Source organism: Streptacidiphilus carbonis (assembly GCF_000787775.1).
Taxonomy (GTDB): domain Bacteria; phylum Actinomycetota; class Actinomycetes; order Streptomycetales; family Streptomycetaceae; genus Streptacidiphilus; species Streptacidiphilus carbonis.
In genome coordinates this window covers 4,304-61,753 of the sequence record NZ_BBPM01000029.1, presented here as the reverse complement: position 1 = coordinate 61,753, position 57,450 = coordinate 4,304, and the positions used below count along the sequence as shown (strand labels likewise).

Genomic DNA, 57,450 nt, shown 5'->3' with positions numbered 1-57,450 from the left:
TCGATCGCGGCCCGCCGCCAGGCGACGGAGGCCGCGATGCGGGCGCAGCAGGCGCAGGCTCAGCAGGCCCAGGCCGCCGCGCAGGCCGCCCAGGCTGCGCCGGTGGCGTCGCAGGGCTGATTCGGCCAGGTGCTACAGCAAGCGGACCGGTGCGGGTTCCCCGCACCGGTCCGCTGCCGTCGTGCCGAACGGTCAGCCGTTGCCGGCCAGGGTGCGCAGTTGGGCTGCCTCGGCGGGGGCGGCGCCCAGGGCGTCGGCGGTCGCGTAGAGGTCCGGGATGTCCTTCTGCCGGCCCCACTGGCGCAGGAACTCCGCGTAGGCGAGCAGCGCCTGCAGGTCGCCGGCCTCGATGCCGCTGCGGTAGCAGTCCTCCGCCGTGCGGCGGTCCTTGCGGTCCTCGTAGATCAGGGCCAGGTTGAGCCAGGCGTTGGACTCGCCCTCAGCGGCCGCCGCCTCGTACTCCTTGACCGCCTCGTCCATCCGGCCCTGCTCGGCCAGGAAGATGGCGTAGTCGAAGTGCGCACCGTACTCGTCCTGCTGAAGCGCCGTCAGGAACTCGCCCTCGGCGGAGGACTTCTCGTCCGCGGTGCCGTGCTCGGCGCAGAAGTTGGCCCAGGCCAGCTGGGCGCCCTCGATCTCCTCGTCCAGCGCCGCGGCGAGGTGCGCGCGGGCCTGGTCGAAGCGGCCGAGCTGCTGCTCGGCCTCGGCCATCGGCACCAGCACCGAGCGCACCCCGGCGTCCAGGCCGCGGCCCAGCCACTCCAGCGCCTGCTCGGCGCGGTCGGCCTCCAGGTGCATCCGGCCCAGGTTCCCCAGCGCCATCGGGTCGCCGTGCTCGACCGCCAGCGTCAGCACCTCCTCGGCCTCGACCAGCCGGTCCTGGTCGTCGCTGAGGAAGACGCCGAAGTCGTTGAGCGCCCCGGGCTCCTCCGCCGCGATGGCCTTGCGGTACCACTCCTCGGCGCGCTCGCGCTCCCCCAACTCGTCCGCGTACACCGCGGCCGTCCACAGGGTGACCTCGCGGCCGGCGTCGTGGGCCAGGGTGAGCGCCTCCAGCGCCTCCTCCGGCTCCTCGATCTCGATGAGCAGCGCGGCGAGCGCCTCGTAGGCCCCGGAGACACCGTTCTCGGCGGTGCCCCGCAGCACCTCCAGGGAGGCCTCGACGTCGCCCCACTCCTCGACCAGGTCGAGCAGCTTGTCGGCGGTCTCGTCGTGCCGGCTCTCCCATGCCCTCGCGTACAACTCCAGTGCGGCGGCGTGGCGGCCCTGGGCCGCTTCCTGGTCCGCGCGCTGCACGAGAACCTCTTCGGGCATGGTGGCTTCCTTCCTCGGATCCGACGTGGTCCAGTATCGCCGTCCCCGGGGGCCGCCCGCCCACCAGCCCGGACGCGCGTCGCGCAAACCGCGTGCGCGGGGCCGCCGGGGGCTGGCATGATCACCGCATGCCGGACTCCACCTGGCGCGAGGTCGCCGACCGCGTCTTCCAGCGCCGCTACGACCCCTACGACGTCACGGTAGCCGTCATCGCCGGCGCCGACGGGCTGGCGGTGGTGGACACCCGCACCGACCTGGCCGAGGCCGCGGAGCTGCGCGAGCACCTGCGGCAGCTCTCCCCCGCGCCGGTGCGCTGGGTCGTCAACACCCATGTCCACTTCGACCACGTCGGCGGCAACGCCGAGTTCGTCGCGCCGCGGCAGCTGCCGCCCGCCGAGCTGTGGGGCCACCGCGCGATGGCCGCCGCGCTCCGCGCCGGGGAGACCGACCCGGACTGGACCCGGGCAGGGTACGAACTGCCGCCCCGGGTGGTCCCGGAGCGGCTGGTGGACCGCAGCAGCAGCCTGGACCTGGGCGACCGCACCGTCGAGCTGTTCCACCCCGGCCGCGGCCACACCGACGGCGACCTGGTCGTGCTGGTCCCCGACGCGGATGTACTGCTGGCCGGGGACCTGGTCGAGGAGTCGGGGCCGCCCGCGCTCGGCCCGGACAGCCACCCGCTCGACTGGGCCGGCACCCTGGACACCCTGCTGACCCGGACCACCCCGGACACGGTCGTCGTCCCCGGCCACGGGGCGCCGGTGGGTGCGGCGTTCGTCCGGGCCCAGCGCGATGCGCTCGGCCTGCTGGCCGAGCGCATCTCCGCGTTGCACCGCGGTGGGGTACCCCTTGAGGCCGCGTTGGCGGAGGGTGGGTGGCCGTACCCGGCAAGCGGGTTGGCTGACGCCGTCGCCCGTGGGTACGCGGCGCTGGGGTAAGGCAGGGGTCTTCGGCTGCGGACCGTAGACGGCTGGTCGCGCAGTTCCCCGCGCCCCTAGGTAGATGCAACTTGCCCACAGCGATTCAGTTGCACCCACATAGGGGCGCGGGGAACTGCGCGACCGGCCAGGCACAAGCCGCAGCCAGGGTCGGACCTCAGCCGAGAACTACCGGCAGGCTCGCGTACCCGCGCAGCAGCAGCCGGTCCTGCCGTACCGGCTCCGCACCCTTGGCCGCGTCGATCGCGGGGTAGCGCCGCAGCAGCGCGGCGAAGGCGGTCCTGGCCTCCAGGCGGGCCAGCATCGCGCCCAGGCAGTAGTGCATCCCGGCGCCGAAGCTCAGCGGCTGGTTGTCGGCCCGCCAGGGGTCGAAGCGGTCCGGGTCGTGGAAGCGGGCCGGATCGCGGTTGGCGGCGCCCAGCATCAGGATGACCTCGCCGTGCTGGGGCAGCGGCACGCCGTCGACGTCCAGGCCGCGGAAGAGCGCGACCCTGGAGGTGAGCTGGACCGGGGAGTCGAAGCGCAGCACCTCCTCGACGAAGTCGCCGACCGGAAGCGCCTGCCGGATCAGGGCGGCACGGACCGCGGGGTGCTCGAAGAGCAGCGCCAGGCCGTTTCCCAGCAGGTTGGTGGTCGTCTCGAAGCCCGCGACCAGCAGCAGCACCAGGTTGCCGAGCAGTTCGGCCGCGTCCAGCCGGGCGTCCTCGGCGTCGACCAACTGGACCAGGGCGGTGACCAGGTCGTCCCCTGGCGCGGCGCGGCGCAGCTCGGCCAGGGTCGCGAAGTAGCCGCGCAGCTCGCGGGCGGCGGCGTCCGCCGCCGTCAGGTCGGTCTCGCTGCTCATGAACTCGAACACCTGGGTGAGGTCGTGGACCAGCGACCGGAACGGGCCGCGGTCGTCCTCGGGCACGCCCAGCAGCTCGCAGATCACGCTGACCGGCAGTTGGTAGGCGAACTCCTCGATGAAGTCGACGCCCCGGCCGTCACCGGCGTCCAAGCCGGCGCTCAGCCCGCCGATCCGGTCCAGCAGCCGCTCCACGATCCCGGCCACGACCGGCTCCAGCGCGGCGACGCGCCGGGGCGTGAAGACGGACGCGACGGGCGCGCGCATCCGGGTGTGCAACGGTGGATTGCTCTGCAGCATGGAGCGGCCCAGCAGCTCCAGCGAGTCCGGCATCGGCACGTCGCCGAAGCGGGACCGGCGCAGGTCGTTGTCGTCGACGCCGAAGGCCGGATTGCGCAGCACCCGGTTGACGGAGTCGTAACCGCAGGCCAGCACCCATCCCTCGGCCACCGGCGACACCGGTCCCAGCCCGTGCGCGAGCGTGTACAGCGGATAGGGGTCGTTCCGTCCGTCCCTGTGGGCCAGTCGGCCGATGATCTCTGCGGCGTCCATCCCCGGACCCTCCCCGGTGTTGCCCGTCCCTGCTCCCGGACGGAGAACTCCGGGTGAAGCGGGAGCGTTCCCATTGTTCGCATACATGACAACTCTTATCCCGTTCCTACCTGGTGCTCAAGCTGTTGAGCCGCCACATAATGGATGGTGTCAGCTTCTTTGTCGGAAGGGGCACATCGTCATGTCCGAAGTCGATCCGCAGTCAGGACGGGCAACTCCGCCTCCCGCAACCGCATCCGCGATCGCCGACCCCGCCCCACTGGGCCTGGCCGGGTTCGCCATGACCACCGTCGTACTCAGCGTCTTCAACGCCGGACTCCTCGACAAGTCCGTCGAGGCCGTGGTGCTGCCACTCGCCCTGGTCTACGGCGGCCTCGCCCAGCTCCTCGCCGGCATGTGGGAGTTCCGCAGGGGCAACACCTTCGGCGCAACGGCCTTCAGCTCGTTCGGGGCGTTCTGGCTGGCGTACTACTTCCTGGTCAAGGAGGTCGTGCCGGTCACCGCCACCTCATCCGAACTGCACAACGCCACCGGGCTGTTCCTGCTGGTCTGGGGCATCTTCACGCTCTACATGACCGTCGCCGCACTACGGGTGAACCACGCGGTGCTCGCCGTGTTCGTCTTCCTGACCATCACCTTCGTGGTGCTGGCGATCGGCGACTTCGCAAAGAACACCGACATCACCAAGGCCGGCGGATGGCTGGGCCTGGTGACCGGTGTGATCGCCTGGTACACCTCCTTCGCCGGGGTGGTCAGCACCACCTTCAACCGCCAGGTGCTGCCGGTAACGGTGCCCAGGAAGCAGATCTGACGCCTCACCAGCAACTCCGGAAGGCACTCCGCACGTCACCCCGCACGTCGCTCCGAGAGGAATGACGAAGGCGGCCCCGCTCCCCGGGGCCGCCTTCGCCGCAACTGGTGCATGCACGCATCTGGTCCGTACCGACCAGTCGGTACTACCCTCCGTTCACGCCCTCGCCGCTGAGGCGCGTGCCCTTGTGGGCGTGCGCCCCGACGCGACCGCGCGCCGTCCCGTCCGTCCGCATCCCGTACGCACCGGTGCCCCGAGGAGCAGCATGACCACCACCCCCTCCACCGCAGACGCGCCCGTCTCCGGACCGGCTCCCACCCCTGTCGCCCGGCTGTGGCAGCGCGACCTGGCCCACTACCCCGACACCGGCCGCCGCTACGCCTATCTCGCCATCGTGGTGCTGACCACGATCGTTCTGTACTACTCCCTGTACATCCAGTACGCGGTGGCGACCTCGATCATCAACCACTTCCACATGACCTACCGCTACTTCATCTGGGTCTCCGTGGTCGGCAACCTCGTCGGCGCCTTCGCCTCGCTGATCGCGGGTCTGGCCGACCGCTGGGGCCGGGCCAACATGGTGGTGTACGGGCTGCTGGTCACCGGGCTGCTGGTGCTGTTCGGGCTGCCGAACGCCTCCGGTCAGCTCTCCTATCTGATCCTGTTCGCCCTGGTCGGCTTCGTCGAAGGCATCGTGCTGGTGGCGACACCGGCCCTGATAAGGGACTTCTCCCCTCAGCTGGGCCGCGCCACGGCGATGGGCTACTGGACCATGGGCCCGGTGCTGGGCAGCCTGGTGGTCACCACGGTCACCAGCAACACCCTGAACTCCTCCAGCTGGCAGGACGAGCTGCGCTATGCCGGCATCGCCACGCTGATCGTCTTCCTGGTGTCGCTGGTCGCGCTGCGCGAGCTGTCGCCGCGGCTGCGCGACCAGATCATGGTGAGCCTGCGCGACCGGGCCCTGATCGAGGCCCGCGCCAAGGGGATGGACCTCGGCGAGGTGCAGTCGCGCAGCCACTGGCGCCGGATGATGCGCCTGGACGTGGTCGGCTCGGCCGTCGCCATCAGCATCTTCCTGTTGCTGTACTTCGCCGCCGTCGGCAACTTCGTGGTCTTCTTCTCCACCGTCTTCGGCTACTCCGAGCAGCGGGTGAACGCGCTGGCCAACTGGTACTGGGCAGCGAACGCCATCGCCCTGGTGGTGGCCGGACTGGCCTCCGACCGGCTGAAGGTACGCAAACCGTTCATGCTGGTGGGCGCCGTCGGCTCGATCGTGGTGACGCTGCTCTTCGCCCTCAGCGCGACCCACGCCAAGACGGGGTACTACACCTTCGCCTGGATGTTCGTCGGCATCGGCGTGCTCGGCGGCCTCACCTACGCGCCGTGGATGGCGAGCTTCACCGAGACCGTGGAGAAGCACAACCCGGCCGCGACCGCGACCGGCCTGGCGGTCTGGGGCTGGATCATCCGGATCGTGGTCGCGGTGTCCACCGCGTTCATCCCTGTGGTGGTGACCTCGGCGACCCCGCTGGTGGAGCACGGCGCCGCGGTGGCGACCGCGGAGGCGCAGGCCGGTCCCGCGCTGGCCATCGTGAATGCCCATCCGCAGCTGTTCGCCGAGCTGTCGAAGTACCCCCCGACGGCGATCCCGCCGGCCCTGCAGGCCCAGGCGGTGCAGCAGGTCGGCCTGCCCGGGCTGCAGACGGTGCAGAAGGCCCAGCCCCAGCTCGCGGTGCTGCAGCAGTACGGGACCACGGTGCAGAAGGCCGCCAAGGACAACCCGGGCAACTGGCGCACCTGGTGGTTCGTCTGCCTGGCCGGACAGGTGCTGTTCCTGCCCTTCCTGTTCGTGATGGCGGGGCGCTGGAGTCCCAGGAAGGCGCGCGAGGACGCCGAGGAGCACCAGCGGCTGGTCGACCTGGAACTGGCGGCGATGGCCGGCGCGGGCACCCCGGGCGGTTCGGCCGGCGGCCCTGGCGGGGGTTCCGGTGAGGGAGAGACCGGCTCCGGCGGCGGATCGGCTGAGTGAACTCCTCATCATCGGGCCGTGACCGGCCGGTGATCTGAAGGCCGATCTCAACACCGGCTCAGCGGTCTCTCACACCCGGCCGCGACGGTTGCCCCATGTCCGCAACCGTCGCAGCACCCTCGACACCGGCCCAGCGGGTCGCGGCACGGCCACTGCCGCGCCGCGACCCACTGCCCGCCGAGCTGGAAACACCCATGCTCGACGTCGTGGTCCCCGTGTACAACGAGGAACGCGACCTCGCCCCCAGCGTGCACCGGCTGCACGCCTACCTCGACCAGGCGTTCCCGTACGGCTTCCGGATCACCGTCGCGGACAACGCCAGCACCGACTCGACCCCGGCGGTGGCCGCGCGGCTCGCCCGCGAGCTGCCCGCCGTCTGCGTCCGCACGCTGCCGCTCAAGGGCCGGGGCCGGGCCCTGAACAGCGTCTGGGCCTCGTCCGACGCGCCAGTGCTCGCCTACATGGACGTCGACCTCTCCACCGACCTCAGCGCACTGCTGCCGCTGGTCGCCCCACTGATCTCGGGCCACTCCGACGTCGCCATCGGCTCCCGGCTGGCCCGCGGCTCACAGGTGGTGCGCGGGCCCAAGCGCGAGTTCATCTCCCGTGCCTACAACCAGATCCTGCGGCGGACCCTGTCGGTGCGCTTCAGTGACGCCCAGTGCGGGTTCAAGGCGATCCGCGCGGACGTGGCCGAGCGGCTGCTGCCGATGGTGGAGGACACCGGCTGGTTCTTCGACACCGAACTGCTGGTGCTCGCCGAGCGCGCCGGGCTCCGGATCCACGAGGTGCCGGTCGACTGGGTCGACGACCCCGACAGCAGCGTGGACATCGTGGCCACCGCCACCGCCGACCTCAAGGGCTGCTGGCGGGTCGGCCGCGGTCTGGCCACCGGCTCCATCTCGCTCGCCGAACTGCGCCGGCCCGAGCCCGAGCAGCCGGAACTCCCGGGTGTCCCGCACGGGCTGGGCGGGCAGCTGCTGCGCTTCGGTGTGATCGGCGCCGCCAGCACCCTGCTGTACCTGGTGCTGTTCGGCCTGGCCGGAACCCTGATGGGTGCTCAACCCGCCAACTTCACCGCACTGTTGCTCAGCGCGATCGCCAACACCGCGGCCAACCGGCGGCACACCTTCGGCGTCAGCGGCGCCGGCGCGGGCCGGCACCAGGCCCAGGGCCTGGTGGTCTTCCTGCTGAGCCTGGTGCTCACCAGCGGCTCGCTCGCACTGCTGCACGCCCTCTCCCCCGACCCGGGCCACGCGACGGAGCTGGCCGTACTCGTGGCGGCGAACCTCGCCGCCACCCTGGTGCGCTTCGTCCTGCTGCGCACCTGGGTCTTCCGCAAGCACAGCGCCGACAGCAGCAGCGAGCACAGCAACAGCGAGCAGAGGAACTCCGCATGACCGTCCACGCACCCGAGACGACAGCACCGCTCCCGGAGCAGCCGCCCGTACCCCGGTCCCACAGCCGGACCACCCCGGAACCGCTCTTCCCGGCCTGGGATCCGCCGCCGCCCCAACCCCGGCTGCCGCTGGGCGAACGGGTCCGCACCCTGCCCGGCCGGGTCTGGCGCGGTCGGGCCGAGGACGCCCGCTGGGTGCGCCCGGCGCTGCTCGGACTGCTGCTGGCCACCGCCGTGCTCTACCTGTGGAACCTCAGCTCCTCCGGCTACGCCAACTCCTTCTACTCGGCGGCGGCGCAGGCCGGGTCGAAGAACTGGGAGGCGTTCTTCTTCGGCTCCTCGGACGCGGGCAACTCCATCACCGTCGACAAACCGCCCGCGGCGCTATGGGTGATGGGCCTGTCGGTGCGGGTCTTCGGTCTGAGCTCCTGGTCGATCCTGGTCCCGCAGGCGCTGATGGGCGTGGCCACTGTCGGCACCGTCTACGCGGCGGTGCGCCGCCGCTTCAGCGCCATGGCCGGGCTGGTCGCCGGCGCGGTACTGGCGCTGACCCCGGTCGCCGTGCTGATGTTCCGCTTCAACAACCCGGACGCGCTGCTGGCGCTGCTGCTCACGGTCGCCACCTACGCGATGCTGCGGGCCCACGAGGACGGCCGTACCCGCTGGCTGGTACTGACCGGCGCGCTGATCGGCTTCGCCTTCCTGACCAAGACCCTGCAGGCCTTCCTGGTACTGCCGGCCTTCGCCGGCGTCTACCTGGCCTTCGGCCCGCACAAGCTGCTCAGGCGGATCGGCCAACTGGGCTGGGGCACCCTGGCGATGCTGCTGGCCGGCGGCTGGTGGGTCGCGATCGTGCAGCTGGTGCCCGCGGCGAACCGCCCCTACATCGGCGGCTCCACCGACAACTCGTTCCTGTCACTGACGTTCGGCTACAACGGCTTCGGCCGGCTGACGGGCAATGAGACCGGCAGCGTGGGCGGCACCGGCGGCTCCACCGGCCAGTGGGGCGCGACCGGCATCACCCGACTGTTCGGCTCCGAGATCGGCGGCCAGATCTCCTGGCTGATCCCGGCGGCGCTGATCCTGCTGGCGCTCGGCGTCTGGGCCACCCGCAGGGCCGCGCGCGCGGACACCGCGCGGGCCGCGTTCCTGCTCTGGGGCGGCTCGTTCCTCTTCACCGCCCTCACCTTCAGCTATATGAGCGGCATCTTCCACGCCTACTACACCGTGGCGCTGGCCCCCTCCATCGCCGCCCTGGTCGGCATGGGCGCCGAGGCCGTCCGGCGCGGACGCAGGCGTCCGGGCACGGCCTCGGTCGGCGCGGCGGCCATCGCGGTCTCGGCGATCTGGGCCTTCGTGCTGCTGAACCGCAGCGCGGACTTCGTCCCCGCGGTGCGCTGGCTGGTGCTGGTGCTGGGGCTGGCAGCGGCGGCGCTGTTCCTGGGGAACGCCTTCGTACCGGCCGCGGTAGGCATCAAGCGGCTGATGGTGGCCGCCGGGCTGGCCGCGCTGATCTCGATCACCGCAGGTCAGGCCGCGTACGCGGCGGACACCGTGTCCACCGGTCATACCGGTTCCATCCCGTCGGCCGGACCGGCCACCGGGATGGGCGGCATGGGCGGCGGAATGCCCGGCGGCGGCAAGACCGGCGGTTTCGGCGGCGGCGGTACGGGTGGCGGCGGAACGCCCCCGACCGGCACCGGCGGTGGGACCGGTACCGGCACCGGCGCTCCGGGCGGCAGTACCTCGCGGGCGGCCGGCATGCCCGGCGGCAGTACCGGTGGCAGCAGCACCGTCCCCGGCGGCACCGGTACGAGGACCGGCACCGCACCGTCCGGCACGGAACGCGGCTCGATGGGCGGGGGCGGGGGCGGGGGCGGTCTGATCAACGGAACCACCGTCGGCTCCGCGATGACGGCCCTGCTGGAGAAGAACGCCTCCGACTACACCTGGGCCGCCGCGACCGTCGGCTCCCAGAACGCCGCCAGCTACCAACTGGCCACCCAGGACCCGGTGATGGCGATCGGCGGCTTCAACGGGACCGACAACTCGCCGACCCTGGCCCAGTTCGAGCAGTACGCCAAGGAAGGGAAGATCCACTACTTCATCGCCGCCTCCACCGGCGGTCAGGGCGGCAGCGGCGCCACGACCGACGCCGCCTCCCAGATCACCGCCTGGGTGAAGGCCCACTACAAGGCCACCACCGTGGACGGCACCACCGTCTACGACCTGACCCCGGCGACGACCTCCAGCAGCATCTGAGCCGCGCACCGCACCTGACGGAGCCCGGCCCCGGATCAATGGCGATCCGGGGCCGGGCTTCTGACGCGCGGTCACTGCATGACCGCTACTGCTGGACGAAGACCGCCACGGTCCTCGCGGGGATGGTGAAGGTGCCCGTGGCGGGGTCGAAGGCGGACGTCCTGACCACGGCGTCCGAACCGTCGGCCTGGGCCGGGTGGAGCTGCTGGGCGGTGCCGGCCAGGGTGCTGAGGGTCTGCTTCTGGGTGGTCGGGGTCGCGTTGAAGACGACCGTGACGGACGTGTAGGTGTGCAGGCCGCTGCCGTCGAGGTGGAGCGTGATCACACCCGGGGTCTCCCCCGGGGTGCCCGACAGCGGGTAGCTGAGCCGCTGCTGCACCTCGGCCGCGGTGGTCAGCGAGAACAGCGGGGTGGACTTCTTGATCTGCAGGAACTGCTGGTACTGGGCGGACGCCGACTGCTCGGCCGCACAGCCCGGGACCAGGTCCGTCCGCGCCAGCAGCGGCTGGGCGAAGGTCCAGGAGGCCTGGTTGGAGGCCGCGAGCGGCAGGCCGTGGCCGAAGCCGTTGCCCTGGCCGCAGTTCCAGTGGATCGCGTTGAACCAGTCGCCGCTGTCGTAGGAGTTGGCGTCCAGCGACTTGGAGCGGAGCAGGTCGCTGCCGGCGACGGCGAAGCCGGGGCCCTGGGACAGGGCGGTGGTGGCCAGCGCCAGCGACTGCATCCGGGCCCGGTCCGCCATCGAGGTCCCGGCCGGCAGCTTGTAGGTCAGCGCGTCGTAGAGGTCCAGGTTGTCGTGGGCGTCCACATAGGTGACGGCCTCGCCCGGGGCGTCGGTGTATCCGGTCGGCGAGCCGTTGTAGTCGACCTCCGAGCCCTTGACCGTCCTTCCGCCGCTGTCGGTGAAGGAGTACGAGGCCAGGTCGCCGGTCAGGCCGACCTTGAGCTGGTCCATGGCGTGCAGCAGGTTCGCCTTCTGCTGGGCGGCCGTGCCGTTGGCGGCAGCTCCGTTGGGATCGGTGTAGAGGCCGGAGGCGAAGCCCTGGATCCGCGGGTCGGTGTCGAACGGGCCGCCGCCGCGGACCGCGTCGCGCTGGCGGTCGTTGAAGGTGGCGATGCCGGTGCCGGCCATATTGGCCTGGGTGGCCTGGACGAAGCGGGCGTCGTTGGCGACGACGCCGAAGTTCCAGCCCTCGCCGTAGAGGAACTCGGAGCGGCCGGTCTTCTTGAGCGAGGACCGGACGTCCAGCATGGTCTGCTTGGGGTCCAGGCCCATCAGGTCGAACCGGAAGCCGTCGACGTGGTACTCGTCGGCCCAGGTCCTGGTGGAGTCCACGACCAGCTTGTTCATCATGGTGTGCTCGGGCGCGGTGTCCGCGCAGCAGCTGTCGGTGGTCACCGCGCCGGTCGCGGAGAGCCGCTGGTAGTAGCCGGGGACGATCCGGTCCAGCACCGAGGTCGCGGCCTCGCCGGAGGCGGCGGTGTGGTTGTAGACCACGTCCATGACCACCCGCAGCCCGATCCTGTGCAGTGCGGCGACCATCTGCCGGAACTGCACGGTGCGGGCGGTGCCGTCGGCGTCGGTGGCGTAGGAGCCCTCGGGGACGGTGAAGTGGTAGGGATCGTAACCCCAGTTGTAGTCGTCGGTGGCGGCGCTCGCGCTGACGCAGGCCTGCTGCGACTGCGAGTCGGGGGCGTAGGAGGCCAGGTCGCAGGCCGGGGTGGACTGCTCGGACTTGCTCTCGGGGACGGAGGAGAAGTCGAAGGTGGGCAGCAGGTGGACGGTGGTGACCCCGGACCTGGCGAGGGCGGCGAGGTGCTTCATGCCGTCCGAGTTCAGGTCGTTGAAGGCCAGGTAGGTGCCGCGGTCGGCGGCCGGGACAGTGGTGTCGGCCGAGGAGAAGTCGCTGACGTGCAGCTCCTGGATCTCCTGCTGGGTGGAGGTCAGCGCCTTGGGCGAGGTGTCACCGGACCAGCCGGACGGGGCCGTTGACGAGTCGTCGAGGTCCACGATCTCGCTCCGCTCGGAATCCGCGGAGAGGGCCAGCGAGTAGGGGTCGGTGACCTGGTTGGTCACGATCTTCTGCACGCTGGGGGCCCAGACCTTGACCTGGTAGAGGTAGTACTTGCCCTTCCACGAAGCGGGTCCGGTCGCCGACCAGATGCCGGTGCGGTCGTCGCGTCGCATGGCGACGGTGCGGCCGGTGGCGGCGCTGGGGCTGTCGTAGAGCTCCAGGCTGACCGACTGGGCGGTGGGGGCCCAGACCGAGAGCTTGGCCGAGGTGTGCGTGACGACCGGGCCGAGGGTGGCGTCGACCGCCTTGGTCGCGTAGACCGCGTCCAGCACGCCGGGGATCTGCACCCCGGTGGCCGCCAGCAGTGCGCCGTTGGCCTCGCGCTCGGTCATGATCAGCTGTCCGCGCAGAGCCGTCGTGATCCGCCCGGTGTCGCGCGGGTCCACGGTGAAGGCGGCATAGCGCTTCAGCTCGGGGTGGGCGGCCAGTTGGGCCGCCGTCAGCCCGGTGCTGACCGGCAGCAGCCGGAGCCAGTAGCCCGGATCGGTCAGGTCGCCGTCCTTGACCGCCAGCGCGCCGGTAAGGCATCCGGGGGTGCGGGGGTCGCCCCCCGAGGAGTCGCAGTAGACCATCTCTGCGGACGCGCCTGCCGCCAGGTTCTGGCCGAAGCCCCAGGAGGCGGGGACGGCGACGGTGGTGCCGTCGATCCACTGGGCCTTGGACCGGCTCAGGTCCAGATCCGCGGCGGAGGCCGTGGACTGCGGCAGGATGTAGCCGGGGGTGCTGTCGGTGATCCAGACCTCGCGGCCGTCGACCGCGAAGTTGAGCTCCTGGTTGTCCGGCAGGTCCTTGGTGTCGCCGTTGTGGATGATGTAGTCGAGCACGGTCGCCCCGGAGGCCAGCGGCACGGTGAAGACGTCCCCGAAGGCGTCGGTGCCGGACGGGCTCAGCGGGTTGCTCCAGTCGGTGGGCGTGGCCGCACCGGTCCAGTCGTGCAGGCCCCAGCCGGTGTAGTTCCCGTCGGTGCGGTGGTAGTGGATGACCGCGGTGCCGGCCGGGACGGTCGAGGTCGCGCCGGGGTCGGTGGTGTAGGTGGTGGTGTCGCCGGAGTTCACCCACACCTCGCCGGTCGACGACAGGTCGATCGAGCGGTCGGCGGCACCGTCCTTGGTGCCGTTGTCCTCCACGATGAAGCCGACGTTGGAGGCCCCTGCCTTCAGCTTGACGTAGGCGAAGGCGCCGAAGGCGTCACGGCCGATGAAGGGGTGCCCCGCGGGCCAGGTGGTGCTCTCGCCGTCGGCGATGTCCCCCCAGGCGTAGAGGTTCCAGTTGCTGTAGTCCCCGTCCGCGCGGTGGTAGTGCACCACCGCATAGGTGCGCGAGGTGGCCGTGGGCTTGGCCACCGGCGGGACGGTGCCCACGGTGGTCGACCCGGTGGCGTCGGCGAGACGGCCGGCGCTGTCCTCGACCACGGCCTTGTAGCGGACCGTGGTGCCGTTGGCGACGTTCGCCAGGTTCTCGGTGACCTGGTACGGGGCGTGGTCGGCGGTGCCCAGGGTCTGCCACTTGCCGTCGCCCACAGCGGCGGCGAAGGTCACCCGGTCGAAGCCGGTGCCCGGCACGGTCGCGGCGACGGTGACGGTCCTGGTGGAGCCCGCCGCAGGGGCGGTGAGGGTGACCGAGGGTGCGACGGTCGGCGCGGCAAGTCGCTCGGTCGCCTGGTAGACCACGGCCGACTGGGCCGGCACGGTGATCGCCAGCTTGCTGTCGCCGCCGGTGGTGGCCGCGTCGACGGCGCCGCCGTAGATCGGGTCGAAGGTCATCCCTGCCGAGTAGGTGGGGACGCTGACGCTCTGCGCGGTGGTCGCGTTGTTCACCGCCACCAGGTACTCGACCTGCTGCTTCTCGTCGATCCTGGAGAAGGCGTAGACCCCGGGCCCGTCCGCGGCGTAGCGCTCGACCTGGGCGCCGTTCTCCAGCGCCGGGTTGGCCTTGCGCAGCGCGGCGAGGGTGGAGATGGTCGAGTACAGCGGCGTACTGGTGCTGTAGCGGTCGGCGGAGCCCGAGGTACCGCCGATGACCGTGCCCGTGTTGTAGGACGCGGTCTGCGAGGCGAACATGTCCTGCCGCGCGGCCTTGTCCCCGCCGGAGCCGGTGAAGCCCTGCTCGTCGCCGTAGTAGACGACCGGCTGGCCCCGGGTCAGGAACTGGAGCTGCTGCGCCAGCTGGTCCTTCTTCAGCAGTTGGGCGTTGCTGTCGCCGGGGTTCGCCGACTGGATGAAGTAGCCGACCCGGCCCATGTCGTGGTTGCCGAGGAAGGTCGGCAGCTCATAGGCGTTGGTGTCGGCGGTCGTGTACTTGTAGTCGTTCCCGTACACGGCCGAGAGCGCCTTGGCCGAGCCGCCGTCGGCGGCATAGGTCTGCGCGGCCGACTGGAACGGGAAGTCCAGGGTCGCCTGCAGCTTGCCCTGGGTGACATAGGACGAGGTGGTCGAGGTGTCGCTGTCGTAGACCTCGCCGAACATGAAGAAGTTCTTGTTGCCCCGGGCGGCGGCGTACGCCTTCAGCGTGGGCGCCCACTGCTCCCAGAAGGCCATGTCGACATTCTTGACGGTGTCGATGCGGAAGCCGTCGACACCGGTGTTCCTGACCCAGTCCTCGTAGATCTGCTCCATCCCCTTGACGACCTTGGGGTTCTGGGTGTCGAGATCGTCGAGGCCGGAGAAGTCCCCTTCGGTCCCGGACTCGCCGGTGAAGGTCGAGTTGCCCCGGTTGTGGTAGAGCGTCGGATCGTTCAGCCAGGACGGCGACTTGGCGCTGGAGTTGGCCGGCGAGTTGAAGATCGGGGTGTAGGGGAAGGAGCTGGTGGTGAGCTTGGGGTAGAGCGAGGTGCCGTTCAGCGCGTTGGCGTCGGCCATGGCCGTGGTGTCGACCGGTCGGCCGCCGGCGTCCAGGGTCGGGTAGGCGCCGGTGGAGCGGTAGTCGTAGGTCTTCTCGGCATAGTCGATGACATCGGCGGTGTGATTGGTGATGACGTCGAAGAAGACCTTCATGCCCATCGCATGGGCCTTCTGGATCAGCTCCTTGAGCTGCGCATTGGTGCCGAAGTGCGGGTCGACCTGGGTGAAGTCGGTGATCCAGTAGCCGTGGTAGCCGGCCGAGGCGTTGCTGCCGGTGCCCTGCACCGGCATGTTCTTGAAGATCGGCGCCATCCAGATCGCGGTGGTGCCCAGCTTCTTGATGTAGTCGAGCTTGCCGATCAGGCCCTTGAGGTCGCCGCCGTGGTAGAAGCCCGAGTCGGTGGGGTCCAGGCCGTTGTCCATCCGGCTGCCGGTGATGCCGCCGGTGTCGTTGCCGGTGTCCCCGTTGGCGAAGCGGTCGGGGAGGACGAAGTAGTACTGCTCCCTGGTGAGGTCGTGCCGGTCCGGGGCGGCGGCGAGCGACTTGTCGGAGGGGGCGGCGACCAGGGGCTTCGCCAGGGTGGTGGTGGCGGCGGCGGTCGTGGTGGTGGTCGACGCCGTGGCGGTGGTCGTCGCCGTGGTGGCGGTCAGAGGCTGGGCGGCGGCTGCCGGGAGCGGCGCGACCGCAGCGAACGCCGGTGCGAGCAGCGCGGCTGTCGTCACGAAACTGCCGAGCCTGGATCTGCCGAGCCTGGGTCTGTCGGGCTTGGATCTGATGCGGTGGGACCTGGTGGCCACGCGGGCCCTCCCTTGAGACGGCGTCAGCAATGCCAGGACCGTACTGTCCGCAAGATGTTTCAGCAAGATGCAGAAACGATTTCCATCCAGTCACTTCCGATCACCCTGGTCACGGGCGTGCGCTTCGCCCCCAGTAACGCGCCCCTGCCACGCCGGGGATAGGATCGCGTGCGTGTTCGGAGCCGCCGTCCGACTCGTGTGGGTGCGACTCCGCTGAACTGCAGTAGGACTTCAGAGGGATATCGGCGAGCGAATCCCCAACCAGAGGGTGATCGGGTCCCGGGAGGCCGCATGGCAGACTACTGCCCCATGGGGGAACCTGAGCGGGACCAGCAGGGCGGCGCACGCGCCGCCACAGCGGTGCGTCCGTCCGGTTCCGTCGCCCCCGACGGAACCACGGACACTGCCGGAGCAGAGAGCCGCGCGAAGCGTGCCTGGCAGTGGGGCTGGCATCCGCTGCGCGGTCACTTCCGCTCCCCCGGCCACCCCAGACTCTGGTTCGAACTGCTGCTGATCGGCATCAGCTACTGGGTCTACTCACTGGTGCGCAACGCCGTTCCGGAGATGCAGAACCGGGCCGAGCGCAACGCCCACGACGTCTGGCACCTGGAGCAGACGCTGGGCTTCGCCTGGGAGAAGTCGATCAACCATGCCTTCGACTCGGTGGGCTGGCTGATCACCGGGATGAACTACTACTACGCCACGCTGCACTTCATCATGACCATCGGCGTGCTGGTGTGGCTGTTCCGCACCCAGCCGGGACGTTACGCGGCAGCGCGGTTCGCCCTGTTCGTGACCACCGCGATCGCCCTGTTCGGGTACTACTTCTACCCGCTGGCACCGCCCCGGCTGATGGACGGCGGCGGGTTCGTCGACACCGTCGCCAAGCACCACACCTGGGGCTCGATGGCCTCCGGCGACATGGCCACGGTGTCCAACCAGTTCGCCGCGATGCCGTCCATGCACATCGGCTGGTCGCTCTGGTGCGGGCTGACCCTCGCCTTCCTGGCGCGCAGGCGCTGGGTGCGCGTGGTCGCGCTGCTGTACCCGCTGGCCACCCTGCTTGTCATCGTGGCCAGCGCCAACCACTTCTTCATGGACGCGGTGGCCGGGGCCACCTGCACCGGCATAGGGCTGGTGAGCTCGCGGCTGGTGTACCGGCGCTGGGTGTTCGCCTTCCCACGCAGCAACGCCGAGCCGACCACGCTGACCGGCACCGCGCCGGCGAAGGGCGAGGGCGACGAGGACACCGCCGCCGTGGCCGTGGCGGCCACGGCGGGTGACGCCCGCACCGACGCCCGCACCGACGGCCGCACCGGCACCCACTCCGACGGCGACGCCGAAACGGACCAGGACACCGAACGGGCGCCGGTCGCCGCCAACCGCTGAGAGCGGTCGGCCCACCCCGTCCGCAACCCTCAGGCGCCGGCCCTCAGGCCCCCCTCAGCCCGAGTAGAACAGCTCCTCCACCACCATCCGGGCCTGCCGGGCCCGACGCCGATAGTCGTCCACCATCACCCCGGCGTGCCCCTCCCCGTACCCGAGGTAGCGGGCCACGCCCGCCAGCTCGTGCGAGTCGCCCGGGAAGCTGTCCCCGGCCCGGCCGCGCACCAGCATCACCGCGTTGCGGACCAGCGTCGCCTGCACCCAGGCCGCGTCCAGCGCGCTCGCCCGGTCCGGCGCCATCAGCCCGGCCTCCACCGCCGCCGCCAGCGCCTGCCTGGTCCTGGTCGTACGCAGCCCCGGCACCCGGTGCCCGTGCTGCAGCTGCAGCAGCTGCACGGTCCACTCGACGTCGGCCAGGCCGCCCGGGCCCAGCTTGGTGTGGGTGGTCGGGTCGGCGCCGCGCGGCAGCCGCTCCGTCTCCACCCGGGCCTTGATCCGCCGGATCTCCCGCAGCTCGGTGTCGCTGACCCCGGCGGCCGGGTAGCGCAACGGGTCGACCAGCTCGACGAAGGCGGCGCCGAGGTCCGGGTCGCCCGCTATCGGGGCGGCCCGCAGCAGCGCCTGGCTCTCCCAGGTCCGCGACCAGCGCCGGTAGTAGGCGGCGTAGGAGGCCAGGGTGCGCACCAGCGGCCCCTGCCGGCCCTCGGGGCGCAGATCCGCGTCGATCAGCAGCGGCGGCTCGGTCGAGGGCAGCTGCAGCAGCCTGCGGACCTCCTCGAACACCTGACGGGCCGCGTTGGCCGCCTTGCTCTCGTCGGCGCCGGGGACCGGGTCGTGCACCACCATGACGTCGGCGTCGCTGCCGTAGCCCAGCTCACCGCCGCCGTACCGGCCCATGCCGATGACCGCGATCCTGGTCGGCAGCGGCTCGCCGGTCCGGGCCTCCAGGGCCTCGGCGCAGGCGCGCAGGGCGCCGGTGATGGTGGCGGTGGTGATCGCGGTGAGGGCGGTGCCGGACACCTCGACCGCCTCGGCCGGACTGTCACCCAAACGGCCCAGCACATCGGCGGCCGCGGTACGGAAGAGCTCCCGGCGACGCACCGACCGGGCGGCGGCCACGGCGGCGGGCGCGTCGGCCGCACGGCCCGCGGCGGAGTCGATCTCACGCTCCAGCGCCTGCCGGTCGCGCGGCAGCAGTCCGTCCCGGTCGCCGAGCAGGGCGACCGCCTCCGGTGCCCGCAGCAGCAGGTCGGGGGCGAGCCGTCCGGAGGACAGGATCCGGGCCAGGCTCTCGGCCGCCGCTCCCTCGTCCCGCAGCAGCCGCAGGTACCAGGGGGTGGAGCCCAGGCTGTCGGAGACCTTGCGGAAGTTCAGCAGCCCGGCGTCCGGATCGGCGGAGTCGGCGAACCAGCCGAGCATCACCGGCAGCAGGGTGCGCTGCAGCGCGGCCCGCCGGCTGACCCCGCCGGCCAGGGCGCGGAGGTGGCGCAGCGAGTCGGCCGGCTCGCGGTAGCCGAGGGCGGCCAGCCGGGCCTGCGCGGACGCCACGCTGAGCGCGGCGCCGCTGCCCGCGGCGGCCTCGGCGGCCTCCTGGCCTTCCAGGGCCCTCGTCAGACCGGCCTCCACGGCGTCGAGACGGGCCACCGAGTCCAGCAGCGGACGGTAGAACAGCTTCTCGTGCAGCCTGCGCACCTCGCGGGCGTGCCGCCGCCACTCCTGGCGCAGCTCCTGGACCGGGTCGGCCCGCATCCCCAGCGACCGGCCGAGCCGCCGCAGGTCGTCCTCGCCGGTCGGCACCAGATGGGTGCGGCGCAGCTGGTAGAGCTGGATCCGGTGCTCCATCGCCCGCAGGAAGCGGTACGCCGAGTCCAGCGCGGCGGCGTCGGCGCGGCCCACGTAGCCGCCTGCCGAGAGCGCGGCGAGCGCGTCCAGGGTGGTGGCGCTGCGCAGCGTCACATCGGTCCGGCCGTGCACCAGTTGCAGCAGCTGGACCGAGAATTCCACGTCACGCAGCCCACCGGGGCCCAGCTTGAGTTCGCGCTCGACCTCAGCGGCGGGGATGGCGTCGACCACCCGGCGGCGCATCTGCTGCACGTCCGGGACGAAGTTCTCGCGTTCGGCGGCCTGCCAGACCATCGGGGTGACCGCGTCCAGGTAGGCGCGGCCCAGCTCGGCGTCGCCGGCCACCGGACGGGCCTTGAGCAGGGCCTGGAACTCCCAGGTCTTGGCCCAGCGCTGGTAGTAGGCGAGGTGGCTGGCGAGGGTGCGCACCAGCGGCCCGTTCTTGCCCTCGGGACGGAGGTTGGCGTCGACCGGCCAGATCACGCCCTCGCGGGTGGTCTCCGAGCAGATCCGCATCATCCGCGCGGCCAGCCGGGTGGCGGCCCGGACGGCGGTGCCGTCGTCGTGCTCCCCCTCCGGGCGGGGCTCGCGCGGTTCGCCGACGAAGATCACGTCCACGTCGGAGACGTAGTTGAGCTCATGGCCGCCGCACTTGCCCATGGCGACGACCGCGAGCCGGCAGGCCGCGGCGGCGTCCGGGTCCTCCTCGGCGGCGATGTCCAGGGCCGCCTGCAGGGTGGCCCCGGCGAGGTCGGCCAGTTCGGCGGCGGTCTGGCTGATCTGGGTGGTCCCGGTCAGGTCCCGGGCGGCGATGCCCAGCAGACAGCGGCGGTAGCCGGTGCGGAGCGCGTCGGCTCGGGGGAGGTCGGGGTGGGCGTCCCAGATGTGGTGGTAGAGGGTGCGCAGGAACTCCTCCGGACCCGGGTGGATGTCGTGGAGTTCAAAGGTGACCAGGGCGTGCCAGTCCTCAGGGTGCCGGGCCAGGTGGTCGCCGAGGGCGGCGCTGGCGCCGAGGACGCCGAGCAGGCGGTCCCGCAGCGGCTTGGCCGCGGTGACGGTGTCCAGCAGGGTCCGCCGCTCGGCCGGGGTGCAGGCCTCGGCGATCCTGGCCAGGCTCTGCAGCGCCAGGTCGGGATCGGCGGTGGCGGCCAGGGCGTCGAGCAGCACGCTGTCGCCGGCGTGCGCGGCGAGGTCCGGCTCCGCGAGGCGCCTGACGGCGGACTCGGGGTCGGTGAAGCCGCGCCGGACCAGACGCGCGGCCGGGTTCACCCTCCGCGCGCCCCGGGTCGCCCCGGGCTCCGGGGATTCCGGGGACGCCGCGGGCTCCGCGGGCTCCGCGGAGACCAGCGGCTCGGGGGACGCCGGAAGTGCAGAGCCCTCACCGCCGGCCGTGGGGCCGTTCAACCCGACACCTGCCTGCTCCAAGACGCTGCCCCTCCCCTGTACGTCTGCTGCGTGCCTGCTGCACGACTGCTGCGTTCGAACACCTGACAAGATCCGAGCGTACGTGCAACGAAACCGTTCTTCCCCTACTGGACGATGTGACTCCTCGTCGCGGGCGGCGTTGTACCGCGTATGGACCGTGACCGGCTGCCCTCGCTGACCGGGCTGCGCTTCTGGGCCGCACTGCTGGTGGTGACGTACCACCTCAGCAGGCAGTACCACCGGCTACCGGTCGTCAGTTCGCTGGTCTGGTACGGACGGGACGGGGTGACCTTCTTCTTCGTGCTGTCCGGCTTCGTCCTGGCCTGGTCCTACGCGGGGGCGGCCGCTGCCGTCCCGGCACAGGTGTTCTACCGGCGGCGCTTCGCCCGGGTCTGGCCGCTGCACGTCCTGGCCACCGGGTTCGCCCTCGCCGTGACCGCCGGCGCCGGCACGGGCGCCGTGCTGCCGTGGCGGGCGGTGCTGTGGTCGGTGCCGCTGCTGCAGGCCTGGGCGCCGTCGACGGTGTACGGGGGGAACCCGGCGGCCTGGTCGCTCAGCGCCGAGGCCTGGTTCTACCTGCTGCTGCCGGTGCTGCTGCGCACCCTGCTGCGGCGCGGCGACCGCGCTCCGGCGCTGCTCGCCGCAACGGCCTGCGGCTGCGGCGTCGCCCTGTGGTTCGCCGGGGCGTACGTCGACTCCCCCGCGTTGCGGGACTGGCTGCTGGACTACCTCCCGCTCACCCGCACCCCGCAGTTCCTGCTGGGCGTCGCCGCCGGGGTGGCGTTCCGGCGCGGGTGGCGGCTGCCGGTCCCGGTGGGCGCGGCGGTGGGCGCGCTGGTGCTGTGGCATCTGGCGCTGGTGCCCTGGTCGGGGGCCGTGCCCGAGAGCCGCTGGTACGGACCGTACAGCGGCTCGCAGTTGCTGGTGGCGCCGCTGTTCGCTGCGCTGGTGCTGGCGGCCGCGGCACGCGATACGGACGGCGGGCGAAGCCGTGCGAGCGGGCGAAGCCGTGTGGGCGGGCGGGCTGCGGGTGGGCGGGCGAACGGTCTGCTGGCCCGGCCGTGGATGCGCCGGCTGGGCCACTGGTCGTTCGCCTGGTACCTGGTGCACCAGACCTGCCTGCGGCTGGCGCTGCTGCTGTTCGGACGTCCGCAGAGCACGGCGGAGGCGGCGACGGGCTGGTTGCTCGTCGCCGCCCTGAGTCTGGCCCTCGCGGGCGCACTGCACCGCTGGGTCGAACGCCCGCTGGAGGCCGCGCTCCGTGGGAGCCGGAAGCCTCCCGGCGAGGGTCCGGACGGACCCGGTCCCGGTCTCCCGGGGCCCCGGTCCGCAGCCGGCCCCTCCGTGTCCGGCTACTGCAGGTCGGTGTAGGAATAGATCACGCCGACCTGGTAGCCGTCGAGCTTGGTGTCGAAGGTGAAGTCCAGGCCGGTGTCCCCGTTCCGCATGAGCGACGAGAGGTCGAGGCGGTTGGAGTCGTAGCCCATCTGGTTGACGTAGCTGGGCGTGCGCGGTCCTGCAGCGGTGCCGGCAGTGTCGATGATGGTCGAGTTCATGAAGTCGTTCGCCGGTTTCTGCGGAAGGCTGAGCTGGGTCAGCGGACCGTTGGTGGACTTCACGCTCACGGTGTCACCGGTGTAGGTGCGGTCGCCGTCGTAGGCGACGTACCCGAGCACCGACTTGATCGGACCGGACACCGGGGTCTTCAGGTCGGAGACGCCCACATGGATCGGCGCCGATTTCGGCAGTTCGATCTGGAAGCCGTCGTCGAGGGTGATGTGACGGTAGGGCAGGTTGCAGTTCTCGTACGCCACGACCAGGGTCCAGCCGCCCCAGCTGTGCGGCCGCAGCACCGAGTCCATGTCGGCCACGATGTAGTTGCCGTTGCCGTTCTTCCTGACGATGTCGGTGACATCGGCGGACGCCTGGTAGCCGTGCTCCATGGCGTCGCCCTCGCCGATGCCGGTCATGTAGCCGAGGTCCTTGTCGTCCGTGTTGACCTCGTGGTACGTCTTGTCCTTGGCACCCTTGAAGAGCACCCCGTCGACCTGGGTCAGCGGAAGGATCTTGTTGCCGATGCCGCGGGTGCCGCCCCAGTACAGCCGGGCGTACTTGATGTCGGAGCCGGCCGACAGCTTCAGCTTCGCGCCGCTGGAGGAGTACAGGGTCTCGTAGCCCCCGCCCTCGGAAGCGGGCAGCTTGAACTTCCCCGGGTACTGGTTGACGTACCGCATGTTGTAGTTGTTGTTGTAGATGCCCTGGCCGACGCCCTTGCGCGCGTTCAGGCAGGAGGCCACGCCCTTGGTCACCGGGGGCTTGGTCTCGTCACAGGTCATCAGAGTGTTGGCGATACTGGTGATGGATCCGTTCATGTCCGCCTGGTAGCGGGTGCTCATGGGAATCGGGTGCTGCCCGGTGTCGCCGACGGCGCGCTGCGCGGAGTGCGGGCCGGGGCGGGCCGGGGCGAGTGCGCCCGATCCAGAGGCGAAGACCAGCTGGGAGGCGGCTGCCGCGCCCGCCACCGTCAGGGCGACGGTGGCACGGATCAGCTTGCGCGAGCGGGGGGTCGTCACTGCGGTCCTGCGGTGCATCGGGTCCTCTCGGTTCGAACTGGCGGAACACCTCATCCGAACACGACGAACCACCCCCCGCCGGATCTGATGGTCCGTTAGTGGCACCGCCACAACGCCCACCCCAGTCACGCGAAAAGCCGCCCCCAACCGACCCGGCCCCGGTGGACGGATCAGCCCACGCCGGGGCGTGCCGTGCCGGGGCCGTCCGCGCGTTCGGGGCCGGACAGGGAGCTTTCAACCGTCACGCGCCGGGCCATCGTCGGGTAGTCGACGACCAGGCCGTCCTGGTCGACCAGGAGGTCGCTGGAGAACGTTCCCGACGCATACCGGACGCGCGCGCCGCCGCCCGGGATCACCTCGAGCAGCTGGTAGGTCTGCGGCACCGCGATCACCCGCAGGGTCGGCACCTCGACGAAGGCCATCGTCAGGTTCCGGCTGCCGGGCTGCTCGTGCAGCCGGTACCGGAGGATCGGCATCGTGTTCGTCACCGGACAGCAGCCGAGGTCGCAGTCCAGGGCGGCGGCGAGATCGGGGCGCGGCTCACCCTGGACGGTCCAGCCGTCATCACCCCGGCGCAGGTCGAGCCGGCGGACGGCGGCCCGGGTTTCCGCCTCCACCTCAAGGCTGGTGGTGACGCCGGTCGCGTCGGTCGTCAGCCGGTAGGAGAGCCAGTACGGTTCGGGCAGCTGCCCGGTCGCCCGCCCCCGGGCCTGCACCGAGGCCCCGTCGAGCGAGAGCCAGGCCGACTCGAACCCCGCCGTCTCGACGACCTGCCACGTCAGCAGCCGCGGCTCCGCCGCCGGCGACACTCCCGTCATATCAGCCCCTCCAACCGCACCCGGTGACCTTCCCATGGTCGGACGACGCCGTGCCCGCGTCCAGGGCGGACCCGTAGAACCCGGATGCCGGGCACTCGCCCCGCTTGTTAAGGTCCCCGGATGACCGCTACCCCGTCCTCCTCCCGTCCCGATTCCGCCGACGCCGCCGAGGCGTTCCTGCGGGACTTCCACAACCGCACTCCTGGTCGGCAGTCAGTGAACATGGAGGCCGCACCGCTGGGCGACGGTCGCACCGGCTACCAGGTGCTGGCCGCCGAGGTCGCCGGGGCGCGGCGGGTGCTGGACCTGGGGTGCGCCGACGGCGCGCTGCTGGAGGTGCTGGCGGCGGCGGGGGCCGAGGAACTGGCCGGGATCGACCTCGCCGACGGCGAGCTGGAGTTCGCACGTCGGCGACCCGCACTCGCCCGGGCGGACCTGCGCCAGGGACGGGCCCAGGAGCTCCCCTTTCCTGACGGCTCGTTCGACGCGGTGGTCTCCCACATGGCGCTGATGCTGATGCACGAGGTGGAGCAGGTGGTCGCCGAGACCGCCCGGGTGCTCGCCCCCGGCGGCCGGTTCGCCGTCGCCGTCGGTGGCGGGTCGGTACCGGGCGAGGCGATGAGCCTGTTCCTGGAGCTCGCCCGCCCCTACTTCAAGGCCGTCCCGCCCGAGCGCTCCATGCCGCGGCTCGGCGACCGCCGCAGCCGCACCCGCGAGGGGCTGGACGAACTCCTGACCCCGGCCGGCTTCGAACCCGTCAGCTGGCAGACCGTCACCATCGACATGGGCGGCACCCCCGAACGCGTCTGGATCTCGCTCACCGACGCCTTCTACGACATGACAGCCCTGGACGAGGACCAGACCGCCCGCCTCCGCACCGACTTCCTCGCCGCCGCCCCCGCCCTTCTCGACCCCACCGGCCGCATCCCCTCCGGCATGCGCCTCAACCTCGCCACCACCCGCCTCGCCGCCGTCTGAAGGCGCCTCGCGCGTCCGGGGCTCCGATCTCAGCTGCCGGTCATGCCGAAGTCGTCGTGAATCGGGCGGACCTCGACCGCCACGACGTGGAAGTCGAGGACGCGCTCGGCGATTTCGCGGGCGCGTTCGGGGGTCGCGCAGTCGATCACGTAGTAGGCGGTGAGCTGCTCGGGAGCCTCGGCGAACGGGCCGTCTTCAGCGGTGACGGGGCCGGCGCGGTGCCGGCGGAGGGTCGTGGTGTCCGCCGGGAAGGCCAGCCCGGCCCCGTTCAGCATCTCGCCCGTACCGGCCAGGTCCGAGTGCAGCGCCTCGTGCCGCTGGAACACGTCGGCCCGTTCCTCCGCGGTCATCGCCGCGGTCGCCGCGGGATCGGCGTACATCAGCACCATGTACTTCATGCCACGATCCTCGCACCGGAGGCGGCGTCCATCCCTCCGCAGAAGGGGTCTACTGCCGACCATCGTCGTACAAAGGCAAACCGGTCGTATCGATCTGCAGGTCACCAACAGGGATGGTGTCGCCGTACTTGTACGGGATGCGTCCCAGATAGGCAGGACGGCCGTTCTCGGTGCCGATTTCGAACTGGTGCAGGCAAGTCCCGTTACGAGGATCCACGATCAGATAGTGCGGGATACCCATGGCCGGATAGTCGATGCTCTTCTCGATGTAGTCGTTGTCCGGGTTCGACCTGGAAACGACCTCTACAACCAGGCTCACCTCGTGCGGATCTATGGCGTCGGTCTGGAGCATGGACTCACTCGGGACGACGAACACATCGGGCATGCGCAGTTTGCCGAGCGCCTCCTCCTCGGTGTCAGTGTTCTCGAACGCCTCGAGCCCTGGCGGAAGCTGGGCGTCGAGCTGCCGCACGATCCTCTTCGCCGTGTATCCGTGCATGGGATTGGGGGCCATCATCGTGAGCAGGCGCCCCCCACTGATCTCCGACCAGCGCGCGAGGTCCTCGTGAAGCCGGTCGCGCAGCCGCTTGAGCTGGCGATAGTCCTCGACATCAGTCATAAAGTCGAGCATATCCGGCAGGTCATGACGGCGGGGGGCGGCAGCCCAGGATGCGTCCTCGTGAGGTAGGTCTGGCACCGGACGGACCGAAGCTGCCATCGGCGGCGGCGGTGTTCTGGACGAAGCGGTCAGGGTTGCGGGAGCCGGGGACCCGGACGGCCCCGGGAGACGCAGAACGGCCGGTGGCCGGCGGGATTCGATCCGCCGGCCACCGGCCGTTCCTATGCTTCGAGCTGACGCTTCCCGCCGGTCAGAGCACCGGGAGGTTCTTGCGGAGTTCGAAGGCGGTGACCTCCTGGCGGTACTCCTCCCACTCCTGGCGCTTGTTGCGCAGGAAGAAGTCGAAGACGTGTTCGCCGAGGGTTTCGCGGACGAGCTCGCTGCGCTGCATGAGGTCGATGGCCTCGCCGAGGTTCTGCGGGAGGGGCTCGATGCCCATCGCGCGGCGCTCCATGCTGCTGAGTGCCCAGACGTCGTCGTCGGCGCCCGGGGGGAGCTCGTAGCCCTCCTGGATGCCCTTGAGGCCGGCCGCGAGGATCACCGAGTAGGCCAGGTAGGGGTTGCAGCCGGTGTCCAGCGAGCGGATCTCGACCCGGGTCGAGCCCTGCTTGCTGGGCTTGTACATCGGCACCCGGACCAGGGCGGAGCGGTTGTTGTGGCCCCAGCAGATGTAGGACGGGGCCTCGCCGCCGGCGCCGGCGGCCCGCTGGGAGCCGCCCCAGATCCGCTTGTAGGAGTTGACCCACTGGTTGGTGATCGCGGCCGACTCGGCGGAGTGCCTCAGCAGCCCGGCGATGAAGGAGCGGCCCACCTTGGAGAGCTGGAACTCGGCCCCGGCCTCGTGGAAGGCGTTGCGGTCGCCCTCGAACAGCGAGAGGTGGGTGTGCATGCCCGAACCCGGGTACTGCGAGAAGGGCTTGGGCATGAAGCTGGCGTGCACGCCCTGCTCCAGTGCGACCTCCTTCATGACCGAGCGGAAGGTCATGATGTTGTCGGCGGTGGACAGCGCGTCGGCGTAGCGCAGGTCGATCTCCTGCTGGCCCGGTGCGCCCTCGTGGTGGCTGAACTCCACCGAGATGCCCATCGACTCCAGCATGGTGATCGCCTGGCGGCGGAAGTCGTGGCCGACGCCGCGCGGGGTGTGGTCGAAGTAGCCGGAGTGGTCCGCCGGGGTGGGCACCGAGCCGTCGCCGGGGAGGTCCTTCAGCAGGAAGAACTCGATCTCCGGGTGGGTGTAGAAGGTGAAGCCCTGCGCGGCGGCCTTCTCCAGGGTGCGCTTCAGCACGTAGCGCGGGTCGGCGTAGGACGGGGAGCCGTCCGGCATCAGGATGTCGCAGAACATCCTGGCCGTGCCGGGCGCCTCGGAGCGCCACGGCAGTATCTGGAAGGTCCCCGGGTCCGGCTTGGCGAGCATGTCGGACTCGTAGACCCGGGCGAAGCCCTCGATCGCCGAGCCGTCGAACCCGATGCCCTCCTCGAAGGCCTGGTCCAGCTCGGCGGGGGCGACGGCCACGGACTTCAGGAAGCCCAGGACGTCGGTGAACCACAGCCGGACGAACCGGATGTCGCGCTCTTCGAGTGTGCGGAGAACGAACTCCTGCTGCTTGCCCATGGCGACAGTCTCACCTCTGCTCTTTACGATTACGTTACGTGAAGGCGGCCACCTGGGGGCAGCGCTCCGCGCGCTGACTCGTCCGCTTGTCGCATCATTGCAGATTCAGCGCCAGGAATAACTCCGCGCACGGAGCAGGTCGTGGGGGACCGGGCGGTCCTCAGCGGGTGACCCGGCCGAAGAACGTCGGGTAGTAGCCGGTGGACAGGATGGAGATCCTGACGTCCTTGCCGGGGCGCGGGGCCTCGATGTAGCGGCCGCTGCCCAGGTAGAGGGCGACGTGGTGGATCCCGCTCACCCGGCTGCTGGAGGACCAGAACAGCAGGTCGCCGGCGCGGAGGTCGGTAGCGGCGATCGGGCGGGTGGCCCGGTACTGGTCCACGGCCAACCTGGGCAGCCTGAGGCCGACCCGGAGGAAGGCCTGCTGGATCAGGCCGGAGCAGTCGTAGCCGTTCGGGCCGTTGCCGCCCCAGACGTACGGCTTGCCGAGTTGCGCCTGGGCGAAGGCGATGGCGGCGGCGAGCGAGGCGGCACCGGCGGGGGGCTTGGGCCGGGCCGGCGGCTTGGGCGGGACCGGGTTGCCGGTGCCGGAGATGTAGTGCAGGTAGATGTCGTAGTGGCTGGTCCAGCGCCATTCGCCGTTGTGCCGGAACCAGTAGCGGTGGCCGTCCCAGCCCTGGTGGATCCCGCCGGAGCCGGGCTTCGTGGTGGTGGCGGGTCCGGTGGTGCCGCGCGAGGCGCTGCCTGAGCCGGAGGTGGCGCTCAGGTAGATGTCGTAGTGGCTGGTCCAGCGCCACTCGCCGTTGCGCTGGAACCAGTAGCGGTGGCCGTCCCAGCCGGGACGGGACGGGGCCGGCAGGGCGTCGGCCGACGACGCGGCGGTCAGGCTGAGCGCGGTGCCGCCGACCGCGCCGCCGACGGCGACCAGGGCGCCGGTCGCGGCGAGGCGGAGCCTCGGGCGGTAGCGCGAGGGCAGCACGGGGGCTGCCGATGCGGGCGGGGCGGCGGGGGCGGTGCAGCGGGAGCAGCGGCAGACGCCGGGGGCGAGAGTGGTGGCGTCGAGTTCTATGAACCCGGTGGTCGTTCCGGTGGTCATTCGGTGGCTCCGTTCACAAGGGCGGAGGGGAGTAAGCCGGACGGGTGACGACGGGGGGTCAGCCGCCGGTGGGGGTGGCTCCGTTGACGGAGGCGGCAGTGCGGGGGGTGACGACGGTGGAGGCCGCGAGGTCGGTCGAAGGTGCGGCTGGGGGCGGGGGTGCGAGGAAGGAGGCGACCAGGTCGCGGAGGAGGGCGGTGCGGGCCTCCTGGGGCAGGGCCAGGCCCTGGCTGTGCTCCAGCTGGGAGACGGTCAGGGCGGCGGTCTCCAGTGCGTCGCCGACGATCACCTCGCGGGTGCCCGCGTCCAGCTCGGCCAGCCGGCGGCGGCGCATCGCCGTGGCGAACTCCTCGGTGTAGTCGAGGGTCAGCGCCTGGGCCGAGAAGACCGTGATGCCGACCGGGGCGGCCTCGACCGCCAGCAGCCGGGTGAGTTCGCCGCCCAGCCACTGCCCGTCGCGCAGGCTGGGGCCGGGGCTGGCGAAGCTGTCGCACGGCAGCGTCGCCGCGACCCGGCACAGCGCGGCCTCGGCGGCGGCGGACAGGTAGGCCTGGTGGTCCGGGACCGCGAGCCCGGCGCGGGCGGTGTCCCGCACCGACCAGACCAGCAGCAGTTCGGCCCGCAGCGGGGAGCCCTCGCGGTCGGTCGCGGCGATCGGCTCGCTGCGCCAGTGCCGCACCCGTACGTCCACCGTGCGCCGCTTGAGCAGCGGGTTCACCCAGATCAACCCGGTCCGGCGGACGGTGCCCCGGTAGCCTCCCCAGCGGGTGAGAACCCTGGCGCCGCCGACCGGGTTGGCCATCAGCCCGAAGACGGCGACACCCGCCAGCAGCGCGCAGCCGAGCAGCAGGCCGCCCGCCTCCGGGCGGCTCAGCGGCGTACCGGTCAGCACCTCGTTGAGGCGGCCCGCGCCGGGGATGCGGCCGGGCAGCGCCTGCCGCCCGGCCTGGACCAGGACGGCGACGGTCCCGGCGGCGAGCAGGGCGGTGAGGGCGACCCAGCCGGGGAGCACGCCCCTGGCCGGACGCTCCCTCAGCTCGCTGTCCACGCGGGGCGGTCGCCGTACGGCCGAGCTGCCGAGAGCGGCGACGCCCCCGGTGGACGGGTCGGCGGACGAGTCGACTGCCGGGTCCGCTGACGGGGCTTCGGCGGGGCTGGTGTGCTGATCCCTGTGCTGATCCCAGTGCTGATCCACGTGGACGGTCTCCCTCTGCGGGCCGCGGGGCGGGCGAACGTACCTTTACTTCGGACAAATCGTCAATACACCTATATCTCACCCCAGATAGGGTGTCCCCGCACGGACTGGAGGCCGAAACCGCCTCCTGACGACCCGTCCGGCCCCCACCCGAGGGACATAGCGTCGATTAGACGAATAGACGATTAGAGTGAACGGGTGCCTTCTCTCCGCCTCGCGCTGAACCAGATCGACACCACCGTCGGCGACATCGCCGGCAACAGCGAGCTGGTGGTCCACTGGACCCGGCACGCCGCCGAGCAGGGCGCCCACCTGGTCGCCTTCCCCGAGATGGCGCTCACCGGCTACCCGGTGGAGGACCTGGCGCTGCGCCCCTCCTTCGTGGCCGCCTCGCGCGCCGCACTGGTGGCCCTGGCCGAGCGGCTGGCGGCCGAGGGCCTCGGCGACACCGCCGTGGTGGTCGGCTACCTCGGCCGGTCCACCACCCCCTCGCAGCGGCTCGGGCTGCCGGTGGGCTCGCCGCAGAACTGCGCCGCCCTGCTGCACCGCGGCCGGGTGGTCACCCGGCTGGCCAAGCACCATCTGCCGAACTACGGGGTGTTCGACGAGTTCCGCTACTTCGTCCCCGGCGACACCCTGCCGGTCTTCCGGGTCCACGGCGTGGACGTCGCCCTGGCCGTCTGCGAGGACATCTGGCAGGACGGCGGCCGGGTCCAGGCCGCCCGGCAGGCGGGGGCCGGACTGCTGCTGGTGGTCAACGCCTCACCGTACGAGGCCGACAAGGACGACCTCCGACTGGAGCTGGTGCGGCGCCGGGCCGCCGAGGCGGGCTGCACCCTGGCCTACGTCAACCAGGTGGGCGGCCAGGACGAGCTGGTGTTCGACGGCGACTCGCTGGTGGTCGACGCCTCGGGCGAGGTGCTGGCCAGGGCGCCGCAGTTCGAGGAGGGCTGCCTGCTGCTGGACCTGGACCTGCCGCAGGCCACGGCCGCGACCGGCCGCGAGGCCGAGGCGAACAGCAGCCGCTTCGTCGCCGACGGTCTGGAGGTGGTCCGGACGGTGCTCTCCGAGGACGTCCTGCCCGCCCCCGCCGAACCGGTGACGGCAGGTCAGGCCCCCCGCCTCGGCGAGCTGGAGGAGGTCTACGGCGCGCTGGTGGTCGGGCTGCGCGCCTACGTCCAGAAGAACGGCTTCACGGCGGTGCTGATCGGCCTGTCCGGCGGCATCGACTCGGCACTGGTGGCCGCGCTCGCGGTGGACGCCGTCGGCGCGGACAACGTCCACTGCGTGTCGATGCCCAGCGCGTACTCCTCCCAGCACTCCCGCGACGACGCCGCCGAACTGGCCCGCCGCACCGGGCTGCACTTCCGCACCGTCTCCATCGAACCGATGTTCAACGCCTACATGGACGCGCTGGGACTGACCGGCCTGGCCGAGGAGAACCTGCAGTCGCGGCTGCGCGGCACCCTGCTGATGGCCCTCTCCAACCAGGAGAACCACCTGGTGCTGGCCCCGGGCAACAAGAGCGAGCTGGCCGTCGGCTACTCCACCCTCTACGGCGACTCGGTCGGCGGCTACGGGCCGGTCAAGGACGTCTACAAGTCGCTGGTCTTCCGGCTGGCCAGGTGGCGCAACGAGGCCGCGGCCGAGCGCGGCGAGACCCCGCCGATCCCGGAGAACACGATCAGCAAGCCGCCCAGCGCCGAGCTGCGCCCGGACCAGGTGGACACCGACTCGCTGCCCGACTACGACCTGCTGGACGCGGTGCTCACCGCCTACGTCGAGCGGGACCGGGGCCGCGCCGAGATCCTCGCCGAGGGGTTCGACGCCGCGGTGGTGGACCGGGTGATCCGTCTGGTGGACACCGCCGAGTACAAGCGGCGGCAGTACCCGCCGGGGACGAAGATCTCGTCCAAGAACTTCGGCAGGGACCGCCGCCAGCCCATCACCAACCGCTGGCGCGAACCGTCCTGACGGGGCCCCGGAACCTCAGAGTTCGATGTGGGCGGCGACGGGGAGGTGGTCGCTGCCGGTCTGCGGGAGGGTCCAGGCGTCGGTGGGAGTGACCCCCCTGGTCATAATCTGGTCGATCCTGGCCATCGGGAACGCGGCCGGCCAGCTGAACCCGAAGCCGGAACCGGCCGAGCCCTGAGCCGAACGCATCTGCGAGGTGATCGGGGCCAGGCTGCGGTCGTTCATGGTCCCGTTGAGGTCGCCGAGCAGCACCACCTTGGAGAGCTTCTCGGCGGCCAGCGCCTGCCCCAGTGCCTCGGCGCTGTTGTCCCGCTGGTTCGCGGTGAATCCGCCGTCGAACTTCACCCGAACGGACGGCATATGGGCGACATAGACGGCCACGTCGCCGTGCGGCGAGGCGACCGTGGTGCGCAGCGCCCGGGTCCAGCCGATCTGGATGTCCACCGGCTTGCTGTCGGACAGCGGGTACTTGGACCACAGCCCGACCGTGCCCTCGATCACGTGGTACGGGTAGGCCGCGGCCAGGTCCTGCCGAAAGGTGCCGACCTGGTCGGTGGACAGCTCCTCCAAAGCGATCACGTCCGGCTTCGCCGCCTCCAGCGTGGCCACCGTGCCGGGGATGTCGGAGTTGGTGGCGTTGACGTTGTGCTGGACCACGGTGAAGTCGTAGCCGCCGCCGCCCTTGCCGGTGAGCAGCGCGCCGAACAGGTTGGCCCAGACCAGCACCGGTACCAGCAGCACCACCAGCGCCGTCGCCGAGCGCCGGACCACGGCCAGCACCAGCAGCACCGGGACGGCCAGGCCGGCCCAGGGCAGGAAGGTCTCCACCAGGCTGCCCAGGTTTCCGACCTGGTTGGGGAGCTCGGCGTGGAACAGCAGCAGCAGCGCAAGCAGCCCGGCCAGCACCGCGAGCACCCAGCCGCGGTGCCAGGCGCTGCGGCCCCTGCCGTCCCGCCCCCAGCCGCCGGTGCCGGGGACCCGCGACCACTTCGCAGCGGTGCGCGGCTGTGCGGTGTCTGTTTGTGCCATGTATGAACCCCAACGCCGTTCGCGTGCCCGGCCGCCAACCCCAGGGTGCGGTGGGCCGGACCCTTATGAGTCCCATGACGCGCACCGGAACGGCAAAGGTTCCGTTCTATGGCAAATGCGGCGATCCGGACGCTACTCCGCCCCGGCCCCGGACGCGCTCCCCGACGTGTTCCCGGGCGCGTCCCCGGCTTGGGTCCCGGCTGCGGTCCCGGACGGTGCGGCCGAGGCTGCCGTCGGCGGCGCGATGCCCTGGAGCACCGTGTCCACGATGGTCGCGCAGAGCTGCGGGTCGTCCAGCCGGGAGTCCGGCCGCAGCACCGTCCTGGCCAGCATCGGGCCGATGACCAGCTCGCCGAGCAGGTCGAGGTCGACGTCGCCGCGGATCTCGCCGTTCGCCACGCCGCGGGCCAGCAGGGCCCGGGTCCGGGCCCGGCGCGGCTCGATCACCTGCTCGTGGTAGCGGCGGTAGAGCTCGGGCATGGAGCGCAGCTCGGTCGACAGGATCGCCAGCGAGGAGTGCGCGCGCCGGGCCAGCGCCGCCTGCCGCAGATACTCCAGGGCTGCGACCAGCGCGTCCCGCACGCTGCCGTCGTGCCGCGGCGGCTCGGGCTCGTCGACCCGCTGCAGCACGTCCAGCAGCAGTTCCTCCTTGTTGGGCCAGCGCCGGTAGATGGTGGCCTTGCCGACGCCCGCCTCTGCGGCGATCCCCTCGACGGACAGCAGCGGGAGCGGATAGCCCTGCTCGATCAGCCGCAGCACCGCCGCCACGATCGCCTGCTCGGCCGCCTCGCTTCGGGGCCGGCCACGGCGCGGGGCGAGCGGCGGCGGCCCCGCCTGCGGCGACGCGGCGGGGGACGGCACGGGGGGTGCCGCCGCCCGGGCCGCGCCGGTCCTGTCGTCGCTGGTGCTGGTCACGGGCCTATCCTGCCCTGCTCGGCTCCCCGGCCGGATCCGCGCCCCCGGCGGCCTCCCCGGCCGCCTCCCCCTGCTGGGCCTCGGCCGGCGGCCGGCCGGGCAGGAAGGAGAAGGCGATCAGGGCGCCGATCGCCGCCACCGACCCCGCGGTCACCGCGGTGATGTGCATGGCGTGGATGAAGGCGTCCTTGGCCGGGTCGACCAGGGCGGCGGCGCGCGGGCCGATCCGGTCCACCACCCCCAGGGTGCCCTCGATGGACTCCCCCGCCGGGGTGCGGTACTGCGCGGGCAGGGCGCTCAGCTTGTCCTGGATGCCGCTGCGGTAGCTGGTGGACAGCAGCGCGCCCAGCACCGCGACCCCGAGCGATCCGCCGACCTGGCGGAAGGTGTTGTTGACGGCCGATCCGGAGCCGGCCTTCTCCCGGGGCAGGGTGCCCATGATGGTGACCGTGGCCGGCGGCATCACCAGCGCCATGCCGGTGCCCTGGAAGAAGGAGAGCACCTCCAGCACCCAGATCCCGGTGTCCCGTCCCAGCAGCAGGAAGCCGGCGAAGGTGGCGGCGATCAGCAGCATCCCGGTGGCGCAGGTGGCCCGCACGCCGAAGCGGTCGACCACGAAGCGGGCCCGGGGCGAGACCAGCAGCTGCGCGGCGGCGAGCGGGAGCAGTAGCAGGCCGGCCTGCAGCGGCGAGTAGCCGCGGACGCTCTGCAGGTAGAAGACGCCGAAGAAGGTCACGCCCATCAGCGCGAAGAAGGTCAGCCCGACCGCGACCACGGCGGCGGAGAAGTGCCGGTTGCGGAACCAGCCCATGTCCAGCATCGGCGTGCGGCTGCGCAGCTGGTGCAGCACGAAGCCGGCCAGCACCAGGATGCCGACCAGGATCGGCAGCCAGGACTGGGCGACGGTGAAGTCGGCGACCTGGCCGCCCTTGATGATCCCGTAGACCAGCGCCACCAGGCCGACGACCGAGAGCAGCACGCCCAGCGGGTCCGGCCGGCCGGGGTTGGGGTCGCGGGAGTCCGGGACCAGCCAGACCATCCCGATCAGCGCCAGCACCACGATCGGGACGTTGACCAGGAAGACCGAGCCCCACCAGAAGTGCGCCAGCAGCAGCCCGCCCGCGATCGGCCCGATGGCGATGGCCAGGCCGACCGCGCCGGACCAGATGCCGATGGCCTTGGGCTGCTCCTCGCGTTCGAAGACGTTCATGATGATGGCGAGGGTGGCCGGCATCACGAAGGCGCCGCCGAAGCCCATCGCGGCGCGGTAGCCGATGAGTTCGGCGGGCGAGGCGGCCATCGAGCAGAGCAGCGACCCGGCGCCGAACACCACCATGCCGAACAGCAGGGTCTTCTTGCGTCCGAGCCGGTCGCCCAGCATGCCCGCGGTGAACAGCAGCCCCGCGAAGACCAGGGTGTAGGAGTTGATCGCCCATTCCAGCTGGCTCTGGGTGGCGCCGAGACCGGTGGGAGCCGGGCTGGCGATGGTCTTCATCGCCACATTGAGGATCGAGTTGTCGAGGACGACGACCAGCAGGCTGAAGATCAGTACGGTCAGGATCCCCCACCTGCGGCGGTGCACCGCCTCGGGGATCCGGCGTCCGGCGACGGCGGACGTCTGGGATGTGGTGGCCATAGGGACACGTTACCGCTATTTACGATACGGGTCCGTCTCGTATCGTAAAGATTCGGCAATGCCCCCGCTCTTTGCGGGGAGGCGACGACGTGTCAGCATGGAGGGGAATCCGGGGACGCCCTCCGCGGCGCCACGAGACGACCAACAGGAGAACAGCCATGCAGCACGGTTCGCTCCCGCCTGCCCAGAAGTCCGACGCCGCCGCCGAGAAGGCCGCCGCCGACAAGCCGCAGCAGTCCCTCTACGGCGGTGTCACCTCCCGCCGGGTCACCGTCCGCGACCTCGCCGCCGCGAAGCAGCGCGGCGAGCGCTGGCCGATGCTGACCGCCTACGACGCCCCCACCGCCGCCGTCTTCGACGAAGCGGGCATCCCGGTGCTGCTGGTCGGGGACTCGGCGGGCAACTGCCACCTCGGCTACGAGAACACCGTGCCGGTCACCATGGACGAGATGGTGATGATGTCCGCGGCAGTGGTGCGCGGCACCAAGCGCGCCATGATCGTCGCGGACCTGCCGTTCGGCGCGTACCAGGAGTCCCCGGCGCAGGCGCTGCGGAACGCCGTGCGGCTGATGAAGGAGGCCGGGGTCGGCGCGGTCAAGCTGGAGGGCGGCGAGCGGTCCGCCGCGGCGACGGAGCTGCTGGTGCAGGCCGGGGTCCCGGTGATGGCGCACCTCGGGCTCACCCCGCAGTCGGTGCACGCCTTCGGCGGCTACCCGGTCCAGGGCCGCGGCGACGAGGCGGCCCACCAGCTGCTCCGCGACGCCAAGACCGCGCAGGCCGCAGGCGCCTTCGCCGTCGTCCTGGAGGCCGTCCCGGCCGAGCTCGCCACCCAGGTGACCTCGTCCGTCCACATTCCCACCGTCGGCATCGGCGCGGGCGTCGGCTGCGACGCCCAGGTCCTGGTCTGGACGGACATGGCCGGGATGACCGGGGGGCGGGTCCCGAAGTTCGTCAAGCAGTACGCGGACCTGCGGGCGACGCTCGGCGACGCGGCACGGGCGTTCTCGGCGGACGTGATCGGCGGCAGCTTCCCGGCCGCGGAGCACACCTTCCACTGACGGGGGTTGCTGCCGGTTTCGACTGCGGCGGATGGATGGTCGGTCGCGCGGTTCCCCGCGCCCCTGATGCAGGTGCGACGTGCTGTCAGAAGCTCAGTTGCAGCACCCCAGGGGCCGCGGGGCTCTGCCCCGACCTCGTGGCGCGCCGGTGCGGATCCTCTCACTCCCCTGCACGGACCCCGTCGGTCGGAACGCACCACCGAACACGGTCGTTCCAGAGGTTGACACTCAGGTGTCGCTTGTCGCCGGGGGCGGCGAGACGGCATGATCGGCACTCCCCCGCGCTTCGGAGCCCTGCACTCATGACGTTCAACGACACCCGCCGCTCACCCACTGCCGACCGGAAGATCAGCGTGATCTTCTGGGTACTGGTAGCCGTCCTGGTCGCCTCCGGCTGGGCCCTGTGGAGCGGATGGGGCAACGCCAGGGTCGGCGTGTTCCTCTTCGTGGTGGCCGGCTGGCTGATCTCACTCTGCCTGCACGAGTACGCCCACGCCAGGACCGCGCTGCACGGTGGTGACATCTCGGTGGGCACCAAGGGCTACCTCACCCTGAACCCGCTGAAGTACACCCACCCGATCTACAGCTTCGTGATGCCGCTGATCTTCATCATCCTCGGCGGTATCGCGCTGCCCGGCGGTGCGGTGTTCATCGAGCGCGGACGGATCCGGGGCAAGTGGAAGCACAGCCTGATCTCGGCCGCCGGTCCGGCCGTCAACCTGGTGCTGGCACTGCTGCTGCTGATCCCGTTGAGCCAGGTCGGCCTGGACACCGCCCATCCGGCGTTCTTCTCGGCCCTCGGGTACCTGGCACTGCTGCAGCTGATGGCCGGCATCCTCAACCTGGTGCCGATGCCGGGACTGGACGGCTACGGGATAGTCGAGCCCTGGCTCTCCTACGAGAACCGGCGGGCTTTCGCGAACCTGGCCCCGTACGGGATGATGATCGTCTTCCTGCTGCTGTGGAACCCGACCGTCAACAACTGGTTCTTCAACGACGTGATCTACCGGGTGCTGGGCTGGTTCGGCCAGAGCGCGCTGTTCGCCTCGGTGGGCTCCAGCGCCTTCCACTTCTTCAACTTCCACCTCGGCAACGTCTTCGGGAGCTGAGCCCCCGGCGCGCGATCGGAGCGGCTCAGCTCCGGGCGCGCCGCAGCTGCACCCAGCCGACGTTGCTGGAGATGCCGGCCAGCAGCACCCAGACCAGGCCGATCCAGAAGCCCGCCAGCACCGAGACCACGGCGGCGACCAGTGCCAGGGCGGCGAGGACGAAGGCAAGCAGGGCGAAGCGGGGCATCGGGGACTCCGGGGAGCGGGACGACGGGAAGGGCCGGACGGGAACCATTGTGTCCGACCGTCCGGCCCGCTCCTTGCCCAGGGGGCTCCAGCGGGCTCCCCGAGCTCTCCCTGAGGGCTCCCGGCAGGCTCAGATGTCGGTGACCCGCAGCCCCGCGTGGGCCTTGTAGCGGCGGTTCACCGAGATCAGGTTCGCGACCAGCGACTCCACCTGGTGCGCGTTGCGCAGCCGTCCGGCGAACACGCCGCGCATCCCCGGCACCCGGTTGGCCAGCGCCTGGACGGCGTCGGTCGCGGCCCGCTCCTCGCCCAGCACCAGCACGTCGATCTCGACCTCGTCCACCGCCTGGTCCAGCAGCAGCACCGCCGAGAGGTGGTGGAAGGCGGCGGTCACCCGCGAGTCCGGCAGCAGCGCCGCGGCCTGCTGGGCGGCACTGCCCTCCTCGGGCTTGAGCGCGTAGGCGCCCTGCTTGTCGAAGCCCAGCGGGTTGACGCAGTCGACGACGATCTTCCCGGCCAGCTCGCTGCGGAGCGAGGCCAGCAGCTCAGCGTGGCCCTCCCACGGCACCGCGACGATGACGATGTCGCTCTCCGCCGCCGTGGTCGCGTTGTCCGCCCCACGCACGCCATGGCCGAGCTCGTCGGCCTTCTCCTGGGCGCGCTCGGCGCTGCGGGAGCCGATCACCACCTGCTGGCCGGCCTTGGCGAGCCGGTAGGCCAGGCCGCGGCCCTGCGGCCCGGTGCCGCCGAGGACGCCGACCACCAGGCCGGAGACGTCCGGCAGGTCGTACGGGCTGCGCGCGGCCGGGGCGGCGGTTGTGGTCTCTTGAGGTGCAGTCATTCCCGAATCCTCCCATCAGCGGCGCCGACTGCGGCAGCATGAGGGACATGGATGCGGCCAGGGTCACAGTGCTGCGGGAACTGCTTGCCGGTTCGGGCTGGCTGGAGCGGACCCAGGGGTTCGCCGGCGCGCTGCGCGGGGCGGTCACCCGTCCCGCAGCCGCGCCCGGCGGACTGCTGCTGGTCGGCACCGACGCGGAGGAGCCCTGGCACCTGGCCGCGCACCTGGACGACGAGGCCGCCTGGAGCGGACTGCCCGAGCTCTCACCGACCCTGCTGCGCCGGACCGTTCCGCCCGGGGCGCCGCCGCACCTCTCCGTCCCGCTGCGGCGACTGGAGCAGGCCGGACGCGGCGAGACGGTGCTGCTGGTGGCACCTGGCGCGTCCGACGGCGGCCTGCTGGAACGGGTCCACGGAGCCAGGCGCAGCGGTGCCACGGTGCTGGCCCTGGAGGCCGTGCCGGCCACGGCCGGCGGCGAGCTGCGCGGCCTGGCCCATGAGTCGCTGATCGTCCCCGACGACGACGGCGCACTGGACTTCGACGTCGTCCAACACCTCGTCAGCGCCGCCGCCGGCGAACCGTCCGTCCCCGCCCGGCGCGGCCGGGTGCTGCGCGGCGCCCTCACCCGCACCATCGAGCGGCTGACCGCCGCGCCCCCGCCGATGCGCTGGTAGGGGTCAGCGGCGGCGGCCCCGGGCGGTCATCGCGACCGCGACCGCCGCGGCCGCGGCGCCCAGGGCCAGTGCGGCGAGGAGGCGGGAGGACGGGCCCATGGCGGTGGTCGGGAGCAGGGCCGCGGCCAGGACCAGCGCGGTGGCGCCGTAGGCTGCGAGCAGGGTGAGCGGGCGGCGCAGCAGGCGGAGCCCGGGCGGACCGGCTGCCACGGCGTCGACCGCCAGCAGATAGGTGAGCAGCAGCGCCGCGTCAACGGCGGCGAGCCAGCCCGGCGGCGGGTCGGTCGCGGCCAGGACCACGCACATCACCGCGAAGGCGGTGTTGCGGTGCCGCGCCAGCCTGGCGTACCAGCGGTGGCCGCCGGCCACCGGACGCGCCGTCAGCGGGGCCGCCGCGACGAAGGCCAGGACCAGGGCGGCCAGCGGCACGACCAGGTCGGGGGCGGGCCGGCCGGCCCATGCGGTGGGGTCGGTGACCAGCAGCGCCAGCGCGCAGCCGAGGAGCTGGATCGGCCGGTCGAGGGTGGGCGCGGGCGCGGGCGCGGGCGCGGGTTTGGGCGCCGGGGCGTCGGTGGTGGTCAACTGACCCTCCCTGAGAGGCGGCTGCGCAGCAGCGGGGCGAGCGACAGGTCCAGGGTCTCGCCCAGCCAGGGGACGACCGGGATGCCCTTCTCGACCAGGCTGAAGCGCACCGCCTCGCGGTCCAGCCGCCACAGTCGCAGGGCGAGCCGCTCCACCGCGTCCTCCTCGGAGATCCGCGGGTCGCCGACCGGGATCTCGACCACCGCTATCGGGTTGCCGCGCTCGGCCAGGCCGCCCAGTACGTCCATGATCCGGTTGTCGGCGAGCGGCGTCACCGCGTAGACCAGCGCGCCGTGCGGCAGCGCGGGCGGGGGGAGCCGGCTGAGGTCCGGGGTGTGGAAGGTGAGGTCGCGGCGGACGTCCAGGACGGTCTGCACGATGCGGTAGAAGTAGGCGTCGCCGGTGCCGGGTTGCAGCCAGTGCAGTTTGCCGCCGACCGAGACGATGCCGACCCGGTCGTGGCTGCGCAGATAGGTGCGCACCAGGCCGGCCGCGACCCGCAGCGACTCGTCCAGGCTGGAGGCCCCGGTCACCGGGTCGGCGACGTCGCTGAAGGCGTCCAGCAGCACCACGGCGTCGGCGGTGCGCTCGGCCGCGAACTGGTTGATCTGGATGGAGCCGCGCCGGGTGGTGGACGGCCAGTGGATGCGGCGCTGGCGCTCGCCCCAGACATGCGGCCGCACGCCGATGACCTCGATGCCCTCGCCGGACTGGCGGGCGGTGTGCTCGCCCAGCCGGTCGGGCAGCCGGACCGGGATCGGGGTGAGCGTGCCGTCCGCCGGGACCGGGAAGACCTCGATGTCGCCGAGGTCGACCCGGACCGTGCTGCGCATCAGGCCGCCCGCGTCGTAGAGGTCGAGGTCGACCACCCCGAGCGACCAGCGGCCCCAACGGGCAGCGGTGAAGCCCAGCTTGACGGCGGGTCCGGACACGTCCACCGAGACCAGCTCGGTGCCGGGGCCCGGTGCCACTCCCGGGTCGATCCAGCCGACCGTGCCGTCGAAGCGGACGGTGACCACCGCGGTGACGGTCTCGCCCTCGAAGTAGCGGCGCGAGGCCACCTCGGCGGTGGCCGAGGCCCGGTCCGGACGGCCGCCCAGGCCGGCCAGCACCAGCAGGCAGGCGGGTCCGACGGCGAGCGCCAGCAGCCAGGGCTGCCCGGTCAGCACGGCGGCGGCCGTGGCCGCCGCCGCGACGGTGGCCAGCCGCAGCGCCCGCTCGGACGGGCGCGGGCCCTCCGGCCTGGGGTTCGGCGGCTCCGAGTTCGGCTGGTGCACCCCCTCGCCGCCGAGGGCGCGGCGCACCTCCGGCGGGAGCAGCGGCGCCGGGGGCGCGACGGGGCCGGCTCCGCCCGCACCGGCCCGGACCGACCTGCGCTCCGGCCTGCGGTCCTGCCCGCCGTCCTGCCGCCCGGACATCCGACCCACCGTCATGCCTGCGGCGGGACGGCGCGCGGGGCCGTCCTCGGCGTGGTGCGCGGTGTGGGCACGGTCTCCGCCACGCTCGCGATGACGTCGTCGGCGCTGATCCGGCGCACCCACAGCTCGGGCTTGAGGCTGATCCGGTGCGCCAGCGCGGGCACCGCCACCGACTTGACGTCCTCCGGGGTGACGAAGTCCCGTCCGGCCAGCACGGCCCGGGCCCGGGCCAGCTGCACCAGGGCCAGCCCGCCCCGGGGCGACGCGCCGACCTGGATCTGGGCGTGCTTACGGGTGGCGTCGATGAGCGCCACGATGTAGTCGACCAGGTCGTCGTCGATCTCGACCCGCTCCAGGCTGTCCCGCATCGCCAGCACCTCGGACGGGTCGGTCAGCGGCTTGAGCACGGCCTCCGGGGCGGACCGGTCCAGCCGCGCCCGCAGCATCGCGGCCTCGTCGGCGACCGGCAGGTAGCCCATCCTGACCCGCAGCAGGAAGCGGTCCAACTGGGCCTCGGGCAGGGTGTAGGTGCCCTCGTACTCGATCGGGTTGTCGGTGGCGATGACGACGAAGGGCGAGGGCAGCCGGCGGGTGGTGCCGTCCACCGAGACCTGGGCCTCGGCCATCGCCTCCAGCAGCGCCGCCTGGGTCTTCGGCGGGGTGCGGTTGATCTCGTCGGCGAGCAGCAGGTTGGTGAAGACCGGGCCGGGGCGGAACACCATCTCACCGGTGCGCTGGTCGTAGAACGGGGCGCCGGAGACGTCGGAGGGCAGCAGGTCGGGGGTGAACTGGATCCGGCTGAAGTCCAGGCCGAGCACGGTGGCGAAGGACCGCGCCAGCAGGGTCTTGCCGAGTCCGGGCAGGTCCTCGATCAGCACGTGCCCGCCGGCCAGCACGCCGAGCATGACCAGCTCCAGCGCCTGGCGCTTGCCGACCACGGCGCGCTCGACCTCGGCCAGCACCTCGTGCGCGCGGCTGCCCGCCTGTTGGGGCGTCAGGACCGGGGCGTCCTGCTGGCTCACGGTGGTCACGGCGCTCCTCATGTCCGGGACGGACGGTTCGGCTGTGGACGGTGTCAGGTCGGGCGTCACGTCACATCTTTTCCAGGCGTTCGACAAGGGCGGTGAGGACGGCTCCGCTGATCGGCTCGGGTCCGAGCCGGGGATCGACCCGGCGGGCGGCGCGGGTCGCCCCGCGGGCGGCGCCCGCGGCCGCCGCCCGGCCGACGTCCAGCGGATGGCGGTCGGTGCGGCGGGAGGGGTCGATCCAGGGCCACAGCTCCGGGCCGATGATCGCGGCGGCCTGCCGCGGCTGGGTCTCCAGGGAGACCCCGTGCCGTTCGGCCAGGCGGACCGCGTAGAGCCGCTGCAGCAGTGGGCGCAGGTGCAGCTCGTAGCCGCTCATGGAGTCGCGGGCGTCCTCGATCGCGGCGTCCCAGTAGCGCAGGGTCGGCTCCCGGCTGCCGACCAGGTGGACCTTGCGGCGGTAGTCGCTGTCCATGGCCTGGGCGCCGTGGACGTAGCGCACGCCCACCAGCCCGGCGACGACGAAGACGCCCGCCCCCGTCGCGGCCCCCGGCAGTCCGCCGACCAGGGCCAGCGCCACCTCGGAGCAGAGCACCGCGACGCCGAGCCAGAGCAGGGACTCCGGCAGGACGCCGAGGCGCGGAACGGCTCGCGGGCTCATCGGGTCCGGGCCCCCTTCGACATCGTCACAACCGCTTCCCCGGCCGCAACCGCCTGCTCGGCCAGGACCGCCGCCGCGGCTGCGGCCTCGGCCTCCTGGCGGGCGGCGTGCTCCGCCAGCCGGGCGCTTATCTCGTCGAGCGCGGCGCGCGCCCGGAGCAGATCGGACTCGGCCATCGGATGGGTGGAGTAGCGCGCCTCGCGGAACAGCGCGGCCAGCCGGTGCGGCGCGGAACCGCTCAGCAGTCCTGCCTCCGAGGCCCGGCGCAGCAGGTCGGCGGGGCTGTCGGCGGCATGGCGGCGCACCCCGCCGGCGATCAGGGACTCCTCCATCGCAGCGTAGCAGGCGATCACCGCGGCTCGGACGTCCTCGCCGCGCAGCGCCAGCCGCCCGGCCCTGACCGCGTCGCCGAGCGCGGCGCTGTCGTCGTCCTCCAGCGGGAGCGTCGACCGGAGCGGCGGCGGAGGTGTTCGGCGCGCCTGCAGCCAGCGGCTGACGAAGAGCACCAGCACGATCACGGCCGCTATCACCAGCAGGCCGACCAGCACCAGCAGCACCTCGCCGACCGGGAAGGGGTGCGAGGCGTGCTTCTCGGCCGGTGCGATGCTGGGCAGGGGCATCGGGGTGGGGGGTGGGGCCGCGCCGGTCGGCGGCATCGCGGTCGGTGCGGGCGGCAGGTCCGGCGGACCGGTGTGGGTCATCCCGAGCACGGCCACCGCGGCGGTGGTGCCCACGCCGATGATGCCGAGGGCCGCGGTGGTCAGGCTCTGCAGCCGCTCCTCGCGGGGCGTCCCCATCGGTCGCTCGCCCTGCCGGGCCTGGTACTTCGCGACGAGGTACAAGCCGCCGGCGAAGACCGCCAGAGCGACCAGCAGCCAGAGGCCGTGCAGCACACCCACCCCGCCGAGCGCGGCGGAGCGCCCGGCGCGCAGGCACACGGCCGCCACGGCGGTGCCGACGACCAGGCCGAGCAGCAGCAGGGGGGCGCGGGCGCTGCGGTGGGCGGCACCGGCCCGGTCGGAGTCAGAACGGGGGTCCGGGAGACGCGGGTCTGCGGGACGGGGGTCCGCGGGACGGGGGTCCGCGAGACGCGGGTCTGCGGGGCGGGGGTCTGCGGGGCGGGCGTCGGCAGGCTCTGATCTGGAATCAGCGATCCGCCGCCGTGCCGCCTCTGACCTGTCCGCCACCCGCGTGCGCCCCCGCCGTGCCCGTACCGTCACCGGCGGCGGGAGCTGGGTACCCGCACCGGTCTCGACGGCCACCCTGGCACGATCAGCACCTCAACGCCAAGGACTGTCCGCGATGTCCGTAATGCCAGCCCCTTACCGCCGGATCACCCGGGGACCACCGGGGGTTGACCGGCGCACTCACTGCCAGCGGGGATCGTTGTCCCACTCCTCGTTGCGCTCCTTGGCCTTCTCCAGCGCCCGTGCGGCCTCTGCCTCGGTCGCATACGGCCCGAGCCGGTTGCGCGCCGGGCAGACCATCCCCTGCTCCACGGTTTTGTGCTTGAGGCAGTAGAACCAGCCCTCGGCCTTGTCCGCACCGTCAGCCATGATCTCTCTCCTTCTCCTCGGGGGCGTCCCCCGGGTCGTCCCCTCGGTCGTCCCCTCGGTCCGCTCGTCCGCCATCAGCATCCTGCCCACCCCGTCGCGCCGCACTCCGGACGCATCAGGAGGCCGGGCCGCTCTCGCTAGGATTGGCGGTATGGCTCCCCTCGTTCCCGGCACCCTGTCGCCCACCCGCAGCGTCCCTGCGCACATCCCGCGCCCCGAGTACGTCGGCCGCAAGGGGCCCACCCCCTACACCGGCCCCGAGGTGCAGTCCGCCGAGACGATCGAGAAGATGCGGATCGCCGGCCGGATCGCGGCCAGGGCCATGGACGCCGCGGCGGCGGCCATCGCACCCGGGGTGACCACCGACGAGTTGGACCGGATCGCGCACGAGTACATGTGCGACCACGACGCCTACCCCTCGGACCTGGGCTACCGGGGCTTCCCCAAGTCCATCTGCACCTCGGTCAACGAGGTGATCTGCCACGGCATCCCGGACTCGACCGTGCTCCAGGACGGCGACATCGTCAACCTGGACGTCACCGCGTTCATCCACGGGGTGCACGGCGACCTCAACGCCACCTACCCGGTCGGGAATGTCGACGAGGAGTCAAAGCTCCTTGTCGAGCGCACCAGGGAGGCCACCCGGCGCGGCATCGCCGCGGTCAAGCCGGGCCGGCAGATCAATGTCATCGGGCGGGTCATCGAGTCCTACGCCAAGCGCTTCAACTACGGCGTCGTGCGGGACTTCACCGGGCACGGGATCAACACCGCCTTCCACTCCGGCCTGATCGTGCCGCACTACGACAGCCCGTACGCGACCACGGTGATGCAGCCGGGGATGACCTTCACCATCGAGCCCATGCTCACCCTGGGCACCTACCAGCACGACATGTGGGCGGACGGCTGGACCGTGGTCACCAAGGACCGCAGGCGCACCGCGCAGTTCGAGCACACGCTGGTAGTGACGGAGAGCGGCAGCGAGGTGCTGACCCTGCCGTGAGCGGGGGTTCTGCTCTGCTTTCGGGTGCGGACCGTGCCTGGCTGGTCGCGCAGTTCCCCGCGCCCCCGAGGGGTGCAACTCGCCCTCAGCGGGTCAGTTGCAGCCCCATAGGGGCGCGGGGAACTGCGCGGCCAACCAGGCACGGTCCGCAGCTAACCGATGAGCCAGTGTTCTCCCACGGCGACGGCGCCGACCGCCGTGCACGCGTCCGTGAGGACGTCCAGCACCCGCAGCGGGTCCGGCAGGGGGCGGTCCGGGTCCCGGACCCAGCTCACGGTCGAGCCGTCGGCTAGACGGGACGGCGGGAGCAGGACGTAGCTGCCGCGGGTGTGCCACCGCAGGCCGGGGTGTTCGGAGACGTCCTCGGGGCTGGTGTCCAGCTCGGAGGTCCACCACTCGTCCTCGTCCAGCACGGAGCGGCTGGCGGTGAAGAAGAGGTAGCGGTCCTCGCCGATCGCGGCGACCGGGCCGACCGCCACGCCCAGGCTGTCCATCTGCTCCAGTGCCAGCCGCCCGGCCTCCGCAGGCACGTCCAGGACGTCGTGGCTGCGGCCGGTCGCGGTGACGGCGTTGGCGTCCGGGTCGCGGGACAGCCAGCGGGTGACCTGTTCGATGTCGCTGGAGGCCTGCGACTGCCAGGCGAAGGAGAGCGGGTGCTGGGCGGGGGCCGGACAGCCGACCCGCCCGCAGGAGCAGCGGTAGTCGACGGCGTGCGCGGCCGGGGCGACCGGGAAGCCGGCGCGGACGGCGCGCAGCAGCTGTTCCAGGCGGGATTCCAGACGGGCCGCAGCCTCCGCGGCGCCCAGCGGAGCGGTTTCGCGCGCGCCCAGCACCGAGCGCCTGCGCCACCAGTTGGATCGCCTGCCCGCGGATTCCATCGAGCCCCTCTCGCCACCGTACGCACTCCAGGGTTACCGGAATGTGTACAGAGCAGGATACGGGTGCGACGGGGGTGGTGTGTGCCAAGGGCCGGAAGTGGGAAGCTGTGCTCCATGCGCCGAGCCCGGGTCCAGTTCGTGGGAGGGCCGCTGGACGGCAGGGTCTCGGCGGTCCCGGTCAACCTGGCCGAGCGGGTGCCGCCGGAGCACCGCACCACAGTGCCCGCCCGCGACGGCGGAACGGCCCAGACGCTGGTCTACGTCCGGGAGCCGTACCGCACGGCGGACGGGCGCCGGCAGTGGCGCTACGCCTTCGCGCGGGCCGAGGCCGGCGCGGCGGACGCGGAGGACGTCAGCTCGTCACCATCTGGGTGAGCTGGCTGCTCGAGGGAACCTTGTCGGTGACGTTGAGGCCGTTCTGCGAGCCGGCCTTCTTCACCCCGTCGACGACGCTCTGGACCTGGTTGAAGTCGGCGTCGGTGGCGTTGCCGCCCTTGATCTTGCTCGGCAGGCCCTTGATGCTGTCGACCGCGGACGACAGCGCGTCCGTCGCCTTGGACAGGGTGGGGTCGCCCTTGGCGTCGTTGAGCGCGGCCTTCAGCCGGTTGTAGGTGAAGGCGCCCGCCAGGCCGCCCTTGACCAGGGCGAACGTCCGGCCGTTGGCGCCCTTCTTGAAGGTCCCCGCCTTGAACGGCTTGTAGAGCCACTGGTACGCGGCTCCGGCCGCCAGGCTCGCGTTGGCCACGAACTTGGTCTTGGCCAACTTGACCCGGTCGGCGCTGCCGGTGGGCGTCGCCCCGGCCGCGACGCCGACCCCGGTGACGGTGCTGCCGGCATTCTTGCTGCTGCTGGAACAGGCGGGCAGCACCAGCAGCGACGCGGCCAGCGTCACCGCCACGAGCGCGCTGCGGGTGCGTAGGCGGGTGTTCGTGAGCACGTCAGATCCTCCGGAAGAGCTTGCTGTTCTCGGATTCCCCCACGCTCACACGCGCCCCGCCGGGCGGCGACCCGCTACGGCCCGAACGGGTGACCGCCTCGCGGCACCGCCGACCGGCCGCGCAACCGGACGCCCGCCCGGCCGTGCGTCCGGCCGTGCGCAGAGGTCTGGCCGGGGGTTCGGCAGCCTGGTAGGAAGTGCGAATGGACGATTCCCCTTCCGCGGTCCCGCGTCCGCAGCACCGCCGGTACGACGTGGTGGTGGTCGGCGGCGGCCACAACGGTCTGGTCGCGGCGGCCTATCTGGCCCGGGCCGGACGGAGCGTGCTGCTGCTGGAGCGGCTGGGGCACACCGGCGGCGCGGCCGTCTCGGAGCAGGCCTTCACCGGGGTGGACGCCCGGCTGTCGCGCTACTCCTATCTGGTCAGCCTGATGCCCGAGCGGATCCGCGCCGATCTGGGCCTGGACGTGGAGCTGCGGCGGCGCAGGTTCTCCTCGTACACGCCGGTGCAGCGGGACGGGCGGTCGACAGGTCTCCTCGTCGACAACGGCGACCGCGGGGCCACCGCCGAGGGGTTCCGCCGACTCACCGGCTCCGGGCGGGAGTTCGAGGCCTGGCAGGAGTTCTACGGACGGACCGGACGGGTCGCCAGGGCGGTGTTCCCGACCCTGACCGGGCCGCTGCCGACCCGGTCCGAGCTGCGCAAGCGGATCAGCGACGACCACGCCTGGGAGTCGCTGTTCGAGCGGCCGCTCGGGGAGGCGGTCGAGTCGTCCTTCGCCGACGACCTGGTCCGCGGGGTGGTCCTCACCGACGCCCTGATCGGCACCTTCACCCACGCCCACGACCCCTCGCTGCGGCAGAACCGCTGCTTCCTCTACCACGTGATCGGCAACGGCACCGGCGACTGGGACGTCCCGGTCGGCGGGATGGGCGCGGTCACCGACGCGCTGGCGTCGGCCGCCCGCCGGGCCGGGGCCGAACTGCTGACGGGCTGTGAGGTGATCGCGGTCCGCACCGATGGCACCGCGGCCGAGGTGGTGTTCGGCTGCGGCGGCGAGGAGTGGCGGATCGACGCGGACCAGGTGCTGTGCAACGCCGCGCCGCGCGAGTTGGAACGGCTGCTGGACGAATCGCCGTCCGGGCCCGATCCAGAGGGCTCACAGCTGAAGGTCAACATGCTGCTGCGACGACTCCCCCGACTCCGCGACCGGGACGTGGATCCAGGCGCCGCCTTCGCCGGCACCTTCCATGTCGCGGAGTCCTACCGGCAGTTGGCCGAGGCCCACCGTGAGGCCGAGGCGGGCGCGGTGCCGTCGGCGGCGCCCTCCGAGCTGTACTGCCACTCGCTGACCGACCCGTCCATCCTCGGCCCGGACCTGCGCGCACAGGGGTACCAGACGCTGACCCTGTTCGGACTGCACCTGCCGGCCCGGCTGTTCGCCGGCCCCGACCACGACGCCGTCCGCGAGGCGGCGCTCAGCGCCGTGCTCGCCCGACTCGACGCCGTACTCGACGAACCGCTGGCCGACTGCCTGGCCGTGGACGCCGACGGCAGGCCCTGCCTGGAGGCACGCAGCCCGCTCGACCTGGAGCGCGACCTCGGCCTGCCCGGCGGCAACATCTTCCACCGCGATCTGGCCTTCCCCTTCACCGAGGACGACGCCGACCCGGACGCGGCCCCCGGCCGCTGGGGCGTCGCGACCGCCCACCCCAACATCCTGCTCTGCGGCGCCGGCGCGGTCCGCGGCGGCGGCGTCAGCGGCATCCCGGGCCACAACGCCGCGATGGCGGCGCTGGGCTGGTGAGCGCTCGGCTGGTGAGCCCGGCGCGTGAACTCCCGTCTCACTCCCCCGAGGAGCGGTAGCGGGCACCGTGCAGGCGGGGTTCCAGGCCGATCCAGATCACCGACATCAGCCGGCGGGCGGTCTCCTCCGGCGGCTCCGGCCCGGTGTCCAGGACCCAGCCGGCCAGGGCGTCGGCGGCGCCGACGATGGCCTGGGCGACGGCGGCGGCCTCGCCGCGGTCCGGGCGCTCGCCCGCGCGCGGCGCGGGGACGGAGTCCAGCGCCGCCCTGCGGACCAGCGCGGTGACCGCTGCGGTGACCTGGCGGCGGCACGCGGCGACCTCCTCCACCACCGGCTCGCCCTGCGCCCTGGCCTGCTGGTAGAGCACGATCCAGCTCTCACGGTGCTCGGCGACGAAGGCGAAGAACGCGGTGAGCCCGCGCCGCAGCTGCTCCCCCGCCTCCAGACCCGGTTCGGCCGCCTGGCCGACGGCCTCGATCAGCCGGTCCGCCTCGCGCCGGATACACGCGGCGAAGAGCTCCTCCTTGGACCCCAGGTAGAGGTAGAGCATCGGCTTGGAGACCTGGCATTCCTCGGCGATCTCGTCCATCGAGGCCGCGTGGTAGCCGGAGCGCGAGAACACCCGCACGGCGGCGTCCAGCATCTGCTGCTCGCGCTGGGCCCGCGGCACCCGCTTGGCCTTGGGCGCGGGCACGTCCGCGGGCGCGCCGGTGGCACTCTTGGCAGCGGGGTGTGCATCCGATCGCATTGGGTGAGTCTATGGGTTCGCGGCGGACCGGATTCGCCCGGAGCAGCCATCGAATTCGGCCAAGCTGCTGACCTGATCTACCGGTCCGCCCTAGATTTGGGCCATCCGCGGCATTCGGATGCCGCCGGCAGGAGGAGGCCTGATGGCCACCGTCCAGCAGCCGCCCGTGCCCGTCGGCGCGGTGCGGCCCAACGACCACCTCTGCTTCGTCTTCGGCGACGAACGCGAACGCGCCGCGGTCACCGCGGCGTTCGTCCGCGACGGGGTGCAGTGGCACGACAAGGTCATCTACATCGCCGAGGACGACGGCCCCGCCCTGGCGCGGGTGCGGGAGACGCTCTCCGGCGCCGGCATCGACGTGGACGGGTTGACCGCCACCGGTCAGCTGATGATCATCCCGGCCGACCTGGTCTACATGATCGACGGCTACTTCGACATCGACCGCACCGTCGCCATGATGGACGCGCTGATCGAGCAGAGCGGCGTCGAGGGCTACCGGCTGCTCCGGGTCACCGGCGAGACCGGCTGGGTGCCCCGGCACGGGATCACCATGGCCCAGATCGTCGCCTACGAGCAGGCGGTCTCCCCGCTGGCCGTCGGCGGCAAGGTGCTGGCGCTCTGTCAGTACGACCACCGCGCCTTCGCCGCCGCGGACATGGCGGAGGTGGACGCGGCCCACAACGGCAGGGCCGCCGAGAACGCGCAGTTCGAGGACGGCGAACTGGTCATCCTGCGCCGCCACGGGGCGACTCCGGGGCTGGGGCTGAGCGGTGCGGTCGGCGACACCGGCCACTCCCCGCTGGCCCAGGCGCTGAAGGCGGCCCTGGCTGACGGAGCCGAGACCGATCAGGATCTCCATGTCGACATGTCAGGTCTGGACTTCATCGACCTGGAGGGCCTGCGGCTGCTGATGGCCACCAGGCAGGACCTCAGCGACGGCCGCTCACTGCACCTGGAACGTCCGGCCGCCCACGTCCGACGGGTCATCAGGATGGCCGGCTGGGACACCCTGGACAGCTTCCGCTCCACCGCCCCGGACTTCCGGCACCAGGTCTGTGTCTACGGCTCCGACGAGGAGTTCCTGGCGATGGCGCTGCCCTTCGTCGAGGAGGGCTTCCGACTCGGCGAACCGGTGCTGGCCGCCACCACCTCCGCCAATCTGGAGCTGCTGACCGAGGCCCTGGGCGAGCAGGCCGACCGCCTCGACTTCGCCGAGACGGCGTACTTCGGCCGACGCCCGCCCCAGCGCGTGGCCGCGTTCGAGCGCTACTGGCGCCACAGCAGCGCCCCCGACGGCGGCGGCACCAGCCGTGCGAACGGCGCTGCGCGGCGCCGTCACGTCCGGATCATCGCCGAACCGGTGTGGGCCGGCCGCTCCCGGGCCGAGGCCGCAGCGTGGAAGCAGATGGAGTCCCAGCTCAACGCGCTGCTGACGGACACCGACATCTGGATGATCTGCCCCTACGACTCCCGGATCGCCGGCCCCGACGTACTGGCCGACGCACTGCGCACCCACCCGCAGCGGATCGACGGCACCAGGATCTCGGCCTCCGACGACTACCTGGAGCCGGTCCACTTCCGCGCCCAGAGCCCGGCCGCCGCACCGCTGGACCCGCCGCCCACCCGCGCCGCCCGGCTGTGCTGGAGCTCGCCTGCCTCCGGCAGCGCCCGGCTGCGCGGCTTCGTCGCCGACCACGCGATGAAGCTGGGCCTGGAGCGGGAGCGCGCCGAACTGCTGGTGCTGGCTGTGGCGGAGGTCGCCCGACTGCTGGGCCACGCCGCCGCGGAGGCGGAGGCAGATGCGGAGGCGGGGATCCCGGACGTTCCGGAATCCCCGGAGGCCCGGGAGACTCCGGGGGAAGCCCCAGGAACCCCGGAGGCCCCGGAGCCCTCCGGCTCCACGGCGACCGTCGCGATCTGGTCCGGCGCACGGACCGTCTCCGTGGAGCTGACCCAGCCCGGCCCGCGCCCCGCCGACAGCGTCCTGGACGATCCCACCCTCGGCTACCGCCTCCCCCGCCCGGACGGCCCCCGGCCCGGCGAGGGGCTCTGGCTGGCCCGGCAGATCTGCGAGAGCGTGGAGGTCAGGGCGTCGGCGACCGGCTGCACCGTGCGAATGGAGCTGGCCGGGGCCAGAGCGGAGGAGCTACGGCAGCGGGAGGCGCCCTTCCCGTCATGACTGTCCCGACCGTCCTGACGGCGCGTGCCGACGGTGACGGGCGGCACGCGCCTCGGCACTTGCGTCGGAGCCGCCCGCAGCGATTAATTAGCATTGCTAGTTAACGACGGCAGCCGTGACGGAAGGACCACCTGGTGCAGCAGCATGGAGATCAGTACATCGGCGGCGAGTGGGTCGCGTCCCTCGGGGCGGACACCATCCCCGTACTGAACCCGGCGACGGAGGAGGTCATCGCATCCGTCCCGGCCGGGACCGCCGAGGACGTGGACGCCGCCGTGCGCGCCGCCCGCGCGGCGGCCCGCAGCTGGGGCGCGACCAGCCCGACCGAGCGCCTGGCGCACCTGACCCGGCTGCGCGACGGCCTCGCGGCCCGCCAGCAGGAGATCGCCGAGACCGTGGTCGCCGAACTCGGCTCGCCCATCGGCTTCGCCACCGCCGTCCAGGCCGCGCTCCCGCTGGGCGTCGCCGGCAGCTACCTCGACATCCTGGCCGGATACGAGTTCACCGAGCAGGTCGGCAACTCCACCGTCTACGCCGAGCCGGCCGGCGTGGTCGCCGCCATCACGCCGTGGAACTACCCGCTGCACCAGGTCGTCGCCAAGGTCGTCCCAGCTCTGGCGGCAGGCTGCACCGTCGTGCTGAAGCCCGCCGAGGACACCCCGCTGGTGGCCCGGCTGTTCGCCCGGATCGTGCACGAGGCCGGCTTCCCTGCCGGGGTGTTCAACCTGGTCACCGGCGTCGGCGCGGTCGCGGGCGCGGCCCTGGCCGCCCACCCGGAGGTCGACCTGGTCTCCTTCACGGGCTCCACCGCCGTCGGCGCGAAGATCGCCGAGACCGCGGGCGGCGGCATCAAGCGTGTCGCCCTGGAGCTCGGCGGCAAGTCCGCCAACGTGGTCCTGCCCGGCGCCGACCTGGCCCGCGCCGTCAATGTCAACGTCGGCAACGTCTTCGCCAACTCCGGCCAGACCTGCACCGCCTGGACCCGGCTGCTGGTGCACCAGGACCAGTACGAGGAAGCCGTCGCGATCGCAGCCAAGGCCGCCGCGAAGTACGTCCCCGGTGACCCGGCCTCCCCCGACACCCGCCTCGGCCCGGTGGTCAACGCCAAGCAGCGGGACCGGGTCCGCGGCTACATCGAGACCGCGGTCGCCGAGGGCGCCCGGGTGGTCGCGGGCGGCCCGGAGGCCCCCGAGGGCCTGGCGACGGGCTTCTACGTCCGCCCGACGGTCCTCGCCGACGTCGCCCCGGACGCCACCGTCGCCCAGGAGGAGATCTTCGGCCCGGTGCTGTCGATCCTGTCCTACCGGGACGAGGCCCACGCCCTGGAGATCGCCAACGGCACCGCCTACGGCCTGGCGGGCGGCGTCTGGGCCGCCGACAACGAGACCGCCGTGGCCTTCGCCCGCGGCATGGACACCGGCCAGATCGACATCAACGGCGGACGCTTCAACCCGCTCGCCCCCTTCGGCGGCTACAAGCACTCCGGCGTCGGCCGCGAGCTGGGACGCCACGGCCTGGAGGAGTTCCTCCAGCCCAAGTCCCTGCAGTTCTGAACCCGGCCCCCTGCGTTCCGGCCCCCTGAGTACTGAGAAAGGCACGAGTCATGGTCCGCGCCGCCCTGCTCTCCTCCGTGGGAGCCCCGCTCGACATCATCGGGATCGCCCTTCCCGAGCCCGGCCCCGGCAAGGTCCGGGTCAAGCTGGCCGCCGCCGGCGTCTGCCACTCCGACCTCTCGCTGGCCAACGGCGTGCTCCGGGCCAAGACCCCGGTGGTCCTCGGCCACGAGGGCGCGGGCACCGTGGTCTCCGTCGGCGAGGGCGTGGCCTCGGTCCGCCCCGGCGACCCGGTCGTCCTCAACTGGGCCCCTGCCTGCGGCCACTGCCACCTCTGCGCGATCGGCGAGCCCTGGCTCTGCGAGAACCAGTACGCCGCCTCGGTGGAGACCTACGCCGCGCTGCCGGACGGCACCGGCCTCTACCCCGGCCTGGGCGTCGCCGCCTTCGCCGAGGAGACGATCGTCAACGAGAACGCGATCATCCCGCTGCCCGAGGGCGTCCCGCTGGCCTCGGCGGCACTGCTCGGCTGCGCCGTGCTCACCGGCTACGGCGCGGTCCACAACTCGGCCCGGGTGCGGGCCGGCGAGTCCGTGGTCGTCTTCGGCCTGGGCGGGGTCGGCCTGGCCGTCCTGCAGGCGGCCAGGATCGCGGGCGCGTCCCCGATCATCGCGGTGGACGTCACCCCCGAGAAGGAGGAGCTGGCCCGGCGGCACGGCGCCACCGAGTTCCTGCTCGCCGACGAGCAGACGCCCAAGGCCGTCCGCAGGCTCACCGGGGGCAACGGCGCGGACCACGCCTTCGAGTGCGTGGGCCGCAGCACGACCATCCGCGCGGCCTGGTCCTCCACCCGCAAGGGCGGGCGCACGACGGTGGTCGGCATCGGCGGCAAGGACGACATGGTCTCCTTCTCGGCCCTGGAGGTCTTCCACTTCGCCCGCACCCTCACCGCCTGCGTCTACGGCAACAGCGACCCGGTCAAGGACATCCCGGTCCTCGCCGAGCACGTCCGCGCCGGACGGCTCGACCTGGACGCCCTGATCACCGACCGGATCACCCTCGACGAGATCCCCGAGGCCTTCGCCCGCATGTCCGCGGGACGCGGCGGGCGCTCCTTGGTGATCTTCTGAGCAGACACCAGCCAGGCACGACCCAGGGGCGCGGGGAACTGCGCGGCCAACCATGCACCTCCATAGAGGGCTGGCAGAGCAGTTCCCCGTGCCCTGCGTGGTTCGACGCCGGGGCTGGTTCCTCGTTAAGGTGGTTTGTTCCCCCGCATGCCCGAGGACCGAGGAAATCACCGTGAGCTCCGATCAGCCCGCCAGCGCGACCCAGGTCCTCCAGGAAGCCTCGCGGCGGCGAACCTTCGCCGTGATCAGCCACCCCGACGCCGGTAAGTCCACCCTGACGGAGGCCCTCGCCCTGCACGCGCAGGCGATCACCTCCGCCGGCGCCGTCCACGGCAAGAGCGGACGCAAGGGCGTCACCTCCGACTGGATGGAACTGGAGAAGGAGCGCGGGATCTCGGTCACCTCCGCCGCGCTCCAGTTCGGCCACCGCGACCATGTGATGAACCTGGTCGACACCCCCGGCCACGCCGACTTCTCCGAGGACACCTACCGCGTCCTCTCCGCCGTCGACTGCGCCATCATGCTGGTGGACGCGGCCAAGGGCCTGGAGGAGCAGACCCGCAAGCTGTTCTCGGTCTGCCGCCACCGCGGCGTCCCGGTGATCACCTTCATCAACAAGTGGGACCGCCGCGGGCGCGAGTCGCTGGAGCTGCTGGACGACATCCAGAACATCCTGGACATCACCCCGGTCCCGGTGGTCTGGCCGGTCGGCAACGCCGGCAACCTGCGCGGACTGGTCGAGGCGGGCAACCCCGAGCAGATGCGCCGCTTCACCCGCGTCCCCGGCGGCACCCACAAGGCCGAGGAGGAGAAGCTGACGGCCGATCAGGCCGCGGAGCAGGAGGGCGAGCTCTGGCAGACCGCCCTGGAGGAGATGGAGCTGGTGCTCTCGTCGGGCCCCGGCTGGGACGAGGAGGCCTTCCGGGCGGGTCACATCACCCCGGTCTTCTTCGGCGCCGCCCTCACCAACATCGGTGTCGGCCTGCTCCTGGACGCAGTGGTCGACCTGGCCCCGGCCCCCGGCCCGCGCCCGCTGGCGACCACCGGCACCCGTCCGGTGGAGTCCGACTTCTCCGGCCTGGTCTTCAAGATCCAGGCGAACATGGACCCGGCCCACCGCGACCGCATCGCCTTCGTCCGGGTCTGCTCCGGCGTCTTCGAGCGCGGCATGTCGGTCACCCGCGCCGCCAGCGGCCGCTCCTTCGCCACCAAGTACGCCCACACCGTCTTCGGCGCGGAGCGCACCGTCGTCGACACCTCCTACCCGGGCGACGTGGTCGGCCTGATCAACGCGACGGCGCTGCGCGTCGGCGACACCCTCTACACCGGCAGGAAGGCCGAGTTCCCGCCGCTGCCGGCGTTCGCCCCGGAGCACTTCGCGGTGGCCCGCCCCAAGGACATCAGCCGCTCCAAGCAGTTCCGCAAGGGCATCTCGCAGCTGGACGAGGAAGGCGTGGTGCAGGTCCTGGTCTCCGACCGCCGCGGCGACCAGGCCCCGGTGCTGGCGGCCGTCGGCCCCATGCAGTTCGACGTCGTGCTGCACCGGATGGAGCACGAGTTCTCGTCCCCCATCGCGCTGGACTACCTCCCCTACAACATCGCCCGCGTCACCGACGCCGAGGGCGCGGCCGTCCTGGGCCGCAGCCGCCTCGTCACCGGCGAGGCACTGACCCGCCGCTCGGACGACGTGCTGCTGGCCCTGTTCGGCGACAAGTGGCAGATGAACAGCTTCGTCCGCAGCAACCCGGATGTGAAGCTGGAGACCCTGATCGCGACGGCGGACTAGGCATTTCGGCCGCGGCGTGTGCCTGGCTTGTCGCGCAGTTCCCCGCGCCCCTGGATAGTGCAACTTACCCACAGCGGGTCAGTTGCAGCCCCCCAGGGGCGCGGGGAACTGCGCGACAAGCCCCCTACAGCCCGCACCCGAGAACAGACGGAAGCCCGTCAGCGCCCCCAGCGGCTCCCGCCTCCCCGCTCCTCCCGGGCCACCTCGTCCACTGCCTCCTTCGCCTCCCGCAGCCCCACGCGAGTGGTCTCCCGGTACGCCTTGATCGCCTGGATCAGCTTGTCCTGCCGAACAAGGGCCATCACCTCGGGCATCCCCCGCGGATCGGTCGCGGAGTACGCAACCGGAGCCGCATCCACCGGCGCCCCCGCCCCCGCCAGGGCGCCGCCGGCGCCGATCCCCAGGTGCGCCATGATCGCGTCGAGCTTGGCCTCGATCTCCGCCAGCCGCTGATCCGTCGTCCGAATGTCGATCTTGTCGAACATATCCATGGTCAGAACCTATGACACAGACCCGCGCTTCCGCGCTCCCCTCGGCTTGTAGACCGAGAGCGCAGTCGCCGTGGTGTAGAGCGCCCCCGCCACAATCGGCGCCGCGACCAGGCTGTTGCCGGACCCTCCCGGCCCGCCGCCGGCCACGCAGTTGGCCACCGCCCGGTCCATCTGCGGCAGCAGCGCGAACGCCGTCGCGACCAGCGCGACCGACGTCAGCACCAGCTTGATCACCACCCAGCGGTACCGCAGCAGCCCCCAGTAAGTCCCCAGCGACAGCACCACCCCGGACGCCGCGGCGATCACCGCCACCGGCAGCACCACCGCGTACCCGAGCAGGTCGATAGCCCGGTACACCCCCAACTGCCCGACCCTGGGCGTGAACCAACGCCCCGTCACCCCCAACGCCAGCAGCCCGAAATCCAGCCCCAGCCACCCCACCGACGTCACCACATGGAGCAGCACCCACAAC

At 72.1% G+C, this 57,450-nt stretch carries 47 protein-coding genes (1 of these 47 running past the window's edge); 20 read left to right on the top strand and 27 right to left on the bottom strand.

Annotated elements, in window-relative coordinates; translation table 11 throughout:
• On the top strand, positions 1-120 hold the 3' portion of the coding sequence (locus TR46_RS22340; protein ID WP_052433005.1) for a hypothetical protein. Its footprint begins 252 nt before the window's first position; only the last 120 of its 372 coding nucleotides appear in the window; its start codon lies beyond the left edge, outside the window; its stop codon occupies positions 118-120.
• Between the two features lie 72 nt (positions 121-192).
• On the opposite strand, the gene TR46_RS22335 is transcribed toward TR46_RS22340, so the two are convergent.
• Positions 193-1,314: a tetratricopeptide repeat protein gene (locus TR46_RS22335; protein ID WP_042404121.1), complete on the bottom strand. Its 1,122-nt coding sequence runs from the start codon at positions 1,312-1,314 to the stop codon at positions 193-195.
• Between the two features lie 128 nt (positions 1,315-1,442).
• On the opposite strand from TR46_RS22335, the gene TR46_RS22330 reads away from it, so the two are divergent.
• Positions 1,443-2,252 carry an MBL fold metallo-hydrolase gene (locus TR46_RS22330; RefSeq protein WP_042404118.1) on the top strand — a complete coding sequence of 270 codons (810 nt, stop codon included), beginning with the start codon at positions 1,443-1,445 and terminating at the stop codon, positions 2,250-2,252.
• 157 nt (positions 2,253-2,409) lie between these two features.
• On the opposite strand, the gene TR46_RS22325 is transcribed toward TR46_RS22330, so the two are convergent.
• On the bottom strand, positions 2,410-3,648 hold the full coding sequence (locus TR46_RS22325; RefSeq protein ID WP_042404115.1) for a cytochrome P450: 1,239 nt from the start codon (positions 3,646-3,648) through the stop codon (positions 2,410-2,412).
• A 181-nt stretch (positions 3,649-3,829) separates the two neighbouring features.
• On the opposite strand from TR46_RS22325, the gene TR46_RS22320 reads away from it, so the two are divergent.
• The 4 genes from TR46_RS22320 to TR46_RS22305 all read left to right on the top strand — a co-directional run bounded on the left by TR46_RS22320 (position 3,830) and on the right by TR46_RS22305 (position 10,152).
• Entirely contained in the window at positions 3,830-4,459 is a 630-nt protein-coding gene (locus TR46_RS22320) for an acetate uptake transporter (protein WP_042404111.1), read from the top strand.
• Positions 4,460-4,724: 265 nt separating this feature from the next.
• Positions 4,725-6,491, top strand: a complete 1,767-nt coding sequence (locus TR46_RS22315) for an MFS transporter (RefSeq protein WP_042404109.1) — start codon at positions 4,725-4,727, stop codon at positions 6,489-6,491.
• A 95-nt stretch (positions 6,492-6,586) separates the two neighbouring features.
• On the top strand, positions 6,587-7,891 hold the full coding sequence (locus tag TR46_RS22310) for a bifunctional glycosyltransferase family 2/GtrA family protein (RefSeq protein WP_042404108.1): 1,305 nt from the start codon (positions 6,587-6,589) through the stop codon (positions 7,889-7,891).
• Positions 7,888-10,152: a glycosyltransferase family 39 protein gene (locus tag TR46_RS22305; protein ID WP_052433004.1), complete on the top strand. Its 2,265-nt coding sequence runs from the start codon at positions 7,888-7,890 to the stop codon at positions 10,150-10,152. The genes TR46_RS22310 and TR46_RS22305 overlap by 4 nt, the downstream gene beginning before the upstream one ends.
• A gap of 85 nt (positions 10,153-10,237) precedes the next feature.
• Here the strand turns inward: TR46_RS22305 and pulA are convergent, their stop codons facing one another.
• On the bottom strand, positions 10,238-15,787 hold the full coding sequence (pulA, locus tag TR46_RS22300; protein ID WP_236655436.1) for a pullulanase-type alpha-1,6-glucosidase: 5,550 nt from the start codon (positions 15,785-15,787) through the stop codon (positions 10,238-10,240).
• A 384-nt stretch (positions 15,788-16,171) separates the two neighbouring features.
• Between pulA and TR46_RS39730 the strand changes: the two genes are divergently transcribed.
• Positions 16,172-17,251 carry a phosphatase PAP2 family protein gene (locus tag TR46_RS39730; RefSeq protein ID WP_084718828.1) on the top strand — a complete coding sequence of 360 codons (1,080 nt, stop codon included), beginning with the start codon at positions 16,172-16,174 and terminating at the stop codon, positions 17,249-17,251.
• Positions 17,252-17,305: 54 nt separating this feature from the next.
• Here the strand turns inward: TR46_RS39730 and TR46_RS38180 are convergent, their stop codons facing one another.
• Positions 17,306-20,359, bottom strand: a complete 3,054-nt coding sequence (locus TR46_RS38180; RefSeq protein ID WP_052433003.1) for a bifunctional [glutamine synthetase] adenylyltransferase/[glutamine synthetase]-adenylyl-L-tyrosine phosphorylase — start codon at positions 20,357-20,359, stop codon at positions 17,306-17,308.
• 306 nt (positions 20,360-20,665) lie between these two features.
• Between TR46_RS38180 and TR46_RS22285 the strand changes: the two genes are divergently transcribed.
• Positions 20,666-21,886, top strand: a complete 1,221-nt coding sequence (locus TR46_RS22285) for an acyltransferase family protein (RefSeq protein WP_063770656.1) — start codon at positions 20,666-20,668, stop codon at positions 21,884-21,886.
• On the opposite strand, the gene TR46_RS22280 is transcribed toward TR46_RS22285, so the two are convergent.
• Together TR46_RS22280 and TR46_RS22275 are read right to left on the bottom strand one after the other, a co-directional pair.
• Entirely contained in the window at positions 21,868-23,088 is a 1,221-nt protein-coding gene (locus TR46_RS22280; RefSeq protein WP_152626608.1) for a hypothetical protein, read from the bottom strand. The two genes, TR46_RS22285 and TR46_RS22280, sit on opposite strands and share 19 nt — an antisense overlap.
• A gap of 170 nt (positions 23,089-23,258) precedes the next feature.
• Complete coding sequence (locus tag TR46_RS22275; RefSeq protein ID WP_042404099.1) at positions 23,259-23,906, bottom strand: putative glycolipid-binding domain-containing protein; 648 nt, start codon at positions 23,904-23,906, stop codon at positions 23,259-23,261.
• Between the two features lie 120 nt (positions 23,907-24,026).
• On the opposite strand from TR46_RS22275, the gene TR46_RS22270 reads away from it, so the two are divergent.
• Positions 24,027-24,884, top strand: coding sequence for a class I SAM-dependent methyltransferase (locus TR46_RS22270; RefSeq protein ID WP_042404093.1), 858 nt, complete (start codon positions 24,027-24,029; stop codon positions 24,882-24,884).
• A 29-nt stretch (positions 24,885-24,913) separates the two neighbouring features.
• On the opposite strand, the gene TR46_RS22265 is transcribed toward TR46_RS22270, so the two are convergent.
• From TR46_RS22265 to TR46_RS22245, 5 genes are all read right to left on the bottom strand, one after another.
• The gene (locus tag TR46_RS22265; protein WP_042404090.1) at positions 24,914-25,282 is read right to left on the bottom strand and encodes a YciI family protein; all 369 of its coding nucleotides are present in this window, start codon (positions 25,280-25,282) and stop codon (positions 24,914-24,916) included.
• Between the two features lie 49 nt (positions 25,283-25,331).
• Positions 25,332-25,901: a Uma2 family endonuclease gene (locus tag TR46_RS22260; RefSeq protein ID WP_042404211.1), complete on the bottom strand. Its 570-nt coding sequence runs from the start codon at positions 25,899-25,901 to the stop codon at positions 25,332-25,334.
• 250 nt (positions 25,902-26,151) lie between these two features.
• A complete protein-coding gene (glnA2, locus tag TR46_RS22255; protein WP_042404088.1) occupies positions 26,152-27,513 on the bottom strand; it encodes a gamma-glutamylpolyamine synthetase GlnA2 in 1,362 nt (453 codons plus the stop codon).
• A gap of 160 nt (positions 27,514-27,673) precedes the next feature.
• Entirely contained in the window at positions 27,674-28,609 is a 936-nt protein-coding gene (locus tag TR46_RS38175; RefSeq protein WP_052433002.1) for a C40 family peptidase, read from the bottom strand.
• Between the two features lie 58 nt (positions 28,610-28,667).
• Positions 28,668-29,804, bottom strand: a complete 1,137-nt coding sequence (locus TR46_RS22245; protein ID WP_052433001.1) for an SPFH domain-containing protein — start codon at positions 29,802-29,804, stop codon at positions 28,668-28,670.
• Between the two features lie 198 nt (positions 29,805-30,002).
• On the opposite strand from TR46_RS22245, the gene TR46_RS22240 reads away from it, so the two are divergent.
• Positions 30,003-31,778: an NAD+ synthase gene (locus tag TR46_RS22240; RefSeq protein WP_042404085.1), complete on the top strand. Its 1,776-nt coding sequence runs from the start codon at positions 30,003-30,005 to the stop codon at positions 31,776-31,778.
• Between the two features lie 15 nt (positions 31,779-31,793).
• Here the strand turns inward: TR46_RS22240 and TR46_RS22235 are convergent, their stop codons facing one another.
• From TR46_RS22235 to TR46_RS22225, 3 genes are all read right to left on the bottom strand, one after another.
• Positions 31,794-32,807, bottom strand: a complete 1,014-nt coding sequence (locus TR46_RS22235; protein WP_042404083.1) for an endonuclease/exonuclease/phosphatase family protein — start codon at positions 32,805-32,807, stop codon at positions 31,794-31,796.
• Between the two features lie 132 nt (positions 32,808-32,939).
• Positions 32,940-33,722, bottom strand: a complete 783-nt coding sequence (locus tag TR46_RS22230; protein ID WP_063770655.1) for a TetR/AcrR family transcriptional regulator — start codon at positions 33,720-33,722, stop codon at positions 32,940-32,942.
• Positions 33,723-33,726: 4 nt separating this feature from the next.
• The gene (locus TR46_RS22225; protein WP_042404080.1) at positions 33,727-35,358 is read right to left on the bottom strand and encodes a DHA2 family efflux MFS transporter permease subunit; all 1,632 of its coding nucleotides are present in this window, start codon (positions 35,356-35,358) and stop codon (positions 33,727-33,729) included.
• A 158-nt stretch (positions 35,359-35,516) separates the two neighbouring features.
• On the opposite strand from TR46_RS22225, the gene panB reads away from it, so the two are divergent.
• On the top strand, positions 35,517-36,416 hold the full coding sequence (gene panB, locus TR46_RS22220; RefSeq protein WP_042404079.1) for a 3-methyl-2-oxobutanoate hydroxymethyltransferase: 900 nt from the start codon (positions 35,517-35,519) through the stop codon (positions 36,414-36,416).
• 302 nt (positions 36,417-36,718) lie between these two features.
• A complete protein-coding gene (locus TR46_RS22215; RefSeq protein ID WP_042404075.1) occupies positions 36,719-37,525 on the top strand; it encodes a site-2 protease family protein in 807 nt (268 codons plus the stop codon).
• 25 nt (positions 37,526-37,550) lie between these two features.
• Here TR46_RS22215 and TR46_RS43195 read toward each other — a convergent pair whose 3' ends face one another.
• Positions 37,551-37,712, bottom strand: a complete 162-nt coding sequence (locus TR46_RS43195) for a hypothetical protein (protein ID WP_169790662.1) — start codon at positions 37,710-37,712, stop codon at positions 37,551-37,553.
• 129 nt (positions 37,713-37,841) lie between these two features.
• Positions 37,842-38,552 (bottom strand): NADPH-dependent F420 reductase, encoded by a 711-nt coding sequence (npdG, locus tag TR46_RS22210; protein WP_042404073.1) that lies wholly within the window; start codon positions 38,550-38,552, stop codon positions 37,842-37,844.
• Positions 38,553-38,599: 47 nt separating this feature from the next.
• Between npdG and TR46_RS22205 the strand changes: the two genes are divergently transcribed.
• On the top strand, positions 38,600-39,226 hold the full coding sequence (locus TR46_RS22205; RefSeq protein ID WP_042404071.1) for a hypothetical protein: 627 nt from the start codon (positions 38,600-38,602) through the stop codon (positions 39,224-39,226).
• Positions 39,227-39,229: 3 nt separating this feature from the next.
• Here TR46_RS22205 and TR46_RS22200 read toward each other — a convergent pair whose 3' ends face one another.
• The 6 genes from TR46_RS22200 to TR46_RS22175 all read right to left on the bottom strand — a co-directional run bounded on the left by TR46_RS22200 (position 39,230) and on the right by TR46_RS22175 (position 44,468).
• Positions 39,230-39,808, bottom strand: a complete 579-nt coding sequence (locus TR46_RS22200) for a hypothetical protein (RefSeq protein WP_052433000.1) — start codon at positions 39,806-39,808, stop codon at positions 39,230-39,232.
• Positions 39,805-41,226 (bottom strand): DUF58 domain-containing protein, encoded by a 1,422-nt coding sequence (locus tag TR46_RS22195; protein WP_084718826.1) that lies wholly within the window; start codon positions 41,224-41,226, stop codon positions 39,805-39,807. Before TR46_RS22195 ends, TR46_RS22200 begins: the two co-directional genes overlap by 4 nt.
• An 11-nt stretch (positions 41,227-41,237) precedes the next feature.
• Entirely contained in the window at positions 41,238-42,269 is a 1,032-nt protein-coding gene (locus tag TR46_RS22190; protein ID WP_084718833.1) for an AAA family ATPase, read from the bottom strand.
• A gap of 49 nt (positions 42,270-42,318) precedes the next feature.
• Positions 42,319-42,912, bottom strand: coding sequence for a hypothetical protein (locus tag TR46_RS22185; protein ID WP_052432999.1), 594 nt, complete (start codon positions 42,910-42,912; stop codon positions 42,319-42,321).
• Positions 42,909-44,099, bottom strand: a complete 1,191-nt coding sequence (locus TR46_RS22180; RefSeq protein WP_152626607.1) for a DUF4129 domain-containing protein — start codon at positions 44,097-44,099, stop codon at positions 42,909-42,911. The genes TR46_RS22185 and TR46_RS22180 overlap by 4 nt, the downstream gene beginning before the upstream one ends.
• 180 nt (positions 44,100-44,279) lie before the next feature.
• Positions 44,280-44,468, bottom strand: a complete 189-nt coding sequence (locus TR46_RS22175) for a hypothetical protein (protein ID WP_042404064.1) — start codon at positions 44,466-44,468, stop codon at positions 44,280-44,282.
• A gap of 151 nt (positions 44,469-44,619) precedes the next feature.
• Here TR46_RS22175 and map point away from each other — a divergent pair, with 151 nt between their 5' ends.
• On the top strand, positions 44,620-45,468 hold the full coding sequence (gene map / locus TR46_RS22170) for a type I methionyl aminopeptidase (protein WP_439654382.1): 849 nt from the start codon (positions 44,620-44,622) through the stop codon (positions 45,466-45,468).
• A gap of 152 nt (positions 45,469-45,620) precedes the next feature.
• Here map and TR46_RS22165 read toward each other — a convergent pair whose 3' ends face one another.
• Positions 45,621-46,346, bottom strand: coding sequence for a bifunctional DNA primase/polymerase (locus TR46_RS22165; RefSeq protein WP_084718825.1), 726 nt, complete (start codon positions 46,344-46,346; stop codon positions 45,621-45,623).
• 114 nt (positions 46,347-46,460) lie between these two features.
• Between TR46_RS22165 and TR46_RS22160 the strand changes: the two genes are divergently transcribed.
• On the top strand, positions 46,461-46,721 hold the full coding sequence (locus TR46_RS22160; protein WP_042404061.1) for a DUF8847 domain-containing protein: 261 nt from the start codon (positions 46,461-46,463) through the stop codon (positions 46,719-46,721).
• Here the strand turns inward: TR46_RS22160 and TR46_RS22155 are convergent.
• Positions 46,699-47,283: a hypothetical protein gene (locus tag TR46_RS22155; protein WP_042404058.1), complete on the bottom strand. Its 585-nt coding sequence runs from the start codon at positions 47,281-47,283 to the stop codon at positions 46,699-46,701. The genes TR46_RS22160 and TR46_RS22155 overlap by 23 nt on opposite strands.
• A gap of 203 nt (positions 47,284-47,486) precedes the next feature.
• Here TR46_RS22155 and TR46_RS22150 point away from each other — a divergent pair, with 203 nt between their 5' ends.
• Entirely contained in the window at positions 47,487-49,091 is a 1,605-nt protein-coding gene (locus TR46_RS22150; protein ID WP_042404055.1) for a phytoene desaturase family protein, read from the top strand.
• 37 nt (positions 49,092-49,128) lie between these two features.
• On the opposite strand, the gene TR46_RS22145 is transcribed toward TR46_RS22150, so the two are convergent.
• Complete coding sequence (locus TR46_RS22145; protein WP_201776436.1) at positions 49,129-49,839, bottom strand: TetR/AcrR family transcriptional regulator; 711 nt, start codon at positions 49,837-49,839, stop codon at positions 49,129-49,131.
• Positions 49,840-49,981: 142 nt separating this feature from the next.
• Here TR46_RS22145 and TR46_RS22140 point away from each other — a divergent pair, with 142 nt between their 5' ends.
• The 4 genes from TR46_RS22140 to TR46_RS22125 all read left to right on the top strand — a co-directional run bounded on the left by TR46_RS22140 (position 49,982) and on the right by TR46_RS22125 (position 56,487).
• Entirely contained in the window at positions 49,982-52,018 is a 2,037-nt protein-coding gene (locus tag TR46_RS22140; RefSeq protein WP_042404050.1) for an MEDS domain-containing protein, read from the top strand.
• 134 nt (positions 52,019-52,152) lie between these two features.
• A complete protein-coding gene (locus TR46_RS22135) occupies positions 52,153-53,571 on the top strand; it encodes an aldehyde dehydrogenase family protein (protein ID WP_042404047.1) in 1,419 nt (472 codons plus the stop codon).
• A 50-nt stretch (positions 53,572-53,621) separates the two neighbouring features.
• On the top strand, positions 53,622-54,701 hold the full coding sequence (locus tag TR46_RS22130; RefSeq protein ID WP_042404044.1) for a Zn-dependent alcohol dehydrogenase: 1,080 nt from the start codon (positions 53,622-53,624) through the stop codon (positions 54,699-54,701).
• A gap of 172 nt (positions 54,702-54,873) precedes the next feature.
• Positions 54,874-56,487: a peptide chain release factor 3 gene (locus tag TR46_RS22125; RefSeq protein ID WP_236655435.1), complete on the top strand. Its 1,614-nt coding sequence runs from the start codon at positions 54,874-54,876 to the stop codon at positions 56,485-56,487.
• 158 nt (positions 56,488-56,645) lie between these two features.
• Here TR46_RS22125 and TR46_RS41265 read toward each other — a convergent pair whose 3' ends face one another.
• On the bottom strand, positions 56,646-56,978 hold the full coding sequence (locus TR46_RS41265) for a hypothetical protein (protein WP_042404041.1): 333 nt from the start codon (positions 56,976-56,978) through the stop codon (positions 56,646-56,648).
• 9 nt (positions 56,979-56,987) lie between these two features.
• On the bottom strand, positions 56,988-57,450 hold a 463-nt coding region (locus tag TR46_RS22115; RefSeq protein ID WP_042404038.1), incomplete at its 5' end, for a hypothetical protein.

Bases quoted from the DNA above. Each gene is read 5' to 3' on its own strand.
- TR46_RS22130 (WP_042404044.1), top strand. From the start codon at position 53,622: ATGGTCCGCGCCGCCCTGCTCTCCTCCGTGGGAGCCCCGCTCGACATC.
- TR46_RS22185 (WP_052432999.1), bottom strand. From the start codon at position 42,912: ATGAGCCCGCGAGCCGTTCCGCGCCTCGGCGTCCTGCCGGAGTCCCTG.
- TR46_RS22330 (WP_042404118.1), top strand. From the start codon at position 1,443: ATGCCGGACTCCACCTGGCGCGAGGTCGCCGACCGCGTCTTCCAGCGC.
- TR46_RS22275 (WP_042404099.1), bottom strand. From the start codon at position 23,906: ATGACGGGAGTGTCGCCGGCGGCGGAGCCGCGGCTGCTGACGTGGCAG.
- TR46_RS43195 (WP_169790662.1), bottom strand. From the start codon at position 37,712: ATGCCCCGCTTCGCCCTGCTTGCCTTCGTCCTCGCCGCCCTGGCACTG.
- TR46_RS22150 (WP_042404055.1), top strand. From the start codon at position 47,487: ATGGACGATTCCCCTTCCGCGGTCCCGCGTCCGCAGCACCGCCGGTAC.
- TR46_RS22305 (WP_052433004.1), top strand. From the start codon at position 7,888: ATGACCGTCCACGCACCCGAGACGACAGCACCGCTCCCGGAGCAGCCG.
- TR46_RS22160 (WP_042404061.1), top strand. From the start codon at position 46,461: ATGCGCCGAGCCCGGGTCCAGTTCGTGGGAGGGCCGCTGGACGGCAGG.
- TR46_RS22190 (WP_084718833.1), bottom strand. From the start codon at position 42,269: ATGAGGAGCGCCGTGACCACCGTGAGCCAGCAGGACGCCCCGGTCCTG.
- panB (WP_042404079.1), top strand. From the start codon at position 35,517: ATGCAGCACGGTTCGCTCCCGCCTGCCCAGAAGTCCGACGCCGCCGCC.
- npdG (WP_042404073.1), bottom strand. From the start codon at position 38,552: ATGACTGCACCTCAAGAGACCACAACCGCCGCCCCGGCCGCGCGCAGC.
- TR46_RS22145 (WP_201776436.1), bottom strand. From the start codon at position 49,839: ATGCGATCGGATGCACACCCCGCTGCCAAGAGTGCCACCGGCGCGCCC.
- TR46_RS22270 (WP_042404093.1), top strand. From the start codon at position 24,027: ATGACCGCTACCCCGTCCTCCTCCCGTCCCGATTCCGCCGACGCCGCC.
- TR46_RS22335 (WP_042404121.1), bottom strand. From the start codon at position 1,314: ATGCCCGAAGAGGTTCTCGTGCAGCGCGCGGACCAGGAAGCGGCCCAG.
- TR46_RS22235 (WP_042404083.1), bottom strand. From the start codon at position 32,807: ATGGCACAAACAGACACCGCACAGCCGCGCACCGCTGCGAAGTGGTCG.
- TR46_RS22140 (WP_042404050.1), top strand. From the start codon at position 49,982: ATGGCCACCGTCCAGCAGCCGCCCGTGCCCGTCGGCGCGGTGCGGCCC.
- TR46_RS22175 (WP_042404064.1), bottom strand. From the start codon at position 44,468: ATGGCTGACGGTGCGGACAAGGCCGAGGGCTGGTTCTACTGCCTCAAG.
- TR46_RS22315 (WP_042404109.1), top strand. From the start codon at position 4,725: ATGACCACCACCCCCTCCACCGCAGACGCGCCCGTCTCCGGACCGGCT.
- TR46_RS22265 (WP_042404090.1), bottom strand. From the start codon at position 25,282: ATGAAGTACATGGTGCTGATGTACGCCGATCCCGCGGCGACCGCGGCG.
- glnA2 (WP_042404088.1), bottom strand. From the start codon at position 27,513: ATGGGCAAGCAGCAGGAGTTCGTTCTCCGCACACTCGAAGAGCGCGAC.
- TR46_RS22325 (WP_042404115.1), bottom strand. From the start codon at position 3,648: ATGGACGCCGCAGAGATCATCGGCCGACTGGCCCACAGGGACGGACGG.
- TR46_RS39730 (WP_084718828.1), top strand. From the start codon at position 16,172: ATGGGGGAACCTGAGCGGGACCAGCAGGGCGGCGCACGCGCCGCCACA.
- TR46_RS38175 (WP_052433002.1), bottom strand. From the start codon at position 28,609: ATGACCACCGGAACGACCACCGGGTTCATAGAACTCGACGCCACCACT.
- TR46_RS22285 (WP_063770656.1), top strand. From the start codon at position 20,666: ATGGACCGTGACCGGCTGCCCTCGCTGACCGGGCTGCGCTTCTGGGCC.
- TR46_RS22205 (WP_042404071.1), top strand. From the start codon at position 38,600: ATGGATGCGGCCAGGGTCACAGTGCTGCGGGAACTGCTTGCCGGTTCG.
- TR46_RS22215 (WP_042404075.1), top strand. From the start codon at position 36,719: ATGACGTTCAACGACACCCGCCGCTCACCCACTGCCGACCGGAAGATC.
- TR46_RS22320 (WP_042404111.1), top strand. From the start codon at position 3,830: ATGTCCGAAGTCGATCCGCAGTCAGGACGGGCAACTCCGCCTCCCGCA.
- TR46_RS22225 (WP_042404080.1), bottom strand. From the start codon at position 35,358: ATGGCCACCACATCCCAGACGTCCGCCGTCGCCGGACGCCGGATCCCC.
- TR46_RS22165 (WP_084718825.1), bottom strand. From the start codon at position 46,346: ATGGAATCCGCGGGCAGGCGATCCAACTGGTGGCGCAGGCGCTCGGTG.
- TR46_RS22310 (WP_042404108.1), top strand. From the start codon at position 6,587: ATGTCCGCAACCGTCGCAGCACCCTCGACACCGGCCCAGCGGGTCGCG.
- TR46_RS22195 (WP_084718826.1), bottom strand. From the start codon at position 41,226: ATGTCCGGGCGGCAGGACGGCGGGCAGGACCGCAGGCCGGAGCGCAGG.
- map (WP_439654382.1), top strand. From the start codon at position 44,620: ATGGCTCCCCTCGTTCCCGGCACCCTGTCGCCCACCCGCAGCGTCCCT.
- TR46_RS22260 (WP_042404211.1), bottom strand. From the start codon at position 25,901: ATGACTGATGTCGAGGACTATCGCCAGCTCAAGCGGCTGCGCGACCGG.
- TR46_RS41265 (WP_042404041.1), bottom strand. From the start codon at position 56,978: ATGGATATGTTCGACAAGATCGACATTCGGACGACGGATCAGCGGCTG.